Raw genomic sequence first — 50,822 nt, 5'->3', positions numbered from 1 at the left:
CCCGCCCCGAACTCGACCGGCTCGCCGCCGCGTTCCCGCGCGGCGCGCACCAGCCGGCCGTCCTCGGCACCGCCGCCCGGGCCGCCGGGCTCGGCCCCGGGGACGCCGCGCACTGTGTCGTCTACGAGACGGCGAGCGGGCCCGCGACCGCCGCCGTACGGCTGCTCGGCCTGGACCCCTTCCAGGCCACCGCCGTCCTCGCCCGGCTGGCCCCCGCGATGGACCGGGTGGCCGCCGAGGCCGTCGCCCGGGCCCGGGAGGCCGTACGGGAAGGGCGGCTGGACATCCTGCCCGCCGCGTCCGCCCCACTGCTCGACCTGACCGCCGAGCAGCACGCGACCTGGCCCGTCCGCCTCTTCGCCTCGTGATCCCCTGCCCTGCCCCGTTGCCACGGATCGTCACCGACCGCCGCCGGACCCAAGGAGCCCCATGCACCTCGACCACGGACACGACCACGGCTCCGCCGTCTCCGCCGACGCCCACCGGCCCGACGGCAGCCGCCGCGCCCTGCGCATCGGCCTCGGCGGGCCCGTCGGCTCCGGCAAGACCGCCACCGTCGCCGCGCTCTGCCGCGCCCTGCGCGACAGCCTCTCCCTCGCCGTCGTCACCAACGACATCTACACCCGCGAGGACGCCGAGTTCCTGCTCCGCGAGGCCGTGCTGCCGCCCGAGCGGATCGCCGCCGTCGAGACCGGCGCCTGCCCGCACACCGCCATCCGCGACGACATCTCCGCCAACCTCGAAGCCGTCGAGGACCTGGAGGACGCGATCGGCCCGCTCGACCTCGTCCTCGTCGAATCCGGCGGCGACAACCTCACCGCCACCTTCTCCAAGGGGCTCGTCGACGCCCAGATCTTCGTCATCGACGTCGCCGGCGGCGACGACATCCCGCGCAAGGGCGGCCCCGGCGTCACCACCGCCGACCTCCTGGTCATCAACAAGACCGACCTCGCCCCGTACGTCGGCTCCGACCTCGGCCGCATGGAGAGCGACGCGAAGCGGCAGCGCGGCGAACTCCCCGTGGCGCTCACCTCGTTGCGCTCCGCCGAAGGCGTCGCCCCGGTCGCCGACTGGGTCCGCGGCCGACTGGCGGCCTGGACCGCATGAGCCTGGCCGTCCAACCGCCGGGCCCGGAAGCCGAGTCGGGGGCGGTGCCCATGTCCGCGCCGGAGCCGGTGCACGAGCCCGCGTGCGATTCCACGCGCGAGCCGGTGTCCGCGTACGAGCCCACGCCCACGCCCGCGTCCGCCTCCGTGTCCGCCTCCGAGCCCGGACCCGCGCCCCCGGGCGCCCCGCCGTCCGACCGGGCGAGCCTCGCCGCCACCGCCCGGATCATCGCCGCCCCGGACGGCTCCCTGCCCGTCCTGAGCGGCGACGGGCCCTTCGCGCTGCGCCGCACCCGGGCCACCGGCCCGTACACCCGGGTCACCGTCGTCGGTGCGATGAGCGCCCCGCTCGGCGGCGACCGGCTCGCCCTCACGGCCGAAGTGCGCGACGGGGCCCGGCTTCTCGTCGACTCCGCCGCCGCGACCGTCGCCCTGCCCGGTGGCACCGAGACCCCCGCCACCTACGACATCGCGCTCACCGTCGGCGCGGACGCCGAGCTGCGCTGGCTCCCCGAACAGCTCGTCTCCGCCGCCGGATCCGTTCTGACCGTCCGCACCACGGTCCAACTCGCCGCCACCGCGCGGCTCGTGTTCCGCGAGGAGCAGATCCTCGGCCGCCACGCCGAGCCGCCCGGCACCCTCACCACCCGGCTCACCGTCCGCCGCGCCGGCCGTCCGCTGCTCGACCAGGAGCTCCGCTACGGACCCGGCGCCCCGCCCGGCTGGGACGGTCCCGCCGTCCTCGGCGGGCATCGGGCGACCGGTCAACTCCTCGTCGTCGACCCGGCGTTCGCCGACCGGCCGGCAGGGGCCCGGCTGCTCGGCGAACACGCCGTCCTGGCCCCGCTGGCGGGTCCGGCCGCCCTCGTCACGGCCGTCGCCCCGGACGCCCTCGCACTGCGCCGCGTCCTTGACGAGGCCCTTCGTCTGCTCGCCGCCACCTGACCCGAGGACCGTCCCCGCACGGCTTTCCGGCGGTAACCGCTGAGCGGTACACCTGTATCCGGTTATTGGTTCGGTAAAGAAACATGCGTACGCTCTTTTGTCCGAGGCCCCAAAGGCGGAAGGATCCCCCGAACAGCCACCACGGCGCTGCCACGGGGGCGGCGCCCATCGATGGGGGAGAGATTCCTTGAGACGTACAGCAGTGTTCGGCTCCGCCGGCACTCTGATAGCGGGCACGCTCATCGCGAGCGCGCTCGCCGCCCCGGCCGCGGGCGCCGTCACCGGCCAGACCCGCGACGCCGAGGCCCGGGGCGCCGCCCTCGCCGCCGAGCGCGCCGCGAAGGCGGGCATCGACTGGCGCGACTGCCCCGCCAACTGGGGCCTCGAGAAGCCGATTCAGTGCGGCTTCGTGACCGTCCCGGTCGACTACTCCCGTCCGGACGGCAAGAAGATCCAGATCGCCGTCGACCGCGTCGGCGCCACCGGCACCGCCGGTGAGCACCAGGGCTCGCTGCTCTACAACCCCGGTGGCCCCGGTGGCTCCGGCCTGAAGTTCCCCCGCCGTGTCACCACGAAGAACCCGATCTGGGCGAACGTCGCCAAGGCGTACGACTTCGTCGGCTTCGACCCGCGCGGTGTCGGCCACTCGGCGCCCATCTCCTGCGTCGACCCGACCGAGTTCGTCAAGGGCCCCAAGGCCGACCCGGTCCCCGACAGCGAGGCCGACAAGGCCGCCCAGCGCGAGCTGGCCGCCGCGTACGCCAAGGGCTGCGCCGAGAAGAGCGGCGACATCCTGCCGTTCATCAACACCCTCAACACCGCGCGCGACCTCGACGTCGTCCGCGCGGCGCTCGGCGAGGAGAAGCTGAACTACATCGGCGCCTCCTACGGCACCTACCTCGGCGCCGTCTACGGCACGCTGTACCCGGACCACGTGCGCCGCATGCTGGTCGACAGCGTCGTGGACCCGTCCAAGGACAACATCTGGTACGAGGCCAACCTCACCCAGGACATCGCCTTCGAGGGCCGCCTCAAGGACTGGATGACCTGGGTCGCCCAGAACGACGCGACGTACCACATCGGCAAGACCTACGAGCAGGTCCACCAGCAGTGGCTGACCCTGCGCGCCGCCGCCAAGAAGGCGCCGCTCGGCGGCACCGTCGGACCGGCCGAGCTCATCGGCTTCTTCCAGAGCGCCCCGTACTACGACTCCACCTGGGCCCCCACCGCCGAGGCGTGGAGCGTGTACGTCGCGGGTGACCCGCAGCCGCTGATCGACGGCGCCTCCGCGGACCTCACCGACACCGCCGGCAACATCGCGTCGGAGAACGGCAACGCCGTCTACACCGCCGTCGAGTGCAACGACGCGCCGTGGCCGACCAGCTGGAAGACGTGGGACCGGGACAACTCCCGGCTGCACGAGAAGTACCCGTTCATGACCTGGTCGAACGCCTGGATGAACCTGCCCTGCGCCACCTGGTCCGGCGAGCGCCAGAAGCCGACCCAGGTCAAGACGGGCAAGGGTCTGCCGCCGGTGCTCATCGTCCAGTCCGAGCGGGATGCGGCCACGCCGTACGCCGGCGCCGTCGAGCTGCACAAGCGCTTCAAGGGCTCGCGCCTCATCACCGAGAAGAACGCCGGTTCGCACGGTGTCACCGGCCTGGTGAACCCCTGCATCAACAGTCGGGTCGACGCGTACCTGCTGAACGGCAAGGTCGACAGCGCGGACGTGACGTGCGACCCGCACGCCACGCCCAAGCCGTAATCGGCTTCGCGCCGTGACGGCCGGGCGGTGACGCCCCGCCGGCACAGCTGAGCACGCCGAAGGGCGGTCGCCACGAGGCGGCCGCCCTTCCTCGTGTCCCGGGCCCGGGGCCGCGCATTCGGCGGCTTCCCGGGCCCGGAGTCTCACACCCCGCGGCTTCCCGGGCCCGGGGCCTCACACTCCGCGGTGCGCCGCGAGCCAGGCGTCCTCGGCCGCGTAGTCGAAGAAGTCCACCCCGTACCTGACCAGTCCGGGGAAGGCGTCCCGCCAGTCCCGCTCGGCCACCGTCGCCGCCAGCCACTCCACCGTCTCCGGCAGCGACCGCGCGTAGTTCCACACCGGCCGGTAGCCCAGCTCCCGTTCCGCCGCCGCCATGTCGCAGACGACCGGGCGCGGTGTGGTCCACGGGGTGTAGCCGACCATGTCGTCCCCGGGCGGCCCGTCGAACAGGACCGTCTCGCTGCTCACGCCCATCACGGCGTCGATCGCCGCGCCGATCTCGGCGACCGACGGCGCGTCCGGGTCGGCGCCGTTGAGCACCCGGGTCCCCGGCTTCGCGGCGGCCAGCCGGATCAGCTCGGCCAGATTCTCCACGCTCACCGGATGAAAGACGGACCGCCCGTCCTCCGCGAGGATCCGCACCGGCCGCTTGTCCAACGCGCGCTTGACGAACCAGAGTTCGCGCGGCCCCGGGCTGTACGGGCCGTGCACCGCCGCCGCCCGCAGCACGGTCGCCGGCAGCCGCTCGCCGGCCGCGAGCAGCTCCCGCTCCAGGGCCACCTTGCGGGTGCCGTACGAACTGTCGCCCGGTGCCACGGTCCGCCAGGTCTCCGGGATCGGGACCGGATAGAGCGGAAAACCGTCCGGCTCGTCCTGGGTGTCGAAGTTCCGCCCCTGCTCGTCCTCGTACACCGCCGCGCTGGAGATCACGACCGCCGAGCCGATCCGGTCCGCCAGCGCCGTCAGCCGGCGCCCGTGGCCCGCGTCGTAGGCCACCATGTCCACCAGGACGTCCACCCCGTCGCCGAGGGCCCGCGCCAGTGCCTCCTCCTCGTTCCGGTCCACCGCCACCGACCGGACCTCCGCCGGCCATCGCTCGTCCCGGCCACCCCGGCGCGAGGCGGCCGTGACCTCCCATCCGTCCTCGGCGAGCGCCCGTACGGCCGCCCGTCCGATCTGTCCTGTCGCTCCCACCACGAACGCGTGTCCCTTGATCATGGGCGGCACGCTACGGGCCCGGGGGCCGGGTGCCCAGGCGCTTTCGCCGTGCGCGGATTCGCCCTCGGCGTGGGGCTCGCGGGAACTTTCCGGGGCGCGGGGCGCGGGGCGGCGGACGGCTGCTCGGCCCGCGCGGGAACTTCACGGAGCGCGGGGTGGTCGGCGGGTGGCCCCTCAACCCTCGCGGTGGCGATCGCGGCGGGGGCGGCCCGGCGGCGGGCGGGCCGGTCGGCCGCGCGCTGGTCAGGGGCGGACAGGTGCGGGCAGGGGGGGGGCGGACAGGGGGAGCGGGTCCGCCCAGGGCCTCGGGAGAGGGCCGGCTCAGGGCCCCGGAGGGGGAGCGGGCTCAGGGCCCGGAGGGGCCCCGCCCGCCGCCCGTCGGCCGGCTGCGTGGGGGCATGGCCGGCTCACCGCTGTCCGCCGCGGCCACCCCGACCGTCGCCACACCGAGCACCACCCAGCCGAACCAGAGCCAGCCGTTGCTGCCCAGACCGACGGTGTACGCGGTGGTGAGGATCAGGGCCGCGCAGGTGAGCGCGGCCATTGTCTTCGTGGAACCCGACATCATCGCTCAGCCCTCCTCCCCGCCATCGTGGCCCTGGGGGAGGGGCGTGCGCCAGCCCTCGGCGGGAATATCGTGCGCCCCCGCCGCGCGCCGTTACAGACCGGCGCGCGCGGTCACATACCGCTACCGCGCGCCCCCGTCCTCACGGCGGTCGCTATCGCGCCTGGCCGCCGCGCGCCTGGAGCGAGGCGAGGTACGCGTTGTACTCCTGCAGCTCCTTGTCGCCGTCGCGGTCCGCGGCCCGGTCCTTGCGCGCGGCCTGTCGCTGCTCGGAGTGGTACCACTGGTAGACCAGCGCGATCAGCACCAGCACCGACGGGATCTCGCTGAAGCCCCAGGCGATGCCGCCCGCCGCGCTCTGGTCGGCCAGCGCGTCGATCATGAGCGACGCGGGCGGGTTCTTGTACGTCTCGACCATGGGCGAGGTCGCCATCATCAGCGCGATGCCGAAGAACGCGTGGAACGGCATGCCCGCGAACAGCTCCAGCATCCGCATCACATAGCCCGGCCGGTGCGGACCCGGGTCGACGCCCATGATCGGCCAGAAGAACGACAGACCCACCGCGAGGAAGTGGATCATCATCGCGATGTGACCCGTCTTCGACCCCATGAGGAAGTCGAACAGCGGCGTGAAGTAGAGCGCGTACAGGCTCGCGATGAACATCGGGATAGTGAAGCCCGGGTGCGTGATGACTCGCATGTAGCGGCTGTGCAGCAGCATCAGCAGCAGCTCGCGCGGGCCCTTCGTGCCGCGCGTCGCCGCGACCGGCAGCGCCCGCAGCGACAGCGTCACCGGCGCGCCGAGCAGCAGCAGGATTGGCGACAGCATGGAGATCACCATGTGCTGCACCATGTGCACGCTGAACATGACCATGCCGTAGTCGTTGAGCTTGGTGCACATCACCAGGGCGATGGTGAGCACGCCCACCATGAAGAACACCGTCCGGTTCACCGGCCAGGAGTCCCCGCGCCGCCGCAGCCGCACCACGCCCCAGGCGTACAGGACGATGCCGGCGACGCACCCGATCAGGAAGAAGAGGTCGGGGGAGAACTCCAGGCCCCGCCCCAGCGTGAACGGGGGCAGGTCCATGGGCATGCCGTGTCCCCCACCGCGCCCGCTGTGATCCATCTGTCTACTCCTGGAGCCCGTTTCGCGCTTGTTGTCCGCACCAGACTAGAACCGCCCCCGGCCGTGTCCACGACCGGGGGCGGTTAGTCGATTTCTTGCCTTACGGGCAAGAAACCGTGTGGCTCAGAGCACGCACTCCGCCTCGTCGTAACGGTCGGCGGGGACCGTCTTCAGGGTCTCCACGGCGCGGCCCAGCGGCACCAGCTCGATCTCCGTGCCGCGCAGCGCGGTCAGCATGCCGAAGTCGCCTCGGTGCGCCGCCTCGACCGCGTGCCAGCCGAAGCGGGTGGCGAGCACCCGGTCGTACGCGGTCGGGGTGCCACCGCGCTGGACATGGCCGAGGATGACGGGCCGGGCCTCCTTGCCGAGCCGTCGCTCCAGCTCGACGGAGAGCTGGTTGGCCACGCCGGTGAACCGCTCGTGGCCGTAGATGTCGGTGCCCGCGGTCTTGAAGTCCATGGTGCCCTCGCGCGGCTTCGCGCCCTCGGCGACCACGACGATGGCGAAGCGCTTGCCGTCCTCGAAGCGGGCGCCGACCCGGGCGGTCAGCTCGTCGATGTCGAAGGGGCGCTCGGGTACGACGATGGCGTGCGCGCCGGCGGCCATGCCGGAGTGGAGCGCGATCCAGCCGGTGTGCCGGCCCATGACCTCGACGATCAGCACCCGCTGATGGGACTCGGCGGTGGTCTTCAGCCGGTCCAGGGCCTCGGTGGCGACGGTGACGGCGGTGTCGAAGCCGAAGGTGACGTCGGTCGCGGCGATGTCGTTGTCGATGGTCTTGGGGACGCCGACTATCGGCAGCCCGGCCTCGGAGAGCAGATGCGCGGCCTTCAGGGTGCCCTCGCCGCCGATCGGGATGATCGCGTCGAGGCCGAGGTCCGCGACATGGCCGCGGGCCTGCTCGACGCCGCCGACGAGATGGGCGGGCTGGACCCGGGAGGAGCCGAGGATGGTGCCGCCGCGGGCCAGGATGCCGTTGACGGCGTCGAGGTCCAGCTTGCGGTAGTCGCATTCGAGCAGCCCCTTCCACCCGTCGTGGAAGCCGATCACCTCGTCACCGTGGTCGACGACGGCGCGGTGCACGACGGACCGGATGACGGCGTTCAGACCGGGGCAGTCTCCGCCGGAGGTGAGCACACCAATGCGCATAGCCCAAAAACCTTTGCAACGTGGGCAGACTCCCGGACCACGTCGTCCGGCTGGATCGACGCCACCCTATCGGTGCCGGGTGGCCTGTCCGAACCGGTTGTCCGCACCGTGGACAACGCACACATGTACGGCAGAGGCGACATACGAGCACCGGCGTTTCCGGGGCGGTGCGCACCCGTCCGGACACCCGTCCGCACACCGGCGCGCGGGCCCGTGGGGCGCACACATGCGGTGTGCGCCCCACGGGGTGACGGACTGCCAGGCGGGCCGTCGGACAGCCCGTCGGACAGGCTGTCGGACAGGCTGTCGGACAGGCGCCGGGCAGGCGCCGGACAGGCCGTCAGGCGGGTCGCGTGGCGGACGCGATGCGCTCGGCGCGCAGCGCCTCGTACCAGCGGTCGTCCGTCGGCGGCAGCGCGTTCACATCGAGCGCCAGCTTCAGCAGCAGGTCCGCGATCTGCGGGTTGCGGGCCATCACGGGGCCGTGCATGTACGTACCGAAGACGGTCTCGTTGTACGCGCCCTCGGTGCCGTCACCACTGCCGTTGCCGTTGCCGAACACCGTGCGGGCGAACGGGCGGGCGGTCGGGCCCAGGTGGGTGACGCCCTGGTGGTTCTCGAACCCGGTGAGCTGGGGCAGACCGAGGCGCGGGTCGATGTCCGCGAGTACGTCGCCGACGCAGCGCTCGCCCTCGCCGCGGACCGTGGTCACGTCGAGCAGGCCGAGGCCGGGCTCGCGCGCGCCGAGGTCGTTGACGAACTCGTGGCCGAGGATCTGGTAGCCGGCGCACACCGAGAAGATGATGGCGCCGTTGGAGGCGGCCCGGCTCAGCCCGCCGTCGCGGCGCAGCCGCTCGGCGGCCAGCCGCTGCGGGCGGTCCTCGCCGCCGCCGACCAGATAGATGTCGCCGGAGGTCGGGACCGGCTGGTCGCTGCGCACGTCGACGCGCTCGACGTTGAGGCCGCGCTGGCGGGCACGGCGCTCGACGACGAGGACGTTGCCCTGGTCGCCGTAGGTGCTGAGCAGGTCGGGGTAGACCCAGACCAGACGCAGGCTGCTGTCACTCATGGTGCAAGTCCTTTTGCGGGGTCGAGGCGGGGTCAGTTGCCGACACGGCGGCGGACGTCCTGGAACGCCGTGTAGTTGGCGATCAGCTCGATCTGTCCGGGCGGCGCCATGGCCACCGCCTCGTCGAGCGTCTCGCAGACACGGAAGTCCACACCCGCGACCTCGAGCCGGACCGCGAGGTCCAGCCGGCGGTCGCCGATCACCATGATCGGGTGGCCGGCCAGCCGGCCGTAGTCCACGTCCCACAGCCAGGAGGTGTCCGTGCCGTCGGCGCCACGCGCGTTGACGGAGAGGATCACCGGCGTCGGCGGCGGGTCGATCAGGGAGAACGTCTCGAGCCAGCCCGCCGGGTTCTTCGCGAGCAGCAGCCGCAGCTCACGGCCCTCGAAGGTGACCACGTCGTAGCGGCCGGCGACGGCCTGCACCTGGTACATGCGCTCAAGAGCGACCTGCGGCGGCACCCCGAAGACCGCGGCGACGGCGGCCGAGGTGGCGGCGTTGGCCTTGTTGGCGCGGCCGGGCAGCTGCAGATGGATGGGCCAGGCCGAACCGTGCGGGTCCAGCACGTGGTCACCACTGAGCGCCCAGCTCGGCGCGGGGCGGCGGAAGCCGCACTCGGCGCAGAACCAGTCGTCGCCCGGGCGCTGCAGCACACCGCCGCAGGACGGGCAGGACCAGGCGTCGTCCTTCCACTCCTGGCCGACCGCGACCCACACCACATTGGGGGAGGACGAGGCGGCCCACACGATCAGCGGGTCGTCGGCGTTGGCGATGACCACGGCCTTCGTGCCGTTGAGTCCCTCGCGCCACTTCTCGGCGAGCATCCGCGTCTCGGCGGCCCGGTCGAGCTGGTCACGGGAGAGGTTGAGCAGGGCGATGGCCTTCGGGGTGGTGTCCCGGGCGACCCCCGCCAGATACTTCTCGTCGACCTCGATCACGCCGTACCGGGAGTCCGATCCGCCGGCCAGGGCGGAGGTGATACCGGCGGGCATGTTGGCGCCCAGCGCGTTCGACACCACCGGGCCGCTGGCCCGCAGTGCCTCGGCGATCAGCCGGGTCGTGGTGGTCTTTCCGTTGGTCGCCGAGACGAGCACCACGTCCAGGTGCTGCGCCAGCGCCGCCAGCAGATCAGGGTCGAGCTTGAGGGCGACGCGGCCGCCGATCACCGATCCGCTGCCGCGTCCCGCTGCCCGCGAAACGGCGGCCGCGGCCCTGCCGGCCGTCACGGCCAGCTTGGCGCGCGCCGACAGCGGCTCCGAGTTGCTGCCTGACATCGTCCTTGTTCCTCCTTGCGTCGGTCCGGGCTCAGCCTATCGAGATCCGGCCAGCAGCCCGAATTCGCGGCACCGCGACGCGGCGCCCCGGCCCCCTGAACGTACGCTTGCGCCCATGCGAAACCGGCTGATCCCCGGCAGTTCCGGCCGTGTCCGAGCGATGACTTTGCTCGGCACCCCCGTCCTGCACACCCCCTGCGAGCCCGTCACCGACTTCGGCCCGGAGCTGTCCCGGCTTGTCGAGGACATGTTCGCGACGATGTACGCGGCGAACGGCGTGGGCCTGGCCGCGAACCAAGTGGGCGTGGGTCTGCGGGTGTTCGTGTACGACTGTCCGGACGACGAGGACGTCCGGCACCTGGGTCATGTGGTGAACCCCCGGCTGGTCGAGACCGGCGGGGAGATGTTCCGGGGCCCCGAGGGCTGTCTCTCCCTGCCGGGCCTGGAGGCCCCGACGCCCCGTTACGACCACGCCGTGGTCGAGGGGGTCCGGCTCGACGGCACCCCGGTCCGGATCCAGGGCACGGGTTTCTTCGCCCGCTGTCTCCAGCACGAATGTGATCATCTCGACGGTGGTGTGTACGCGGACCATGTGACGGGCCGGGCCCGCCGCAAGCTCCTGAAGTCGATCCGGAAGCAGCCCTGGGGTGCCGGGGCGGACGCCCTCGGGCCCGAGGCCGTTTGAGGGGCCGTTCAAGGGGTCGAGTCCCCCCGGGGCGTGCGGCTCCCCGGAGTGGCCGGGCCCCCTGGGCGGCCCGGCCCGCCGGAATCCGCCCGCCAGGAGACCGGCCCGCCGGGGTTCGTCCGATGGAAGTCCGGCCCGCCGGGGTTCGTCCGGTGGAAACCCGGTCCGCCGGGGGCACTCGACGGAAACCCGATCAGCCCGGGGCCGCCCGCTAGAAACCCGGCCCGCCGGGCAGGTCCGGGGCCTGGGCCAGCCGGCCCCAGAGGACGTCGGCGAGGCTGCGCACGAGTTCCTCGCGCGGACAGGGGCGCTCGCCGAGCCACCAGTCGCCGGCCGCGTGCATCATTCCGACGATGCCGTGGCCCCAGATCCGGGCCTGCGTCTCGCCGCCCGGGCCGAGGTCGACCCGCTCGGCGATGACCTGGCCGAGTTCCTCGCCCATGCGCCGCAGCAGCGGGGCGGAGTGGCGGCCGATGTCGAATCCCTGCTCCGCGTGGTGCGGTTCCTCGGCCGGATGCATGAGGAAGCGGTAGACCTGCGGCATCGCCTCGATGGAGGCGAGGTAGGTGTCGAGGGTGGATTCGACGCGCCGGCGCCGGTCCGCGGGCGCGTCGAGCGCGGCGCGGAGGGCGGCCAGCAGGGCGTCGGTGTGCCGGGTGGCGAGGGCGCGGTAGAGGCCGCCCTTGTCGCCGAAGTGGCGGTAGAGGATCGGTTTGGTGATGCCGGCCTCGGCGGCGATGGCGTTCATCGAGGCCTGGGGCCCGTCGCGGAGCACCACGCGGTCCGCCGCCTCCAGCAGCTCCCGGCGCCGTTGGTCGGCCGGCTTCTGCTGGTCGGTGGTGGTCCGGTGTCTGGTGTCCATGGGCGTGTCTCCCCGCCTGTACGAATTCCTGCGGCTGTCGCAACGTAACACCCTCGCGGCACCGGGTGCCGTCCGGCAGGATGTGCTCCGCTGCTGGTTGACAGGGCCTACCCGCCGGTAACAGACTGCGATTACCGCAAGTAACAGGCCGCTGGGAGGGACCATGTCCGAGTTCACTTTCGAACTGAACGAAGACCAGAAGCAGGTGCGCGACTGGCTCCACGGCTTCGCCGCGGACGTCATCCGTCCCGCGGCCGCCGAATGGGACGAGCGCGAGGAGACCCCCTGGCCGATCATCCAGGAAGCGGCCAAGATCGGAATCTACTCCCTCGACTTCTACGCCCAGCAGTTCTTCGACCCCACCGGCCTCGGCGTCCCGATGACGATGGAGGAGCTGTTCTGGGGCGACGCGGGCATCGCCCTGTCCATCGTCGGCACCGGCCTCGCGGCCGTCGGCGTCCTCGCCAACGGCACCGACGAGCAGATCGGCACCTGGGTGCCGCAGATGTACGGCGACGCCACCGACGTCAAGGTCGCCGCCTTCTGCTCCTCCGAGCCCGACGCCGGCTCCGACGTGGCCTCCATGCGCACCCGCGCCGTCTACGACGAGGCCAAGGACGAGTGGGTGATCAACGGCACCAAGACCTGGGCCACCAACGGCGGCATCGCCAACGTCCACGTCGTGGTCGCCGTCGTCGACCCCGAGCTCGGCTCCAAGGGTCATGCCTCCTTCATCGTGCCGCCGAACACCCCCGGTCTGTCCCAGGGGCAGAAGTTCCAGAAGCACGGCATCCGCGCCTCGCACACCGCCGAGGTCGTCCTGGAGGACGTCCGGGTGCCCGGCAGCTGCCTGCTCGGCGGCAAGGAGAAGCTCGACGAGCGCCTGGCCCGCGCCCGGGAGCGCGCCAAGAGCGGCGGCGAGCGCGTCAAGAACGCCGCCATGGCCACCTTCGAGGCCTCCCGGCCCGCCGTCGGCGCCATGGCCATCGGCACCGCCCGCGCCGCGTACGAGGTGGCCCTCGACTACGCCAAGACCCGGCAGCAGTTCGGCCGCCCGATCATCGACAACCAGGGCGTCGCCTTCCAGCTCGCCGACATGCGCACCCAGATCGACGCGGCCCGGCTGCTGGTGTGGCGCGCCTCCTGGATGGGGGTCACGGGCAAGCCCTTCACCTCCGCCGAGGGGTCGATGTCCAAGCTGTACGCGAGCGAGGTCGCCAAGAAGGTCACCGGGCAGGCCATCCAGATCCTCGGCGGCAACGGCTACACGCGCGAGTACCCGGTGGAGCGGATGCACCGCGACGCCGCGATCTACACCATCTTCGAGGGGACGAGCGAGATCCAGCGCCTGGTCATCGCCCGCACGCTGTCCGGCATGCCGATCCGCTGACCCGGCGTCGGCGGGCGGTCACGGCGGGCGCCTTCTCCACGGCGGGGAGCGCCCGCCGTGGCCGTCGAGGCAGGCGCCATGTCTGCCCTGCCCGCGGTGACCGCCGTGCCCGCGGTGTCCGCCGTGCCCGTCGAGGCCGTGCCCGGCCTCCGGGTCACCGGTGCCGGTCGTGCCGCCTGAGGGAGTCCACGATGCCCGCGGCGCGGTCGCGGAGGCCGCCGACGGCGTCGCGGACCTTCGCCTTCGCCTGGTCGGTCCTGCCCTCGGATTCGAGGCGCTCGTCGCCGGTGAACCTCCCGGCGACCTCCTTGAGCCTGCCCTTGGCCTTGTCCATGGCACTGGTCATCACGAAGACCTTCTTCCGTGCGCCGGCCGTGCCGGCCTGGTCGGCCGCACAGTCCAGGCTAGGCAGCGGGTGGCGGTCCCCGCACCCCGCTCACCCGGACGGCCCTGCCCGGTCGCCGTGGGCCGGGCCCGGGGCCAGGCTGGGGCCGTGGCGGGAACGTCACCGGTTCCCGCTGCCGTACCGCGTGGTGCGACGGCGGCGACCGCGGCCCGGACGAGAGGTGGCGGCGATGGCGGCCATGCCCAGTGGCGCACGACAGGACGCGGGAGGCTCCCGCGACGCGGTACAGCCGACCAAGCCGGCGTTGTTCGCCGGGGTGGCACTGTTCATCAGCGGTGTGCTGAGCTTCCTCCTGGGGGTCGCCGGCATCGCCCAGGACAGGCTCTTCCTCCGGCCGGGGCACTACGAGTACCGGTTCGACCTCACCGCGTGGGGCTGGATCCATCTGATCATCGGCGTCGTGCTGCTGATCGTGGCCGTCGGCGTCCTGATGATGAAGGGCTGGGCCCGCGGCGCCGGCATCGGCCTCGCCGCGATCAGCCTGGTCACCCAGTTCATGTTCATCCCGTACTACCCGGCGTGGGCGATCACCGTGATGGTCCTGGACCTCGTCATCATCTGGGGCCTGGCACGGCTCCTCGACTGAGCGCGCGGCGGACGCGCGGAGCGGGGCGCGAACGGGCGGCGGGACCGGGACACCCGGCCCCGCCGCCCGCTTCCGCTTCCGCCGCCCGCCCCGCGCTCACACCAGACAGAACTCGTTGCCCTCCGGGTCCCGGAGGACGACGGCGTAATAGTCCATCCCGTGCGGCTCGTCCATCACGTACGCCACGGACGCGCCCAGGGCCGTCAGCCGGGCCACCTCCGCGTCCACCCGGGCCCGGCGGACCGCGAGCGGTACCGCCCGCCCGCCGCCGACCTTGAGGTCCAGATGCAGCCGGTTCTTGACCGTCTTCGGCTCCGGTACCTGCTGGAACCACACCCGAGGTCCTCGCCCCTCGGGATCCACGATCGACTCCGGGATCTCCCCGGCGTCCCCGGCCAGTTCGTCCTCCGGAACGCCGGTGGCCTCCCAGTACGCGCGCCACGTCGGGTGTCCCTCGGGCGGCGGCTCGGGTACGTAGCGCAGGGCCTCGGCCCAGAAGGCGACCAGACGCCGCGGTTCGGCGCAGTCGATCGTGAGCTGCAGAAGCGGCCGGGGCGCGGCGGTCAGGCCGGATGCGTCCAACTCGGGGGTGTCCAACTCGGGGGTGTCCATGGGGAAAGCGTCCCAGGTACCACTGACAACGCCCCGAGACCGCGACCGTGACCGCCGTGCGCGCGCCGGTCGCGGCCGTGCGGCAGAATCGTTCGCGCCACCGAAGCGCACAAGGGGGAATGGCCACGATGGCGAACACCACACGGACAGTGCCCGAACTCACGGGAAGGCCGCTGATCGGCTCCCTGACCGAACTCAAGAACGACTCGCTCGGCACCTTCCTCAAAGCCTGCCACGAGCACGGCGACGTCGTCCGCATCACCGCCGGACCGCCCGGGATGCGGGCCACCATCCACTGCGTGTTCTCCGCCGAGGGCGCACAGCAGGTGCTCGCCACCCAGTCGGCCAACTTCCGCAAGGACAACAACTTCTACGAGGAACTCCGGACCTCTTTCGGCAACGGACTGCTCACCAGCCAGGACGACGACTACCTGCGTCAACGGCGGCTCGTCCAGCCGCTGTTCACCCGCCGCACCGTCGACACGTACGCCGCCGCCATCGCCGCCGAGGTCGACCGGCTCACCGGCGTCTGGAGCGCGGAGCGGCGCGAAACGGTCGACGTCGTCCACGAGATGGGCCGGCTCGCGCTGCGCGCCGTCGCCCGCATCCTGCTCGGCACGGACGTGGACGCCGCCGTCGAGATCGTCGAGCGCTGCTTCCCGGTACTCGCCTCGTACGTCACCAAGCGCGGCTACGCGCCCCGCAGCATCCCGCGCGAGTGGCCCACGCCGGGCAACCGGAAGGCGCTCGCCGCCCACGAGGAGCTGTACGCCGTCTGCGATCGCATCATCGCCGACCGGCGCGCGGCCGGGACGGACGAGCGGGAACGCGACCTGCTGACCCTGCTGATGGGCGCCGGGGGAGAGGAGGACGGGAGCGGCGTCGAGGGCTTCGACGCCACCGAACTGCGTGAGCAGGTCCTGGTGTTCCTGCTCGCCGGACACGAGACGACCGCGACCTCGCTCGCCTTCACGCTGCATCTGCTGGCCCGTCACCCCGAGGCGCAGCGGCGGGTCCACGAGGAACTGGACCGGGTGCTGGACGGCCGTACGCCCGGCGCCGCCGACCTGGACGAACTCCCGTACCTGGGACAGGTGTTGAAGGAGGCCATGCGGCTCTTCCCGGCCGCCCCGGCGATCGGCCGCCGGGCCGTCGAGGAGTGCGAGATCGACGGGCACCTCATCCCGGCCGGGGCCGACGTGATCCTCGCCCCATGGGTGACGCACCGTCACCCTCGTTACTGGGAGGACCCGGAGCGTTTCGAACCCGACCGCTTCACGCCCGAGGCGGAGGCCGCCCGCCCCCGCTACGCCTGGTACCCCTTCGGCGGCGGCCCGCGCGCCTGCATCGGACAGCACTTCTCGATGCTGGAGTCGGTGATCGCGCTCGCGATGATCCTCCAGCGCTACGAACTGGAGGCCATCGACACCCATGTCCCACTGGACTCCGCGATCACCCTCCAGGCCGTCGGTCCGGCCCGCTGCCGGCTGAAGCCGCGGACGGGCTGAAGCGGCGGACGGGCTGAACGGCGCCGTGCGCCCGGCTCCGGCTCGCGCCGGCGCCGGGGATCAGCGGCCCGCGTCGACCGTCGCGCGGATCGGCCACCGCCGATCGGTCGGCACGATTCAGGCCGCCGCGCCGAACCAGGTGGTCAGTGCCTCGTGCAGGTGATCGCGCATCGGCCGGCCCGCCGTGTCGTCCCCGGCCCAGGCCAGGTACCCATCGGGACGCACCAGGATGGCGGAGGCCGGCCGGGACCGGTCCGCGGACCGGGCGGTGATGACGTCCACCCGGTCCGTCCAGGCGGCGGCGACCTCGGTCGTCGCCGGGTTTCCGGTGAGATCCACGAGCACGGGGCGGGCCGCGCGCAGCCGTTCGGCGATCCGTTCCCAGCCCTCGGTGATGTGCGTCCGGAGATCGGGAAGCCACTGGCCGGTCAGTGGATGCCCGATGTCGTGGCCCATGTCGTACCGGATGTCGGTGCCGGACAGGAGGGCCGCGACGCGCGCACGGTTGCGTGGGTCTTCGAGCAGTTCCGCCAGCAGGTCGCGGGCCGCGGTGATCTCGGCCGCCGGACGCATCAGGGCCATCTGCGCGCGGGTCTGCATGAGGACGCGCCGGCTGACCGGAGCCCGCTCGCCGTGGTAGGTGTCCAGCAGCCCGGGGGGCGCCCAGCCGTGGATCCGGGCGGCGAGTTTCCAGCCGAGGTTGAGGGCGTCCTGCATGCCCAGGTTCAGCCCGGGCCCGCCGACCGCGGAATGAACGTGCGCGGCGTCCCCGAGCAGCAGGACGCGGCCGGCGCGGTAGGTGTCGACCTGCCGCGAGTTGGTGCCGGTGCGGCGGCGCAGCAGGTGCGGTCCGGGGGCGGTGGGCGGGCTCATCGGCAGGTCTGTTCCAAGGACGCGACGCACGCCGGCCCGGAGTTCGTCGAAGGTCATCGGTGTGCCGTCGTCGGCCGGCGGCTGGTCCCACTCGAAGGTGGCCACGAGATGGACACCCGAGCCGGGCCGCATCATCGCGAAGGTGAACACGCCGCCCGGCAGGCGGTTGTGGACGTAGGGCCGAAGGCGCATGCCCAGCCCGGGCAGGTCGAGTTCCCCGGTGGCGGGATCCAGCAGCGTGTCGGGAATGACGGCGTGTCCCGCGCGGGAGACGAAGCCGTCGTCGGTGGTGCCGGGGAAGGCGATGCCGGCCTGCTTGCGGACCGTGCTGTGGCCGCCGTCCGCTCCGACCAGGTACCGGGTGCGGATCCGGTAGGCGCCCCGCGGGGCCCGGATGTCGAGGGTGACGGCGTCGTCGTCCTGGTGCAGGGCGGTCAGTTCGTGCCCGCGGCGGATCTCGACGCCCAGTTCCCGGGCGCGCTCTTCGAGTACCTGCTCGATACGCGCTTGCGGAACCTGGAGGGCGTGCAGCGGGTTGTCGGTCAGGTCGCGCAGGTCCAGTGGCAGGCCGCTGAACTGGTAGAAGGGCAACGGCTGCGCGGGCCCGGAACGGCCGGCGAGGGGCTCGTACAGGCCGCGCAACTCCAGTGCCTGGACCACACGGCCGACGAGCCCGTTGGCCCGGGGGACCTCGCTGCGGGTGTGCAGCCGCTCCAGGATCAGTGGTCGCACGCCTGCGAGTCGTAGTTCGCAGGCCAGCAGCAGCCCGTTCGGGCCACCACCGACGATGGTGACGTCAGCGGTCATCGCGTTCTCCTTCGGTTCGCCGGGCAGGAGGCGTCCGGCCGCGACTGCGTGTCAGCCTGGACTGACACCGCGACCCGATGTCAGTCTGGATTGACACTCGGGGCCTGTCAATCCAGACTGACAGGCATGGAAACGGGAGATCTCTCGGAACGCCTCGGGTCGCGTGACCCCGCGGTGGGGCTGCGGGCGGTGGGCGCCTTGCACCGGCTGGCCGAACAAGTCGAAGCGGCAGCAGTCGCACGCGCCAGGGAGCAGGGATGGTCCTGGGAACAGATCGGCGACGCACTCGGCGTCTCCCGGCAATCCGCGCACGCCAAGTACGGGAAGTGAGACGACCGTGTTCGAACAGTTCGCGGCAGGTGCCCGTGAGTCCGTTGCTTCGGCACTGGGCGAAGCCGCCTTGCGTGGCGATCGCCGTATCGGCACCGAGCATCTTCTTCTGGGAGTGCTCCACGAGCCCGGCGCGGCCCGGGCCCTCGGAACCGACCTGGAGACCGTGCGTGCCGCTCTCGACGCTCTCGACCGGTTCGCGCTGGCCGTGGTCGGCATCGACATCCGGGGGATCGCGCGGCCGCCGATTCCCGCCTCCCGCAAGCGCACCCCCTTCACCTCCGGTGCCCGCGCCGTCCTCCCGCGCGCCCTGGCCGAGACGAGGAAGGCCGGCGGTCGGCGCATCACACCGGAGCACCTTCTGCTGGCCCTGCTCGACCGCGAGCGGCCGGATCCCGCGGCAGAGGTCATGGCAGAGCTCGGCATCGACCGCGCCGCGGTCCGGGAACGGGTGCGGACGGGCGCCTGAGTCGCGGGGTGTCCTCTCGCGGGGCGAGGTTCCGGCTCCCCGACCTGCCCGGCGGACCTCGGCCCGCCGGGCAGGTCGGGGGTCGGAAGGAGGAGCGGCCGAGCGTGTCGATGTGATGCCCGCGGCTCTGCCTCCGACTCGGCGCACTCCGCGTACTCCGGCACCTGCCGCAGCTCACGGACGTGACGCACAACGCCCCCGCCCGAAGGAGATTCGGGCGGAGGCGTCGTGTACGGCCGGCGGTCGGCGCGGCCGGTGGCCGGTGGACCGCTTGTCCGGAGTCCTGGGCCGGCGGAGCGTCGTACGGGGCGGAGCTCAGGGCGCGGTACACCGGACGGGATCGACCCGAGGGGTGCGGTACGACGCACGGGATCGACCCGAGGGGTGCGGTACGCCGCACGGGACCGACCCGGGGGCGCCGCGCGCCGGATCAGGCGCGGGTCGCCACGACCACCGTGGCGTACAGGTCCTCGTCTTCGAGGACCCGGGCCGTCAGGCCGTGGGCGGCGACCGCCGCCACGGCGGCGCCGGTCTGCCGCTCGCTCGTCTCGAACAGCAGATGGCCGCCCGGGGCGAGCCACTCGGCCGCCCCCGCCGCGACCCGGCGCAGTACCGCGAGGCCGTCCGCCCCGCCGTCCAGGGCGACGAGGGGTTCGTGCTCGCGGGCCTCGGCGGGCAGCAGGGCCACCTCGGCGGTCGGGACGTACGGGACGTTGGCGACCAGCACCTCGATCCGGCCGCGCAGGACGCCCGGCAACGGCGCGAAGAGGTCGCCCTCGTACACCAGCCCGCCGCGCGGCTCCACGTTCCGCCGCGCGCAGCGGACGGCGGCCGGCTCGATGTCGGCCGCGTGCACCTCCGCGTCCGCGACGGACGCGAGCAGCACCGCGGCCGCCGCGCCCGAGCCGCAGCACAGATCGACGCAGACGCCGCCTGGCCGGGCCAGCCGGACGGCCTCGGCGGCCAGGAACTCGGTACGGCGGCGCGGTACGAACACCCCGGTGTCCACCTCGATCCGCAGCCCCGCGAACTCGGCCCAGCCCACGACGTGTTCGAGCGGCAGCCCGGAGGCCCGGCGGTCGACCATGGCGTCGAGTTCGGCGGGGCCGGACGCCGCCGCGGACAGCAGCTCCGCCTCCTCCTCGGCGAAGACGCAGCCGGCCGCCCGCAGGCGCGCCACGACCTCGGGTATCGGTCCTGGCGGCGCGACGTGGTCAGACAAGCCGGGCCTCGATCGCCGCCACCAGCTCCGGGGCGTCGGGCTCGGTGCGCGGACGGAACCGGGTCACCGAACCGTCCGGGCCGACGAGGAACTTCTCGAAGTTCCACTGCACGTCACCGGCCTCGCCGCCGGCGTCGGCGACCCGGGTCAGCTCCGTGTACAGCGGGTGCCGGCCGGCCCCGTTGACCTCGATCTTCGCGAGGAGCGGGAAGCTCACCCCGTACGTCGTCGAGCAGAAGGTCTCGATCTCCTCCGCGCTGCCCGGCTCCTGGCCGCCGAACTGGTTGCACGGCACGCCGAGCACGGTGAAGCCGCGCTTGGCGTACTCCTGCTGGAGCCGCTCCAGACCGGCGTACTGCGGAGTGAGACCGCAGCGGGAGGCCACATTCACGATCAGGACGACCTGGTCGCGGTAGTCGGCGAGGGAGGTGGGGGCGCCGGCGAGTGTCGTCAGCGGAATCTCGTACAGGCTCAAGGAACGCTCCTCGTAGCGATGGGGCTTGCTCCACCCGGATGGGGTTTGATCTGACCATGGGAGACGAACCGCTGGCAATCGACATCGGGACGGCCGAGCCGGCCGGGAGCGCACGGGAAACGGGCGGCGGCGCGGCACGCCGGGTGTGGTGCCGGCTGTGCGGGCGCCCGCTGACCGGTGCCGCGTCCCGTCGCACCGGCCTCGGCCCGTCCTGTGACGCCAAACTGCACCCGCCGGGCCCGGACATCCGCACCCGGCGGCACGAGGTCGTCCAGGACGCCCTGCCCGGACTCTGAACCGCCCGCCGCCCGCCGCCCGCCGCCCGCCGCCCGCGCGCCCGTCGATTCATATCCTGACGCTCCGTCACCGACAAGCGGTGCCCTGCGAGTTCAGGGCGACGTGACGCGCCGCCGCCGCGGGCAGGAGCCCACCGTCACCGAGTCGTCGGGGAACCGTCCCCCGGACCGTGCGCCCGAGCACCGCCGGCGCCGACCGGTGGCGTCCGTGCCGCCACCGCTTCGTGCGTCACGGAGATCGCGGTGAGGATCAGCCCGTCGCGGGCCAGCCACCTTCCGCTGAAACCCGGCAGCCGCGTGCCGGCCACCACCGGACCCGGCACCAGGAGGCGCGCCTCGAACGTCCCGCCGACGGGATCCACGGTGATGACGGCCTCGTCGAAGTCCAGCCACAAACCGGTGAGGGGGTACCACGCCTTGTAGACGCTCTCCTTGGCGCTGAACACCAACCGGTCCCAGTTGACGCCGGGCCGGCGTGCCGCGGCTTCCGGCAGCCATGCCCGTTCCTCGGCGACCGTGACGAGGTTCAGTACCCCGTCGTCCTTCAGCGGTTCGTTGGGTTCCGAGTCCAGACCCACGGTCACCATGTCGCGGGCATGGGCCACGGCGGCCGCCCGGTAACCGCCGCAGTGGGTCATGCTGCCGACGATCGACGCGGGCCACTGCGGCGCACCGCGCGTTCCGGGGAGTATCGGCGCGGGGGGAAGACCGAGCTGTCCCAGTGCCTTTCGGGCACAGGCCCGTACGGTGGCGAATTCCCGGCGCCGCTTGGAGACGGCTTTGGCGATCAGCTCTGCCTCTTCGGGATACAGCTGGACGTCGACCGGGTCGTGGAACGCTTCGGCCACCGCGATCGGCGCGGGCAGCAGTTCTTCGATCATCCGGATCTCCTTGTCACGGGAGTATCTGCACCGGGCGGCCGGGCGCCGGGTGAAACGCTCGCCATTCACGGGGGTAGCCGAGGGACACCTCGTGGTGGGGCACGCCGTTCTGATGGATCAGCCGCGGAATGTGCAGGTGTCCGTAGACCACGGCGGCGGCCCGGAACCGACGGTGCCAGTCCGCTGTCGCCTCGGTGCCGCACCACAGGGCGAACTCGGGGTAGCGCAGGACACGGGTGGGTTCGCGCACCAGGGGGAAGTGGTTGACCAGCACGGTCGGCATGTCGGACGGGATGGCCGCCAGCCGTTCCTCGGTGATCGCCAGGCGGGCGCGGCACCACGCCTCCCGGCTGGGATAGGGGTCCGGATGCAGCAGGTACTCATCCGTGCACACCACCCCGGCGTCCTTGGCCTGCTCCAGAGCGGCGTCTTGGTTGAGGGCGCCCGCGGGACGGAAGGAGTAGTCGTACAGCACGAAGAGCGGTGCGACGGCGACCGGGCCGCCCTCGCCCTCCCAGATCTCGTACGGATCCTCGGGAGTGACCACTCCCAGCCGTCGGCAGAGGTCCACGAGGTGCAGATACCTCTCCTCGCCGCGCAGCCGCACCGGGTCGTCGGGCGGTGTCCACAGCTCGTGGTTGCCGGGAGCCCAGATCACCTTGGCGAACCGGTCGCGCAGGACGCCGAGCGCCCACTCGATGTCGGCCACGAACTCGCCGACGTCCCCCGCCACCACCAGCCAGTCCTGGCTGGACTCGGGCCGCAGTCCTTCGACGATCCCGCGGTTCTCGGCGTACCTGACGTGCAGGTCGCTGATGGCGACCAGTTTCCCGGGCCGGGCTCCGGCGCCGACGGTCCGATCCCGCGGTGCGCCGCGGACCTCGTACTCCACTGCTGTGTCTCTCTTCCGTCTTCCGTCTTCCGTGGCGCGCCGCGACCCGATGCGGACCGCCGGCCTCAGCGGTTCGCCATGTGGTCGCGGATGAGGGATATCACGGTGCCGGCGTGGGAGTTGAGGTAGAAGTGCCCGCCGCTGAACACCTCCATGGAGAACGGCCCTGTGGTGTGTTCCTCCCAGGCGCGCGCCTCCTCGGGCGTCACCTCGGTGTCGCTGTCCCCGGTCAGGGCGATCACGGGGCAGGACAGCACGGACCCGGACCGGTAGCGGTAGGTCTCGGCAGCCTTGTAGTCGCTGCGGAACATCGGCAGCATCACCTGGAGCAACTCGTCGTCCTGCAGTATCTGCGGGTCCGTCCCGCTCATGCGCTTGATCGAGTCGAGCAGCTTCTCGTCGCTGTTCAGGTGCATCCGCCCGCCGCGGTGCCGGGACGGGGCCGTGCGGCCGGAAGCGAACAGGCCGAGCGGGACGATGCCGGCGGCTTCCAGGCGGAGGGCCACTTCGAAGGCCAGGGTGGCACCCAGACTGTGCCCGAACAGGGCGACCGGCCGGTCGGTCCACGGCAGCAGTTCGGCGACCACCCGGTCGGCGAGTTCGTGGAGGTCGTCGACGCAGGGCTCGAAGCGGCGGTCCTGGCGGCCGGGATACTGGACCGCCAGCACATCCGTCGCGGGTGACATCGCCCGGGAGACGGGGAAGTAGTACGTGGCCGACCCGCCGGCGTGCGGAAAGCAGATCAGTCGCGTTCCGGCGTCGTCGGCCGGATGGAACCGTCGCACCCACGCATCCGTCGAGGTGGCTGTTCCCGTCATGGTCCTTCAACTTCCCTTCGTGGCTGCCCTGTCGCGGGTGTGGTCGCGCCGACGGCGGCATACGCGTGCCGCCGCCTCGGCCTTGTGTCACGCGGCCCGCGAGCGGGCCGGCCGGACGGACGACGGTGACTCGGCGACGATCGTGCCCGGTCCGTCGGCCAGGGCGTGCGGCCAGGGCGTACGGCCCGTGTCCCGGGCCATTGAATCAACGGGCGACGAGGCGTGCCACAGAAGTCACCCCCCTGAACTCCCCGCGCACACCCCTACTTTCGGAATACCGGTCGGACCGGGTGCCGCCGTCCCGGCCCGGGCCGGTCCACCCGTGGACGACGGGTACCCCGCAGGACCGCGTACAGGTGCAACACCCGGGTCGATAGGGGTGCCGTCGCGATGTCCGCCCGCCATAGCGTGCGAGTCCATCTTGGGTGGCTACCCCCTTGCCGCTAGAGCAGTGCCGAACTTGGAGTGTGTGCAGATGGCCCGGTCCGGAGGCTTCGTCCCTGACGCAGATCACGTACCCGGAGCGGGTGCGGGGCCGAGGTCCCCCCTGGCGCGGCGGCTGGCAGGTCTGCCGGCCTCGGAGCAGTCCAGGCTGTTGCTGGACCTCGTGTGCGCACAGACCCTGGAAGTCGTGCGGAAGGTGCGGCCGGACACGGTCGCGATCACCGAGACCCGGCGGTCCTTCAAGGAACTGGGGCTGGACTCGCTCGGCCTGGTCGAGCTGCACGCGCGGCTGAACACGGCCACCGGGGTCGGACTGCCCGTCACCGTCGCGTTCGACCACCCCAGCCCGGCGCTGCTGGCCGGCTTCCTGCGCGCCGAGGTGCTGGGCCTGCCCGCCGAGCGGGAGGAGCCGGCGGAGCCGGTCGCCGCCGACGACGAGCCGATCGCGATCGTCGGCTTCAGCGGCCGGTTCCCCGGTGGTGTCCGCTCCGCCGAGGACCTGTGGGAGATGGTGTCCGAAGGGCGTACCGCGGTCGGGGAGTTCCCCGCGGATCGCGGCTGGGACCTCGACGCGCTCTTCGACGACGAGCCGCAGACGCCGGGCAGGAGCTATGCCCGGGTCGGCGGCTTCCTGTACGACGTGCCCGAGTTCGACGCCGAGTTCTTCGGGATCAGCCCGCGCGAGGCGCTGGCGATGGACCCGCAGCAGCGGCTCCTGCTCGAGACCTCCTGGGAGGCGCTGGAGCGCGGCGGGATCGACCCGTCGTCGCTGCGCGGCAGCCGGACCGGCGTGTTCGTCGCCGCGGGCATGACCGAGTACGGCGTGCGGGTGCACGAAGCGCCGGACCACCTCGCCGGTTACGTACTGAACGGCCAGGCGCTCAGCGTCGCGTCGGGCCGCGTCGCCTACACGCTGGGGCTCGAGGGCCCCGCCCTCACGATCGACACCGCGTGCTCCGGCTCGCTGGTCTCCCTGCACCTCGCCGCTCAGTCGCTGCGCCGCGGCGAGTCCTCGCTGGCCCTGGCCGGCGGCATCACGGTGCTGAGCAGCCCCGGCCTGTTCACCGAGTTCAGCCAGCAGCGCGGGCTCGCCCCGGACGGCCTGGTGAAGGCTTTCGCCGCCGCGGCGGACGGAACCGGATTCGCCGAGGGCGTCGGCCTTCTCGTGCTCGAGCGGCTCTCCGACGCCCGGCGCAACGGACACCAGGTGCTGGCCCTCATCCGCGGCTCGGCGATCAACCAGGACGGCGCGAGCAACGGTCTCACCGCCCCGAGCGGGGCCGCGCAGCAGCGGGTGATCCGCCAGGCCCTGGCCGGCGCCGGACTGGGGCCCGACGAGGTGGACGCCGTGGAGGCGCACGGCACCGGCACCACACTCGGTGACCCGATCGAGGCCCAGGCGCTGATCGCCACCTACGGCAGGGGCCGGTCGCCGGAGCGGCCGCTGTGGCTCGGCTCCGTGAAGACGAACCTCGGCCACACCCAGGCCGCGGCCGGTGTCGCCGGCATCATCAAGATGATCATGGCGATGCGGCACGGGGTCCTGCCGGAGACGCTGCACGTGGACGCCCCGTCGCCCAATGTGGACTGGTCGGCCGGCACGGTGCGGCTGCTGACCGAGCAGGTGCCGTGGGAGGCCGACGGGCACCCCCGCCGCGCGGGCGTCTCGAGCTTCGGCATCAGCGGCACCAACGCGCACGTCATCCTGGAGGAGCCGCCGCGCGAGGACGTCGAGCGGGACACCCCCGAACCGTCCGAGCCCGCGGACCGGGACACCCTGACGCCGCTGGTCGTCTCCGGACGGAGCGAGGCGGCGCTGCGCGCCCAGGCCGACCGGCTGCTGTCCTTCGTGGAGGCCGGCACCGACGCGACCCTCGCCGATCTCGGCCACTCGCTGGCCACCACGCGGGCCGCGCTGGAGCACCGTGCCGTGGTGCTCGCGGGCGACCGCGACGAGTTCCTGCGCGGACTGCGGGCGATCGCCGCGGGCGAGCCGGACCCCGGTGTGCGCACCGGCTCCACCCCCGGCGGCCGGCTCGCGTTCCTGTTCACCGGGCAGGGCAGCCAGCGCCTTGCCATGGGACGTGAACTCCATGGCGCGTTCCCCGTGTTCGCCGAGGCACTCGAAGAGGCCATCGGCCACCTCGACCTTCAGCTGGACGTGTCGCTGTGGGACGTCCTCTTCGCCGAGGAGGGATCCGAGGAGGCGGCCCTCCTGGACCGGACGATGTACGCCCAGGCCGCGCTGTTCGCGGTCGAGGTGGCGCTCTTCCGGCTCGTCGACTCGTGGGGGCTGCGCCCCGACTTCCTGGCCGGGCACTCGATCGGTGAACTGGCCGCCGCGCATGCCGCCGGCGTGTTCACCCTTGAGGACGCGGCCACCCTGGTGGGGGCGCGCGGCCGGCTGATGCAGGAGCTGCCGGCGGGCGGCGCGATGGTGGCGGTGCAGGCATCCGAGGACGAGGTGCTGCCGCTGCTCACCGACGAGGTGGACATCGCGGCGATCAACGGGCCCGGCTCGGTGGTGCTCTCGGGCGCCGAGGGGGCGGTCCTGGCGCTGGCCGAGAGGTTCGCCGCCCAGGGCCGCAAGACCCGTCGGCTGCGGGTGAGCCACGCCTTCCACTCGCCTCTGATGGAGCCGATGCTCGCCGACTTCCGCCGGATCGCCGAGATCCTGACCTACTCCGCGCCGCGGATCCCGGTCGTGTCGAATGTGACCGGGCGCATGGCCACGGCCGAGGAGCTGTGCTCGCCGGAGTACTGGGTCCGCCACGTCCGCGAAGCCGTGCGGTTCGCCGACGGCATCGGCTGGCTGGCCGGGCAGGGGGTGCGGACCTTCCTGGAACTGGGGCCGGACGCGGTGCTGGCCGCCATGGGCCAGGACTGCCTCCCCGAGGACGTCACCGACGCGGTGTTCGCTCCGCTGCTGCGGTCCGGGCGCGAGGAGAGGCGCGAGACGCTGTCCGCGGTCGCGCTGGCCCACGCGCGCGGTGCCGACCTGCGCTGGAGCGCCCTGTTCGCCGGCCGCGGCGCACGCCGTGTCTCCCTGCCCACGTACGCGTTCCAGCCGCGCCGGTACTGGCTGACGGCCCCCGATTCGGCGGGCGACCCGTCCGGCCTGGGCCAGATCGCCGCGCAGCACCCCGTGCTCGGCGCGGTCGTCACCCTGGCCGGCTCCGACTCCACCGTGCTCACCGGCCGGCTGTCGCCGCACTCGCACCCCTGGCTCGCCGACCATGTGATCTCCGGCGTCGCGGTGCTGCCGGGCACGGCCTTCGTGGAGCTGGCGATCCGGGCGGGCGACCAGGTCGGCTGCGCCCGCGTGGAGGAACTCACCCTCGAAGCACCGTTGGCGCTGCCGGAGACCGGCGGCGTCGCCCTGCAGGTCGTGATCGGCGCCGCGGACGAGTCCGGCCGCCGTACGGTCGAGTTCTACTCACGCGACGAGGACGCCCCGGCGGACACGGACTGGCTGCGGCATGCCGAGGGCGTGCTGATGCCCGTCGGCGCTCCCGAACCCGCCGCCCGGGACGCCCTGTCGGCGCTGGGAGGCCAGTGGCCGCCCGCCGGAGCGCAGCCCGTCGACGTCAGCACGCACTACGCGGGCATGGCCGACGAGGGATACGGCTACGGGCCCGTCTTCCGGTGCCTGCGTGCGGCCTGGCGGCGCGGCTCCGAGGTGTTCGCCGAAGCCGTCCTGCCCGAGCAGGCCGCGGCCGACGCCGCCGCGTTCGGTCTGCACCCGGCTCTTCTGGACGCGGCGCTGCATCCTTCCGACTACGCGGAGGACGATTCGGCCTCGGCAGGGGCCCGGGTTCCGTTCTCCTGGAACGGGGTCACGCTGCACGCCACCGGGGCCCGCGCGGTGCGCGTACGGATCGTGGCGCCCGCCCGGGACCGGATCTCGCTGGCCATCGCCGACACCTCCGGTGCGCCGGTGGCGTTCGTGGAATCCCTCCACGTGCGCGAGGTGTCGGGCGAGCAGCTGCGCGCGGCGCGGCCGGCCCGGTACGACTCGCTCCACCGGCTGCGGTGGCAGCCGCTGCCGGCCGGCCCCGCCGCCCGGGCCGCCCTTCCCGAGCTCGCCGACCTGGCGAACACCACCGGTGACGTGCCCGAGCTGGTGGTCTACCGGGCCCCGCGGATCCCCGGCGGGGACGATGTCCCGGCCGCTGTCCGTACCGTCGCCCGCGACGTTCTCGAGGCGGTGCAGACCTGGCTCGCCGACGAGCGGTGCGCCTCTTCCCGCCTGGTCGTGGTGACACACGACGCGGTCGTCACTGACGACGGGGACGAGAGCGACCTGACCCAGGCACCGGTGCCGGGTCTGGTGCGGTCGGCCCAGGCGGAGAACCCCGGCCGGTTCGTCCTGCTGGACACCGACGGGACCCCCGAGTCGCAGGACATGATCGCGGCGGCCGCCGCCTCGGCGGTCGCGGCGGACGAACCGGAACTCGCCCTGCGGGCCGGGCGGATCCGCGTACCGCGCCTGACGAGCGTGCAGGCGCCCGCCGAGGAGAAGCCGTCCCCGTGGAACGCCGACGGCACCGTTCTGATCACCGGCGGCACCGGTGGTCTCGGTGCCCGTCTCGCCCGGCACCTGGTCACCGAGCACGGCGTGCGCCACCTGCTGCTCACCAGCAGGCGAGGCCCGGACGCCCCCGGCGCGCGCGAACTCGTCGCCGAGCTGACCGGACTGGGCGCCCGCACGACGGTGGCCGCGTGCGATGTGGCCGAGCGGGACGAGCTGGCCGCGGTGCTGGCCGCGATCCCGGCCGAGCACCCGTTGACCGGCGTGGTGCACACCGCCGGCGTGATCGACGACGGGCTCGTCGGCTCGCTGACGTCGCAGCGCCTGGACTTCGTGATGCGGCCCAAGGTGGACGCCGCGTGGGCGCTGCACGAGCTCACCCGCGATCTGGACCTGTCCGCGTTCGTGCTCTACTCCTCCGCCGCCACCCTGCTCGACGGCGCGGGCCAGGCCAACTACGCCGCGGCCAACCTCTTCCTCGACGCGCTGGCCGCCCGCCGCGCCTCGGCCGGCCAGGCAGTGACCTCGCTGGCCTGGGGCCTGTGGGCCGGCGACGGCGGCATGGGCCGGAACCTGGACGACACCGCCCTCCAGCGCATCAAGCGCCTGGGCCTGGACCCGCTGGACTTCGACGAGAACCTGCGGCTGCTGGACGACGCGCTGGCCGGCGACGACCACTCGGTGGTGCCGGTCCGGGTGAATCCGAAGGCACTGCGGGCCCGGGCCGACGGAGTGCCCGCGCTGCTGCGCGGCCTCGTCAAGGTGCCCGCCCGCCGGACCGCCGCCACAGGCCCCGTCGCGGTGACGGCGCCGCTCGCGCAGCGTCTCGCCGGACTCGGCGAAGCGGAGCGGACCGAGGCGCTGCTCGAACTCGTCCGTACCCAGGCGGCCGAGGTGCTCGGTCACGAGAGTGCGGACGAGGTCAGCGCGAGCCGGGCGTTCAACGAGATCGGCTTCGACTCGCTGGCGGCCGTCGAGCTGCGCAACCGGCTGAGCACGGCCACCGGGCTGCGCCTGAGCGCCACCTTGACCTTCGACTACCCGAACTCCGCCGCCCTGGCCGGGTACCTGGCGGAGAAGGTGCTCGCCACCGGCGGGCAGGCCCCGCGGGCCGCCGCCGCGTCGCCGGCCGTGACGGACGAGCCGATCGCGATCGTCGGCATGGCCTGCCGCTACCCCGGCGGCGTCGACTCGCCCGAGGACCTGTGGCGGCTGGTGTCCGCCGGCACCGATGCGATCTCGCCGTTCCCGACCGACCGAGGCTGGGCCACCGACCTGTACGACCCGGAGATCGGCAAGCCCGGCAAGACGTACTCCACCGAGGGCGGCTTCCTGCACGACGCGGCCCAGTTCGACCCGGACTTCTTCGGCATCAGCCCGCGTGAGGCCCACGCGATGGACCCGCAGCAGCGGCTGATGCTGGAGGTCGCCTGGGAGACCCTCGAACAGGCCGGGATCGACCCCACCTCGCTGCGAGGCAGCCGCACCGGCGTCTTCGCCGGCGTGATGTACCACGACTGGGGCCTGCGCCTCGGCCCGCTCCCCGAGGACCTGGCCGGTTACCACGGCAACGGCAGCCTGGCCAGCATGGTGTCCGGCCGCGTCGCGTACACGCTGGGCCTGGAGGGCCCCGCGGTGAGCGTCGACACCGCCTGCTCGTCCTCGCTGGTCGCGATGCACTGGGCGGCGCAGGCCCTGCGCCGCGGCGAGTGCACGCTGGCGCTCGCCGGCGGTGTGACGGTGATGTCCACCCCCGACACCTTCACGGACATGAGCCGGCAGCGCGGGCTGGCCTCCGACGGGCGCTGCAAGTCCTTCGGCATCGGCGCCGACGGCACGGGCTGGGGCGAGGGCGCCGGAATCCTGCTGCTGGAGCGGCTGTCCGACGCCCGGCGCAACGGCCACCAGGTGCTGGCGGTGCTGCGCGGCTCGGCGGTCAACTCCGACGGCGCGTCCAACGGACTGACCGCACCCAACGGCCCCTCGCAGCAGCGGGTCATCCGGCAGGCGCTGACCGACGCCGGACTCACCCCCGCGGACATCGACGTGGTGGAGGGACACGGCACCGGCACCCGGCTCGGCGACCCGATCGAGGCCCAGGCGCTGCTGGAGACCTACGGTCAGCAGCGGCCCGCGACCGGCACGCCGCTCCTGCTCGGCTCGATCAAGTCGAACATGGGCCACACCCAGGCGGCCTCCGGCGTCGCCGGCGTGATCAAGACGGTGCTGTCGATGCGGCACGGGATGCTCCCCGCGTCGCTGCACTCCGAAACACCCTCCGACCAGGTGGACTGGTCCACCGGCGCGGTGCGACTGCTGAGCGAGGCCGAGCCGTGGCCGGACAACGGGCACGCGCGCCGGGCGGGCGTCTCCTCGTTCGGCATCAGCGGCACCAACGCCCACGTGATCGTCGAGCAGGCCCCGCCGGCGCCCGAGGAGCCGGTCCGCTCGCCGGAGCCCGACGGCGCCCCGCTGCCCTGGGTGCTGTCCGCCAAGACCCCGCAGGCCCTGCGGGCACAGGCGGACCGGCTCAAGTCCCTCGCCGGGACGCTGGACGAGGACGCGTTCGCCACCGCCGCCAGGGCACTGGCCACCACGCGGGCGGCGATGGAACACCGTGCGGTGGTACTCGGCGCCGACCGCGAGGAGTTCGTCCGAGGCCTGGACCTGCCGGCGCTCACCGGCTCGGTGCGCGAGGGCAAGCTCGCCTTCCTGTTCACCGGACAGGGCGCCCAGCGCATCGGCATGGGCCGGCAGCTGCACGAGGCGTTCCCCGTCTTCGCCGACGCCTTCGACGCGGCCCTCGCCGCTCTGGACGCGCATCTGGACCGTTCGCTGCGCGAGGTGGTCTGGGGCGAGGAGCAGGAGCTGCTGAACCGGACCGGATACGCCCAGCCGGCGCTGTTCGCCGTCGAGGTGGCGCTCTTCCGCCTGGTCGAGTCGTGGGGTGTGCGCCCCGACATGCTCGCCGGGCACTCGATCGGTGAACTGGCCGCCGCGCATGTCGCCGGCGTGCTGTCGCTGGCGGACGCCGCGAAGCTGGTCGCGGCGCGCGGCCGGCTGATGCAGGCCCTGCCGGCGGGCGGCGCCATGCTCGCCGTACAGGCCACGAAGGACGAGGTGGCGCCCCTGGTCGGCGACCGGCTGAGCATCGCCGCGGTGAACGGCCCCTCGTCGGTGGTGCTCTCGGGCGCCGAGGACGTCATCGCCGAGATCGCCGCGCGCTTCGAGGCCGAGGGGCGCAAGGTCAGCCGCTTGCGGGTGTCCCACGCCTTCCACTCCGCGCTGATGGAGCCGATGCTGGCGGAGTTCGGCGAGGTCGCCGCGAGCCTGTCCTACGAGGCGCCGCGGATCGCCGTCGTCTCCACGGTGACCGGCGCCCCGGCCACCGTGGACGAGCTGTGCTCACCGGGGTACTGGGTACGCCACGTCCGCGACGCGGTGCTCTTCTCCGACGCGGTGCGCACCGCGGCGGCGGGCGGGGTGACGACCTTCGTCGAGATCGGCCCGGACGCCGTGCTCAGCGCGCTCGGCCAGGAGTCCGTCGACGCCGACCGCGACATCGCGTTCGTTCCGCTGCTGCGCCGCGACCGAGGCGACGGGCGCCGCGAGGACCGCGACGTGCTCGCCGGCGTCGCCGCCGTCTGGACCCGGGGCGGGCAGGTCGACTGGGAGTCCCTCCTGGGCGATCGCGGCCAGGGGCACGTGGACCTGCCGACGTATGCCTTCCAGCGCGGGCGCTACTGGCTGGACGTGGAGGCCGGCGCCGGTGATGTCGGCTCCGCCGGTCTGGACCCGGTCGACCACCCCCTCCTCAGCGCGGCCGTGGTCTCACCCGACTCCGGTGCCGTGGTGCTCTCCGGCCGGCTCTCCGTCGCCGGGCAGCCCTGGGTCGCCGATCACGGTGTGCTCGGCTCCGTCCTGCTGCCCGGCACCGGCTTCGTCGAGATCGCCGTGCGCGTCGGCGACGAGGTGGGCTGCGACCTCATCGAGGAACTCACCCTCGAAGCGCCGTTGGTGCTGCCCCAGCGGGGCGGAGTCGCGCTGCGCGCGGTGGCCGGTCCCGCGGACGAGTCGGGCCGCCGCGCGCTGCACATCTACTCCCGCCGCGACGACTCCCCGGCGGGCGCGGACGAGCGGTCCTGGACCCGCCACGCCGCCGGATTCCTGGCCTCCGGAACCCCGTCGTTGTCGGCGGACCTCACCCAGTGGCCGCCGGCCGGCGCCACGGCCGTGGACATGACCGACGCGTACGGCCGCCTGCGCGAGCGCGGCTACGGCTACGGCCCCGCGTTCCAGGGCATGCGCGCCGCCTGGCTGCGCGGCGACGAACTGTTCGCGGAGGTCGAGCTGCCGGAGGGAGTGCGCGCGGAGGCGGTCAAGTACGGCCTGCACCCGGCGCTGCTCGACACGGCGATGCACGCCGATGTCCTCGTCGACCAGCAGGACGGCGGCTCGGAAGCCCTGTTGCCGTTCGCGTGGAGCGGTGTGTCGCTGCACGCGTCCGGCGCGTCCGCGCTGCGCGTGTGGGTCCGCCGGATCCGCGGCGCCGAGGAGTCGGCCATGGTGGTGGCCGACTCCACCGGCCGGCCCGTCATGACCGTCGAGTCGCTGATCTCCCGGCCGGTGTCGGAGGAACAGCTCGACAGCGCCCAAGGCCGGCTCGCGGACTCCCTCTTCCGTCTCGAATGGACGCCCGTCGCCGCGCACACGCCCGTCACGGCCCGCCACGCCGTGCTCGGCGCCGGCCTGCCGGGCCTGGAGGGCGCCGAACCGTTCACCGGCCTCGCGGCCCTGACCGCCGCGATCGAGAACGGCGCCGCCGTGCCGGACCTCGTCCTGGCCCCCTGTCCCGAATCCACCGCTACCGCCCCGGACGCGGTACGCGCCCTCACCCACGACGTGCTCGCCCTGGTGAAGTCCTGGCTGTCCGACGAGCGCTTCGCCACCGCGAAGCTGGCCGTCGTCACCAAGGGCGCCGCCGCCGTGACGGGCGACGCCGACCTCACCGACCTCGGCCAGGCCCCCGTCTGGGGCCTGGTGCGCGCGGCGCAGGCCGAGAACCCCGGCCGCTTCGTACTGATCGACACCGACGGCGTGGACGAGTCGCTCCGGCTGCTGCCGCAGGCGGCCGGCCTCGGTGAGCCCGAAATCGCCGTACGCGAGGGGCAGTTCCTCGTACCCCGGCTGACGAAGGCACTCGTACCGGACACCGGCTCGCCGTGGGACACCACCGGCACGGTGCTGATCACCGGTGGCACCAGCGGACTGGGCGCCCGTGTCGCCCGTCACCTGGTCGCCGAACACGGCGTGCGCTCCCTGCTCCTGACGAGCCGTCGTGGCATGGACGCCCCGGAGGCCGCCGCCCTGTGCGCGGAACTCGGCGAGCAGGGCGCACGGGTCGGCGTGGCCGCGTGCGATGTGTCCGACCGTGAGGCGCTGGCCGCGGCACTGGCCGGGATCTCCGCCGACCGCCCGCTGACCGGCGTGGTCCACGCCGCCGGCGTGGTCGCCCCGGGCCTGATCGGCTCCCTCACGCCGCAGGCGCTGGACACCGTGCTGCGCCCGAAGGCGGACGCTGCCTGGCACCTGCACGAGCTCACCCGCGATCTCGGCCTGACCGCGTTCGTGCTGTTCTCCTCGGCGGGCGGCCTGGTCCTGCCCGCCGGACAGGCCAACTACGCCGCGGCCAACGTCTTCCTCGACGCCCTCGCCCACCACCGAAGGGCCGAGGGGCTGCCCGCCACCTCGATCGCCTTCGGCATGTGGGCGGTCAACACCGGCCTCGGCGGCGAACTCGGCGACGCCGACCTGGAGCGGATGGAACGGCTCGGCCTGCCCGCGCTGCCCGCCGCCGAGGGCCTCGGACTCTTCGACGACGCGCTGCGCACCGACCACGCGATGCTGGCACCGCTGATCGTCGACCCGGTCGCCCTGCACAACCGGGGCGACGACGTCCCGACGCTGCTGCGCGCCGCCGTGCGGCGGCCCGCCCGCCGGAATGCGCAGACCGGTGCGGCGGCGGGCGGCGGAGAGCTCGAGCGCAGGCTCGCCGGGCTCGACGACGCCGAGCGGGAGCGCGCGCTGCTGGAACTGGTCGGCACGCAGGTGGCCGCGGTCCTGGGACACGCGTCCGCCGCCGTGATCGGTCCGGATCGCGCGTTCAAGGAACTGGGCTTCGACTCGCTCGCCGCGGTGGAGCTGCGCAACGCGCTCAACTCGGCCACCGGCCTGCGCCTGCCGGTGACGCTGGTCTTCGACTATCCGACCGCGCGCTCGGTGGCCGAGTTCCTCGCCACGCAGCTCGGCCCCGTCCAGGCCGCCGCCGCCCCGGCGGCGCCCGCGACGGCCGTCTCCGCGGACGAGCCGATCGCCATCGTCGCCGTCAGCTGCCGCTTCCCCGGCGGGGTGAGCACCCCCGAGGAACTGTGGGACCTGGTGGCGGAGGGGCGCGACGCCGTCGCCGAATTCCCGGTGGACCGAGGCTGGGACACCGAAGGCGTCTACGACCCCGAGCCGGGCCTGCCCGGCAAGACCTACTCCCGTCGGGGCGGATTCCTCTATGACGCAGCCGACTTCGATCCGGCGTTCTTCGGCATCTCCCCGCGCGAGGCGGTGGCGATGGACCCGCAGCAGCGCCTGCTCCTCGAGGCCTCGTGGGAAGCCTTCGAGCGCGCCGGGATCGACCCGGCGAGCATGCGCGGCAGCCGGACCGGCGTCTACGCGGGCGTCATGTACCACGACTACGGCACCCGTGTGCGGGACATCCCCGACGAACTCGCCGGCTACCTCGGCAACGGAACCGCCGCCAGCATTCTCTCCGGCCGCGTCGCCTACACCCTCGGCCTGGAAGGCCCCGCGGTGAGTGTGGACACGGCATGCTCGTCGTCCCTGGTCGCCCTGCACATGGCCTGCCAGGCACTGCGCTGCGGCGAGGTCGGCATGGCCCTCGCCGGCGGTGTGACGGTGATGTCGACGCCGGAGATCTTCGTGGAGTTCAGCCAGCAGCGCGGCCTGTCCGCGGACGGCAGCTGCAAGGCGTTCGCCGCAGCGGCGGACGGCACCGGCTGGGCCGAGGGACTCGGCGTGCTGCTGCTGGAGCGGCTGTCCGACGCCCAGCGCAATGGCCACGAGGTACTCGCGGTGATCAGCGGTTCGGCGATCAACCAGGACGGCGCGAGCAACGGCCTCACCGCCCCGAACGGGCCCTCGCAGCAGCGGGTGATCCAGCAGGCGCTGGCCGCCGCCGGCCTCACTCCGGCCGACGTCGACCTGGTGGAGGGCCACGGCACCGGCACCCGTCTCGGCGACCCCATCGAGGCGCAGGCGCTGCTGGCCACCTACGGCCAGGGCCGCCCGCAGGACGACCCGCTGTGGCTGGGCTCGATCAAGTCGAACATCGGACACGCGCAGGCGGCGGCCGGCGTCAGCGGCGTCATCAAGTCGGTGATGGCCATCCGCAACGGCGTCATGCCCAAGACCCTGCACGTGGACGAACCCTCGCCCGAGGTCGACTGGTCGGCCGGCGCGGTACGGCTGCTCACCGAGGCCCGCCCCTGGCCCGAGCGCCACCGGCCGCGCCGCGCCGCGGTCTCCTCCTTCGGCCTCAGCGGCACCAACGCGCACGTGATCGTCGAGCAGGCCCCGGCCGCCGACGCCGCGCCCGCGGCGGAGCCGGCACGTGCCACCGCCCCCGTGGTGCCCCTGGTGCTCTCGGCGGCGGCCGAGGCCGCGATGGCCGGCCAGGCCGAGCGCCTGCTGGCCCACCTGACGGAACACCCGGAGCAGCACCTCGCCGACGTCGGCTTCGCCCTGGCGACCACGAGGCCCGCGCTGGAGCACCGCGCGGCGGTCCTGGCCGACGACCGCGACACCGCCCTGCGTGCTCTGGCCGCCCTGGCCGGCGGCGAGCAGGACACCGCGGTGGTGCTCGGCACCGCCCGCTCGGCCGGGCGGACCGCGTTCCTCTTCTCCGGCCAGGGCGCGCAGCGCCCCGGCATGGGCAAGCAGCTTCACCAGGCGTTCCCGGTGTTCGCCGAGGCGCTGGACGCGGTGTGCGCACAGCTGGACCCGAGGCTGGGCAGGCCCCTGCGGGAGCTGATGTTCGCGGAGCCCGGCTCCGCCGAGGCGGAACTGCTGAACCAGACCCAGTACACCCAGAGCGCACTGTTCGCCATCGAGGTCGCGCTCTTCCGGCTGGTCGATTCCTGGGGGCTGCGGCCCGACTACCTGCTCGGGCACTCGGTCGGCGAACTGGCCGCCGCGCATGTCGCGGGAGTGCTGTCCCTGGAAGACGCCGCCGCACTGGTCGCCGCACGCGGCCGGCTGATGCAGGCCCTGCCCGCCGGCGGGGCGATGGTGGCGGTGCAGGCCTCCGAGGACGAGGTGCTGCCGCTGCTGACCGGTGAGGTGAGCATCGCCGCGGTCAACGGCCCGGCCGCGGTCGTCGTGTCCGGCGCCGAGGAGGCCGTACTGGCCATCGAGGAGAAGCTGCGGGCGCAGGGGCGTAAGACCAGCAGGCTGCAGGTCTCGCACGCGTTCCACTCGCCGTTGATGGAGCCGATGCTGGAGGAGTTCCGCCGCGTCGCCGAGGGACTGACCTACGCGGCACCGAAGCTGCGCGTGATCTCCAACCTCACCGGCGAGGCGGCCGCTCCCGAGGAGTTCGCGTCGCCCGCCTACTGGGTGCGCCATGTGCGCGAGGCAGTGCGCTTCGCCGACGGCGTGCGGGTGCTGGAGAAGGAGGGCACCACCCGGTTCCTGGAGCTCGGACCCGACGGTGTGCTCTCCGCGATGGCCCAGACCTGCCTCACCACGTCCCCCGAGGACCTGGACGACCTGGTCGTGGTCCCCGCGCTGCGCAAGGACAGGGACGAGGCATCGTCGCTGGTGACGGCGCTGGCCCGGCTGCACACCCGCGGAGTGCGCCCGGACTGGAACGCCTACTTCGCGGGACAGGGCGTACACAAGGTCGGGCTTCCCACCTACGCCTTCCACCGCCGCAGGTACTGGCTGGACGTGCCGGCCTCGGTGAGCGACGCCACCGGCCTCGGCCAGGTCACCGCGGGACACCCGCTGCTCAGCGCCGTGGTGACCTCGCCGGAGACCGGCGCGCCCGTGCTGACCGGCCGGCTCGCCCTCGACACCCACCCCTGGCTGGTCGACCACGGCGTGCTGGGCACGGTGCTGCTGTCGGGAACGGCCTACGTCGAGATGGCCCTGCGGGCCGGCCAGGAGGTCGGCTGCGACCTGCTGGAGGAGCTGACCCAGGAGGCCCCGATGCCGCTGCCCGAGCGGGGCGGGGTCGCGGTACAGGTCGTGGTCGGACCGGACGAGGCCGGACGGCGCTCCGTCGCGGTGTACTCGCGGGCCGAGGACCCGCACGGCGAACGGCCGTGGACCCGCCACGCACGAGGCGTACTGGCCCAGGGCGCCCCCGCCGACGCGGTCGAGCTGGACATCTGGCCCCCGGCCGGCGCACACAACGTGGACGTGAGCGGGATGTACGCCGACCTCGCCGGACTGGGTTACGGCTACGGGCCCGTCTACCAGGGCCTCAAGACCGCCTGGCGACGCGGTGACGAACTCTTCGCCGAGATCGAACTGCCCGAGAGCAACCGCGCCCAGGCCGCCGCCTTCGGTCTGCATCCGGCACTGCTGGACGCGGCCCTGCACGTCGAGCGCGTGCTGGACGAGGGCAAGGCCGAAGCGGACCGGACCGCGCTGCCCTTCGCCTGGAACGGCGTCTCGCTGCACGCCGCGGGCGCCGCCATGCTGCGGGTGCGGCTGACCAAGCCGGGCCCGGACGAGGTGGCCCTGAACATCGCCGACGCGACCGGCGCGCCGGTCGCCACGGTCGAGTCGCTGGTGGTCCGTGAGGTCTCCGCCGAGCAGCTCGCCGTCGGCGGGGCGCCTCGAGAGTCGCTGTACCGCATCGGCTGGCAGCCGCTCGGCGGGACCCTGGCCGCCGCCTCGGCGCCCGCCGAGGACCTGGCCGTCATCGGCGCGGCCGCGAAGGCGCTCGGCGCCGGTCACCGCTCGTACGCCGACCTCGCCGCCCTGCGCGCCGCGGCCGACGCCGGCGAGCCGGTCCCGGCGACGGTGCTGCTGGCCGCCTCCGACATCTGTGAGGCGTCCGCGGAGGGCGACGTGCCGCAGCGGGTCCTCGCGGCGACGCGGCGGCTGCTCGCCGTCCTGGGCGACTGGCTGGCCGACGAGCGGTTCGCCGCGTCCCGCCTCGCCCTCCTCACCCGCGACGCCGTGGTGGTGGAGCGGCCCGGCGATGCCGTGGACCTGATCCAGGCTCCCCTGTGGGGTGTGCTGCGGTCCGCGCAGGCGGAGAATCCCGGCCGCTTCACCGTGGTGGACCTCGACGACACGGCGGAATCCGCACGGATCCTGCGGGCCGCGGTGGCCACCGGAGAGCCCGAGACGGCGATCCGCCAAGGCACGGTGACGGTGCCGCGGTTCGCCGGTGTTCCGGCGCCCGGAACGGACGTGGCCGCGCCGTGGGACGCCGACGGCACCGTGCTGATCACCGGCGGCACCGGTCTGCTGGGCGCGCGGCTCGCCCGTCACCTCGTCGCCGAGCACGGAGTGCGTCACCTGCTGCTCACCAGCCGCCGGGGTGCCGAGGCGCCCGGCGCGCGGGCCCTGAGCGAGGAGCTGACGAAGCTGGGCGCCGACGTCCGGCTGGCGGCCGTGGACGTCGCCGACCGGGAGGCGCTGGCCGTACTGCTCGACGGGATACCCGCGGAGCAGCCGCTGACCGCGGTCGTACACGCGGCCGGAGCGATGGACAACGCCCTGGTCGGCTCGCTCACCGACGAGCAGGTGGCCCGGGTTCTGCGGCCGAAGGCGGACGCGGCCTGGCACCTGCACGAGCTGACCCGCGACCTCGGCCTCACCGCGTTCGTGCTCTACTCCTCGACGGGCGGCATGGTGCTGCCCGCCGGACAGGCGAACTACGCGGCCGCCAACGTGTTCCTGGACGCCCTCGCCGAGCACCGGCGGGCCCAGGGCCTGCCCGCGAGCTCCCTGGCGTGGGGCGTCTGGGCCGGTACCGCCGTCGAGGGCGGGGACCTGGACGAGCACGACCTCCAGCGGATGAACCGCTCGGGCGTGGCCGAGCTGTCCTTCGCCGAGGGCCTGGCCCTGTTCGACGACGCGGTGCGGGCACCCGACGCGGTGCTGGCACCGGTACGGCTCGACCTCGCCGCGCTGCGCGACCGGGTCGGCGAACTGCCCGCGCTGCTGCGGGGGCTGGTGCGCCCGCAGACCCGCCGGGTGGCGCAGGCGGGCAGCGTCGCGGTGGAGACCTCCACGGTGGAGCGCAAGCTCGCCGGCCTGCCCGAGGCGGACCGGGAGCGGTACCTGCTGGATCTGGTGCGGGGCCATGTCGCGGCTGTGCTCGGCCACGGCAACCCCGCCGCGGTGGAACCGGGGCAGGGCTTCAGCGAGCTGGGACTCGACTCGCTCGGAGCGATCGAGCTGCGCAACCGGCTGCAGTCCGCGACCGGGCTGCGCCTGCCGGCCACGCTGATGTTCGACTACCCGAACTCGGTCGCGCTCTCCGGTTTCCTGCTCGGTGAGCTGCTCCCCGAGGGCGCCGCGAGCACGGCGGCCGAACCGGACGAGCAGACGGTCCGGCGAACGCTGGAGTCGATCCCGATCGGCCGGTTGCGCGAGGCCGGGTTGCTCGACGCGCTGCTGCAGCTCGCGAGCCCGGCGGACGACCGGTCGGTCGAAGACGCCGGGGACGCCGGGGACGCCGAGGACCGGAGCGAAGCGATCAAGAACATGGACATCGACGATCTGGTGCGCGCGGCCCTGGCGGCCGGCGACGACGACTGACACACGAACGTGACTGACTGGAACATGAGGCTGACGTGAGTACATCGGTTGAGCAGGTCGTCGCAGCGCTGCGCAAGTCCCTGCTGGAGAACGAACGGCTCCGCAAGGAAGCGGGCAGGCTGAGCGCGGCGGCCACCGAGCCGATCGCGGTGGTGTCGATGGGCTGCCGCTTCCCGGGCGGGGTGACCTCGCCCGAGGACCTGTGGCGGCTGGTGGCCGACGGCGTGGACGTGGTGTCCGGGTTCCCGGAGGACCGCCAGTGGGCCGAGGATGTCTACGACCCCGAGCCGGGCACACCGGGCAAGACCTATGCCCGCGAAGGCGGATTCCTTTACGACGCGGCCGACTTCGATGCCGCCTTCTTCGGGATCTCCCCGCGTGAGGCGCTGGTGATGGACCCGCAGCAGCGCCTGCTGCTGGAGGTCTGCTGGGAGACGCTCGAACGGGCCGGCATCGACCCCGCCGCCCTGCGCGGCAGCCGCACCGGTGTCTTCACCGGTGTGATGTACCACGACTACGACGGGGGCAGCGCCGGCAGCTTCGTGTCCGGCCGCGTCGCGTACACGCTCGGCCTGGAGGGCCCTGCCGTCACCGTGGACACCGCGTGCTCGTCGTCCCTGGTGTCGCTGCACCTGGCGGCGCAGGCCCTGCGCTCGGGCGAGTGCTCGCTGGCGCTGGCCGGCGGTGTGACCGTGATGGCCACCCCGGAAATGCTGCTGTACTTCAGCGAGCAGCGCGGCCTGGCGCCGGACGGCCGGTGCAAGTCCTTCGCGGCGTCCGCGGACGGCACCGGCTGGGCCGAGGGCGCCGGCATCCTCCTGCTGGAGCGGCTGTCCGACGCCCGGCGCAACGGCCACCAGGTGCTGGCGGTGCTCCACGGGTCGGCGGTGAACCAGGACGGCGCGTCCAGCGGCCTCACCACACCCAACGGTCCGGCCCAGCAGCGGGTGATCCGCCAGGCGTTGGCGAACGCCGGTCTGTCGACGGCGGATGTCGACGCGGTCGAGGCGCATGGCACCGGAACGGTGCTGGGTGACCCGATCGAGGCGCAGGCGTTGCTGGCGACCTACGGGCAGGACCGTCCCGCCGACCGGCCGCTGTGGCTGGGCTCGATCAAGTCGAACATGGGCCACGCCCAGGCCGCGGCGGGTGTCGCCGGTGTCATCAAGATGATCCAGGCCATCCGCAACGGTGTGCTGCCGAAGACCCTGCATGTGGACGAGCCGAGTCCCAAGGTGGACTGGTCGGCCGGCAACGTACGTCTGCTGACGGAGAACCGGCAGTGGCCGGAGTCGGGGCGGCCGCGTCGGGCGGGTGTGTCTTCGTTCGGTCTGAGTGGGACGAATGCGCATGTGATCGTCGAGGAGGTGCCGGCGGAGGTGCCGGCTGAGGTACCGGCTGAGGTGCCGGTGCCGGTGGTGCCGTGGGTGGTGTCGGGCAAGACGCCGGCCGCGCTGGCGGCGCAGGCGCGGCGGCTGCTTGCTGTGGCCAGTGATGGCGGCGAGTGGGATGTGGCGTTCTCGCTGGCGACGACGCGGGCTGCTTTTGAGCACCGTGCGGCGGTGGTGGGCGGTGACCGGGAGGAGTTGTTCCGGGGGCTGGCCGCGTTGGCGGCGGGGGAGCCGGGTGCTGGTGTGGTGTCGGGTCATGCCCGGCGCGGTGGCCGGTCGGCGTTCCTGTTCACGGGGCAGGGTGCCCAGCGGGTGGGGATGGGGCGTGAGTTGCATGCCGTGTTCCCGGTGTTCGCGGAGGCGTTCGACGCGGCCCTTGCCGCTCTGGACGCGCATCTGGACCGTTCGCTGCGTGAGGTGGTGTGGGGTGAGGACCAGGAGCTGCTGAACCGGACGGGGTATGCCCAGCCGGCGTTGTTCGCCGTCGAGGTGGCCCTCTTCCGTCTGGTCGAGTCGTGGGGTGTGCGTCCGGACTTCCTGGCGGGGCATTCGATCGGTGAGCTGGCCGCCGCGCATGTCGCGGGTGTGCTGTCGCTGGCGGACGCGGCGAAGCTGGTCGCTGCCCGTGGCCGGTTGATGCAGGCGCTGCCCGCTGGTGGGGCGATGGTGGCGGTGCAGGCCTCCGAGGACGAGGTGCTGCCGCTGCTGACCGGTGAGGTGAGCATCGCCGCCGTCAACGGTCCGCGGGCGGTGGTGGTCTCTGGTGCGGAGGCGGCGGTGCTGGAGGTTGCCGCGCACTTCGCGGGGCAGGGGCGCAAGACGAGTCGGCTGCAGGTCTCGCACGCCTTCCACTCTCCGTTGATGGAGCCGATGCTGGAGGAGTTCCGCCGCGTCGCGGAGAGCCTGGTGTATGGCGCGCCGCGGTTCCCGGTGGTCTCGACCCTCACGGGGGAGCTGGCGGGTGCCGATGAGCTGGGCTCGCCGGAGTACTGGGTCCGTCATGTGCGTGAGGCTGTGCGTTTCGCGGACGCGGTGCGGCAGTTGGAGGACCGGGGTGTGTCGGTCTTCCTGGAGCTGGGGCCGGACGGTGTGTTGACCGGGATGGCGCAGGCGAGTGTGGCGTCCGAGGACGCGGTGTTGGTGGCGTCGGTGCGCCGGGGCCGGCCGGAGCCGGCCGGGGTGGTGGCCGCGTTGGCGCGGTTGCACGTGACCGGGGTGTCGGTGGATTGGGAGGCGTTCTTCGCCGGGACCGGTGCTCGTCGTATCGATCTGCCGACCTACGCCTTCCAGCACGAGCGCTACTGGGTCGACCTTCCGGAGAACCGGGGCGATGTGACGGCCGCGGGTCTGACGGCGGCCGGGCACCCTCTGCTCGGTGCGGCGGTGATGCTGGCTGATTCGGATGGTGCCGTGCTCACGGGTCGGCTCTCCCCGGCCGCCCAGCCCTGGCTCGCCGACCACATGGTCGGTGACTCGATCCTGTTCCCCGGCACGGGCTTCGTCGAGCTGGCGATCCGTGCGGGCGACCAGGTCGGCTGTGGGGCGCTGGAGGAGCTCGCGCTGCACGCACCTCTGGTGCTCCCGGCTCGGGGCGGCGTTCAGGTGCAGGTCGTGGCCGGGTCCCCGGACACGTACGGGAAGCGGACGGTGACGGTCCACTCCCGCCCCGAGGATCAGCCGGACCTGCCGTGGACACTGCACGCGGAGGGGGTCCTCGCGGCCGCCGCACCGACGCCCGCGTCGTTCGATCTGTCCCAGTGGCCGCCGGTCGGCGCGACGGACGTGAGTCTGGATGGCGCCTACGAGGGCCTGGCGGAGATCGGGTATCACTACGGTCCGGTGTTCCAGGGTCTGAAGGCGGCCTGGCGGCGGGGTGACGAACTGTTCGCCGAGGTGGCGCTGCCCGAGCACGCCCACGCCGACGCCGAGCGATTCGGACTGCACCCGGCCCTGCTGGACACGGCGATGCACGCCGCGTTGATCGGTGGGAACGAGAGTGGTGAGCCGACGCTGCCCTTCGTGTGGAAGGGCGTCACCCTGTGGGCCGCCGGTGCCTCTGTGCTGCGCGTGCGGCTCACACAGCCGACCCCGGAGAGCCTGACACTCGACATCGCGGACGCGGCGGGCCGGCCCGTCATGTCGGTCGGTTCGATGGTCGGCCGCCCGGTGTCGCCCGAGCAGCTGAGCGCCACCGGAGCCGAGCCGGTGTTCCACGTCGCATGGAACCCTCTGCCCGGTACTGCCTCGGCAGAGGAGGAGTGGACGGCGTGGGAGGCGTTGCCCGCCGGCGGTCCGGTCGCCGGCGCGGTGCTCTTCGAGTGCGTCGCGGATGAGGAGGACGTGCCCACCGCCGTGCACGCGGTGACGCGCCGGACACTGGAAGCCGTCCAGTCGTGGCTGGCGGATGAGCGGTTCGTGTCTTCGCGGTTGGTTGTGGTGACGCGGGGGGCTGTGGCGACGGTCGGGGGTGTGCCGGTGGATGTGCGGCAGGCTCCGGTGTGGGGTCTGGTGCGTGCGGCGCAGGCGGAGAATCCGGGCCGGTTCGTGCTGGTGGACTCGGATGAGCCGGTGGGTTCTTTGGCCGGTCTCGGTCGGGCGCTGGCCTCGGCCGAGCCGGAGTTGGCGGTTCGTGACGGGAAGGTGTTGGTGCCGCGGTTGGCTCGGGTGTCCTCGGTGGGGGAGTCCTCGCCGTGGGATGCCGAGGGCACGGTGTTGGTCACGGGTGGTACCGGTGGTCTGGGCGCTTTGGTGGCGCGGCATCTGGTGGTGGCGCACGGGGTGCGGCATCTGGTGCTGACCAGTCGCCGGGGTCTGGAGGCGCCGGGTGCGGCCGAGTTGCGGGCTGAGCTGGCGGGGCTGGGTGCGGAGGTGACGGTCGCGGCGTGTGATGTGTCGGACCGGGATGCGCTGGCCGGTCTGCTGGGTGGGATCCCGGCCGGGCGTCCGCTGCGGGGCGTGGTCCACGCGGCCGGCGTACTGGACGACGGGATGCTCACCTCGCTGACGCCTGAGCGGCTGAACACGGTGCTGAAGCCGAAGGCGGACGCGGCCTGGTATCTGCACGAGCTGACCCGGGACATGGACCTGACGGCGTTCGTGCTGTTCTCCTCGGTGGCCGGGACGCTCGGCTCGACCGGTCAGGCCAACTACGCGGCGGCCAATGCCTTCCTGGACGCCCTGGCGCAGCAGCGTCGCGGCGAGGGGCTGCCCGCCACCTCGATGGCCTTCGGCCTGTGGGGCGTGGACGCCGGTCTGGGTGCCGAGCTGGCCGAGGTCGATCTGGAGCGGATGCGGCGCGCCGGTACGCCGGCCCTGTCGGCCGAGGAGGGCCTGGCGCTGTTCGACACCTCGCTGCGTTCGGATGTTCCGGTCACCGTGCCGGTGCGCTTGGACCTGGGTGTGCTGCGGGCCAGAGCGAACGAACTGCCCGCCCTGCTGAGCGGCCTGGTGCGGGTGCCCGTCAGGCAGCCGGCGCGGTCCGGGGGCGCGGACGCTCCCGCGTTGCGCGGACGCCTCGCCGGCCTCGGCGGCGACGAGCGCGCTCGGCTCGTACTGGAACTGGTGCGTACGCACGTCGCCGACGTGCTGGGGCACTCCTCGGGAGCCGCCATCGAACCCGACCGGGCCTTTGAGGAGCTGGGCTTCGACTCGCTGGCGGCGGTCGAGCTGCGCAATGCGCTGAACGCGGCAACCGGACTGCGGCTGCCCGCGACGCTGGTCTTCGACCAGCCGACGGCCCAGGCGGTGGCCGACCACATCCTCGACCTGCTGGACGGCACCGAGGACAGCGCCCTCCCGGCGGCCGTGCGTACGGTCGGAACCGGCGAGGACGACGACCTCATCGCGATCGTGGCGATGAGCTGCCGCTTCCCCGGCGGGGTCGGCTCGCCCGAGGACCTGTGGCGCGTCGTTGCCGACGGTGTGGACGTGGTGTCCGGACTCCCGGTCAACCGCGGCTGGGACGAGAACGTGTACGACCCGGAGCCGGGCACGCCGGGCAAGACCTATGCCCGCGACGGCGGATTCCTGCACGAGGCGGACGAGTTCGACCCGGCGTTCTTCGGGATCTCCCCGCGTGAGGCGCTGGTGATGGACCCGCAGCAGCGGCTGCTGCTGGAGACGTCCTGGGAAGCGCTGGAGCGTGCCGGGATCGACCCGGCGTCGCTGAAGGGCAGCTCGACCGGTGTCTTCGCCGGCGTGATGTACCACGACTACGGCGGCGGTACCGCGGGCAGCGTGGTGTCCGGCCGGGTCGCGTACACGCTCGGCCTTGAGGGCCCGGCGCTCACCGTGGACACCGCCTGCTCGTCGTCGCTCGTCGCACTGCACCTGGCGGCGCAGTCGCTGCGGTCCGGTGAGTGCTCGCTGGCGCTGGTCGGTGGTGTGACCGTGATGGGCACCCCGGACATGCTGGTGTACTTCAGCGAGCAGCGGGGACTTTCGGCTGACGGTCGGTGCCGGTCCTTCGCGGCCTCGGCCGATGGCACGGGCTGGGGTGAGGGCGTCGGCATGCTGCTGGTCGAGCGGCTGTCCGATGCGCGGCGTAATGGGCATCCGGTGCTGGCGGTGGTGCGTGGGTCGGCGGTGAACCAGGACGGTGCGTCCAACGGGTTGACGGCGCCGAATGGCCCGTCGCAGCGCCGGGTGATCCGTCAGGCGCTGGCGAACGCCGGTCTGTCGACGGCGGATGTCGACGCGGTCGAGGCGCATGGCACCGGAACGGTGCTGGGTGACCCGATCGAGGCGCAGGCGTTGTTGGCGACCTATGGTCAGGACCGTCCTGAGGGTCGGCCGTTGTGGCTGGGTTCGATCAAGTCGAACATGGGGCACACGCAGGCGGCTGCGGGTGTGGCGGGCATCATCAAGATGGTGGAGGCGATGCGGCATGGTGTGCTGCCGCGGACTCTGCATGTGGATGCGCCGTCGCCGCAGGTGGACTGGAGTGAGGGCAATGTCGAGCTGCTGACGGAGAACCGGCAGTGGCCGGATTCGGGGCGGCCGCGTCGGGCGGGTGTGTCTTCGTTTGGTCTGAGTGGGACGAATGCGCATGTGATCGTCGAAGAGGTGCCGGCGGAGGTACCGGCGGACGTGCCGGCGGAGGCGGTGCCGATGGGTGCGGTGCCGGTGGTGCCGTGGGTGGTGTCGGGCAAGACGCCGGCCGCGCTGGCGGCGCAGGCGCGGCGGATGCTGTCGTTCGTGGAGGCCGGCGCCGGGCTGGATCCGCGGGATGTGGCGTTCTCGCTGGCGACGACACGGGCTGCTTTTGAGCACCGTGCGGTGGTGGTGGCGGCCGACCGTGACGAGTTCACCCGCGCCCTGAACGCCTTGGCCGATGGTCGTCCGGCCGGTGGAATCGTCAGCGGGGTCGCTCAGCGCGATGGGCTCACCGCGTTCTTGTTCACGGGGCAGGGTGCGCAGCGCATCGGCATGGGGCGTGAGCTGCACGAGGCGTTCCCGGTGTTCGCGGAGGCGTTCGATGCGGCCCTTGCCGCCCTGGATCCGCATCTGGACCGTCCGCTGCGCGAGGTGATGTGGGGCGAGGACCAGGAACTGCTGAACCGGACCGGATACGCCCAGCCGGCGCTGTTCGCCGTCGAGGTGGCGCTCTTCCGTCTGGTCGAGTCGTGGGGTGTGCGCCCCGACTTCCTGGCGGGGCATTCGATCGGTGAGCTGGCCGCCGCGCATGTCGCTGACGTGCTGTCCCTGGCGGATGCCGCGAAGCTCGTCGCGGCGCGCGGCCGGCTGATGCAGGCCCTGCCCGCTGGTGGGGCGATGGTGGCGCTGGAGGCATCCGAGGACGAGGTGCTGCCGCTGCTCACCGGTGAGGTGAGCATCGCCGCCGTCAACGGTCCGCGGGCGGTGGTGGTCTCTGGTGCGGAGGCGGCGGTGCTGGAGGTTGCCGCGCACTTCGCGGGGCTGGGGCGTAAGACGAGTCGACTGCAGGTCTCGCACGCCTTCCACTCGCCGTTGATGGAGCCGATGCTGGAGGAGTTCCGCCGCGTCGCGGAGAGCCTGACCTTTGGCGCGGCGCGGTTCCCGGTGGTCTCGACCCTGACCGGTGAGTTGGCGGGTGCCAATGAGTTGGGTTCGCCGGAGTACTGGGTGCGTCATGTGCGTGAGGCGGTGCGGTTCGCCGATGCGGTGCGGTTGTTGGAGGACCGGGGTGTGTCGGTCTTCCTGGAGCTGGGCCCGGACGGTGTGTTGACCGGGATGGCGCAGGCGAGTGTGGCGTCCGAGGACGCTGTGTTGGTGGCGTCGGTACGCCGGGGCCGGCCGGAGCCTGCTGGAGTGGTGGCCGCGCTGGCGCGGCTGCACGTGACCGGGCTGTCGGTGGACTGGGAGGCGTTCTTCGCCGGGACCGGCGCCCGCCGCGTCGATCTGCCCACGTATGCCTTCCAACACGAGCGCTACTGGATGAACACGCCCACCACGGGTGGCGAGGCGTCCGGTATCGGCGTGGACGCGGTGGAACACCCGATCCTCGGTGCGGCGGTCCCGTCGCCCGATTCGGATGTGATCACGTTCACGGGTCGGCTGGCGGCGGGTACGCATGCCTGGATCGTGGATCACGACGTGCTGGGCAGTGTGCTGCTGCCGGGCACGGGCTTCGTCGAGCTGGCGATCCGTGCGGGTGATCAGGTCGGCTGCGGGGTGCTGGAGGAGCTCGCGCTGCAGGCGCCGTTGATCCTGCCGGCTCGTGGTGGTGTGCGGGTGCAGGTCGTGGTGGGTGCCGCGGACGCGTCGGGGCGGCGTTCGGTGTCGGTGTACTCCCGCTCCGAGGATCAGCCGGATCTGCCGTGGACGCTGCATGCCGATGGTGTGCTGGCCGAGGAGGCGTCGACGCCCGCGTCGTTCGATCTGTCCGAGTGGCCGCCGGTCGGTGCGACGGAGATCGGTGTCGAGGGTGCGTACGAGGGTCTGGCGGAGATCGGGTATCACTACGGTCCGGTGTTCCAGGGGCTGAAGGCGGCCTGGCGGCGGGGTGAGGAGCTGTTCGCCGAGGTGGCGTTGCCCGAGCAGGCGCACGCCGACGCCGAGCGGTTCGGTATCCATCCCGCGCTGCTCGACGCCGCCATGCACGTCGGACTGCTGGCCATCCCGGAGCGGGAGGACGGAGGCGCGACACTGCTGCCGTTCGCATGGAACGGAGTGGTCATGAGGGCCGTGGGCGCCTCGGCGCTGCGCGTCCGGATCGCACCTGTCGCCCAGCAGGACGGCCTGACGCTGGACGTCGCCGACCAGCGTGGCAATCCGGTCCTGTCGGTGGACACGCTCATTTCACGCCCGGTGTCGGCCGAGCAGTTGGGTGCCGGTGGCGGCGACTCTCTGTTCGGCATCGAATGGAAGCCGGCGCAGGGCGGCGACACCGAGTCGGCGGCATGGACGGCATGGGAGAAGCTGCCTGCCGAGGGCCCGGTCCCGGAGTCGGTGGTCTACGAGTGCGCGGGCGAGGAATCACCCGCCGGTGGCGTCCTGGCGGAGGCCCGCGCGATCATGCGGCGTGCGCTCGGTGTCGTCCAGTCGTGGCTGGCGGATGAGCGGTTCGTGTCTTCGCGGTTGGTTGTGGTGACGCGGGGTGCGGTGGCGACGGTCGGGGGTGTGCCGGTGGATGTGCGGCAGGCTCCGGTGTGGGGTCTGGTGCGTGCGGCGCAGGCGGAGAATCCTGGCCGGTTCGTGCTGGTGGACACGGATGAGCCCGCCGGGTCGTTCGCCGGTCTCGGTCGGGCGCTGGCCTCGGTCGAGCCGGAGCTGGCGGTCCGTGACGGGAAGGTGCTGGTGCCGCGGCTCGCCCGGGTGGCCGGGGTGGGGGAGTCCTCGCCGTGGGATGCCGAGGGCACGGTGCTGGTCACGGGTGGTACCGGTGGTCTGGGCGCTTTGGTGGCGCGGCATCTGGTGGTGGCGCACGGGGTGCGGCATCTGGTGCTGACGAGCCGCCGGGGTCTGGAGGCGCCGGGTGCGGCCGAGCTGCGGGCGGAGCTGGCCGGGCTGGGTGCGGAGGTGACGCTCGCGGCGTGTGATGTGTCCGACCGGGATGCGCTGGCCGGTCTGCTGGGCGGGATTCCGGCGGGGCGTCCGCTGCGGGGCGTGGTCCACGCGGCCGGTGTGGCGCACAACGCTCTGGTGGGCGCGTTGACGCCGGAGCAGGTGGACACGGTGCTGAAGCCGAAGGCGGACGCGGCCTGGTATCTGCACGAGTTGACCCGGGAGATGGACCTGACGGCGTTCGTGCTGTTCTCCTCGGCCGGTGGTCTGGTGATGGCCGCGGGTCAGGGCAACTACGCGGCGGCCAATGTGTTCCTGGACGCCCTGGCGCAGTACCGCCGCGCGGAGGGGCTGCCCGCCACCTCGATGGCCTTCGGCCTGTGGGGTGTGGACACCGGCCTGGGTGCCGAGTTGGCCGAGGTCGATCTGGAGCGGATGCGGCGCGCCGGTACACCCGCGCTGTCCGCGGAGGAAGGGCTGGCGCTATTCGACGCCTCGCTGGCCGTCGGCCTTGAGGCGACCGTACCCCTGAGGGTGGACACGGGCGCGCTGCGCGGCAGGACGGACGTGTTGCCGGCCCTGCTGCGGGGTCTGGTTCCTCCGGCACGCCGCCGGGCTGTCGCCGCCGGCAGTAACGAGAGCGTGTCCCTGCAGCAGGAGCTCGCCGGGCTCGCCGAGGACGAACGCGCACGTGTCGTGCTGGAGCTGGTGCGGACCCATGTGGCGGGAGTGCTCGGTCATGCGTCCGGAGACGCCATCGAACCCGACCGGGCCTTCGACGAGCTGGGCTTCGACTCGCTGGCCGCGGTGGAACTGCGCAACCAGCTGAACGGGGCCACCGGACTGCGGCTGCCGGCCACGCTCATCTTCGACTACCCGAACGCGAACGCCGTATCCGGTCACATCGTCCACCTGATGCAGCCGGGTGACGTGGTATCGGCAGCGGCGTCGGTGCTGGACACCGAACTGTCCAGGCTCGAGTCGGCGTTGGAGTCAGCGGCCCCGGACGAGCGGGAGCGCGACCGGATCGCGGCCCGGCTGCGTGCTCTGACAGCGCGATGGGCGGACGGACAGCGAACGGCCTCTCAGGACGAGGACGAGTCCTCCGACGCCGACTTGTCGTCGGTGACGGCGGACGAGTTGTTCGACATCCTGGACGGCGAGCTCGAGACCCCTGCGCAGTAGTCGGCCCCGGCCGGGTCGCCCTGATGGTGCTGCGCGCTTCCGCAGATCATCACCGACCTGGGCGGCGGCCAGTCCGCCTACACCTGGGTCGTCACCGCCTCCC

Annotated in this window: 28 protein-coding genes; 13 read left to right on the top strand and 15 right to left on the bottom strand. The window is 72.9% G+C overall.

The window, feature by feature from the left end:
- The 4 genes from ABZ990_RS25850 to ABZ990_RS25835 all read left to right on the top strand — a co-directional run.
- On the top strand, positions 1 to 368 hold a 368-nt coding region (locus ABZ990_RS25850; protein WP_361236163.1), incomplete at its 5' end, for an urease accessory UreF family protein.
- 61 nt (positions 369 to 429) lie between these two features.
- A complete protein-coding gene (ureG, locus tag ABZ990_RS25845) occupies positions 430 to 1,107 on the top strand; it encodes an urease accessory protein UreG (RefSeq protein ID WP_361236161.1) in 678 nt (225 codons plus the stop codon).
- Positions 1,108 to 1,157: 50 nt separating this feature from the next.
- Positions 1,158 to 2,051 (top strand): urease accessory protein UreD, encoded by an 894-nt coding sequence (locus tag ABZ990_RS25840; RefSeq protein ID WP_361236158.1) that lies wholly within the window; start codon positions 1,158 to 1,160, stop codon positions 2,049 to 2,051.
- Between the two features lie 187 nt (positions 2,052 to 2,238).
- Complete coding sequence (locus tag ABZ990_RS25835) at positions 2,239 to 3,816, top strand: alpha/beta hydrolase (RefSeq protein ID WP_361236155.1); 1,578 nt, start codon at positions 2,239 to 2,241, stop codon at positions 3,814 to 3,816.
- A gap of 174 nt (positions 3,817 to 3,990) precedes the next feature.
- Here ABZ990_RS25835 and ABZ990_RS25830 read toward each other — a convergent pair whose 3' ends face one another.
- From ABZ990_RS25830 to ABZ990_RS25805, 6 genes are all read right to left on the bottom strand, one after another.
- On the bottom strand, positions 3,991 to 5,034 hold the full coding sequence (locus ABZ990_RS25830) for an NAD-dependent epimerase/dehydratase family protein (RefSeq protein WP_361236152.1): 1,044 nt from the start codon (positions 5,032 to 5,034) through the stop codon (positions 3,991 to 3,993).
- Positions 5,035 to 5,380: 346 nt separating this feature from the next.
- Entirely contained in the window at positions 5,381 to 5,602 is a 222-nt protein-coding gene (locus ABZ990_RS25825; RefSeq protein ID WP_361236166.1) for a hypothetical protein, read from the bottom strand.
- A 151-nt stretch (positions 5,603 to 5,753) separates the two neighbouring features.
- Positions 5,754 to 6,728 carry a cytochrome c oxidase assembly protein gene (locus tag ABZ990_RS25820; RefSeq protein WP_361236149.1) on the bottom strand — a complete coding sequence of 325 codons (975 nt, stop codon included), beginning with the start codon at positions 6,726 to 6,728 and terminating at the stop codon, positions 5,754 to 5,756.
- A 123-nt stretch (positions 6,729 to 6,851) separates the two neighbouring features.
- On the bottom strand, positions 6,852 to 7,877 hold the full coding sequence (locus tag ABZ990_RS25815) for a 6-phosphofructokinase (protein ID WP_361236146.1): 1,026 nt from the start codon (positions 7,875 to 7,877) through the stop codon (positions 6,852 to 6,854).
- A 340-nt stretch (positions 7,878 to 8,217) separates the two neighbouring features.
- Positions 8,218 to 8,946, bottom strand: coding sequence for a glutamine amidotransferase (locus ABZ990_RS25810; RefSeq protein WP_361236143.1), 729 nt, complete (start codon positions 8,944 to 8,946; stop codon positions 8,218 to 8,220).
- A 32-nt stretch (positions 8,947 to 8,978) separates the two neighbouring features.
- Positions 8,979 to 10,220 (bottom strand): MurT ligase domain-containing protein, encoded by a 1,242-nt coding sequence (locus ABZ990_RS25805; protein ID WP_361236140.1) that lies wholly within the window; start codon positions 10,218 to 10,220, stop codon positions 8,979 to 8,981.
- A 115-nt stretch (positions 10,221 to 10,335) separates the two neighbouring features.
- On the opposite strand from ABZ990_RS25805, the gene def reads away from it, so the two are divergent.
- Positions 10,336 to 10,905, top strand: coding sequence for a peptide deformylase (gene def / locus ABZ990_RS25800; protein WP_361236137.1), 570 nt, complete (start codon positions 10,336 to 10,338; stop codon positions 10,903 to 10,905).
- Positions 10,906 to 11,116: 211 nt separating this feature from the next.
- On the opposite strand, the gene ABZ990_RS25795 is transcribed toward def, so the two are convergent.
- The gene (locus tag ABZ990_RS25795) at positions 11,117 to 11,767 is read right to left on the bottom strand and encodes a TetR family transcriptional regulator (protein ID WP_361236134.1); all 651 of its coding nucleotides are present in this window, start codon (positions 11,765 to 11,767) and stop codon (positions 11,117 to 11,119) included.
- A 163-nt stretch (positions 11,768 to 11,930) separates the two neighbouring features.
- On the opposite strand from ABZ990_RS25795, the gene ABZ990_RS25790 reads away from it, so the two are divergent.
- Positions 11,931 to 13,157 carry an acyl-CoA dehydrogenase family protein gene (locus ABZ990_RS25790; protein ID WP_361236131.1) on the top strand — a complete coding sequence of 409 codons (1,227 nt, stop codon included), beginning with the start codon at positions 11,931 to 11,933 and terminating at the stop codon, positions 13,155 to 13,157.
- 154 nt (positions 13,158 to 13,311) lie between these two features.
- On the opposite strand, the gene ABZ990_RS25785 is transcribed toward ABZ990_RS25790, so the two are convergent.
- On the bottom strand, positions 13,312 to 13,503 hold the full coding sequence (locus ABZ990_RS25785) for a CsbD family protein (protein WP_361236128.1): 192 nt from the start codon (positions 13,501 to 13,503) through the stop codon (positions 13,312 to 13,314).
- 229 nt (positions 13,504 to 13,732) lie between these two features.
- Here ABZ990_RS25785 and ABZ990_RS25780 point away from each other — a divergent pair, with 229 nt between their 5' ends.
- Positions 13,733 to 14,149 carry a hypothetical protein gene (locus ABZ990_RS25780; protein WP_361236125.1) on the top strand — a complete coding sequence of 139 codons (417 nt, stop codon included), beginning with the start codon at positions 13,733 to 13,735 and terminating at the stop codon, positions 14,147 to 14,149.
- A 96-nt stretch (positions 14,150 to 14,245) separates the two neighbouring features.
- On the opposite strand, the gene ABZ990_RS25775 is transcribed toward ABZ990_RS25780, so the two are convergent.
- The gene (locus ABZ990_RS25775) at positions 14,246 to 14,761 is read right to left on the bottom strand and encodes a VOC family protein (protein ID WP_361236122.1); all 516 of its coding nucleotides are present in this window, start codon (positions 14,759 to 14,761) and stop codon (positions 14,246 to 14,248) included.
- A gap of 128 nt (positions 14,762 to 14,889) precedes the next feature.
- Here ABZ990_RS25775 and ABZ990_RS25770 point away from each other — a divergent pair, with 128 nt between their 5' ends.
- Positions 14,890 to 16,269, top strand: a complete 1,380-nt coding sequence (locus ABZ990_RS25770) for a cytochrome P450 (protein WP_361236119.1) — start codon at positions 14,890 to 14,892, stop codon at positions 16,267 to 16,269.
- A gap of 117 nt (positions 16,270 to 16,386) precedes the next feature.
- Here ABZ990_RS25770 and ABZ990_RS25765 read toward each other — a convergent pair whose 3' ends face one another.
- Positions 16,387 to 17,949: an FAD-dependent monooxygenase gene (locus ABZ990_RS25765; RefSeq protein ID WP_361236116.1), complete on the bottom strand. Its 1,563-nt coding sequence runs from the start codon at positions 17,947 to 17,949 to the stop codon at positions 16,387 to 16,389.
- A 126-nt stretch (positions 17,950 to 18,075) separates the two neighbouring features.
- Here ABZ990_RS25765 and ABZ990_RS25760 point away from each other — a divergent pair, with 126 nt between their 5' ends.
- Both ABZ990_RS25760 and ABZ990_RS25755 read left to right on the top strand, forming a co-directional pair.
- Positions 18,076 to 18,279, top strand: a complete 204-nt coding sequence (locus ABZ990_RS25760) for a helix-turn-helix domain-containing protein (RefSeq protein WP_361236113.1) — start codon at positions 18,076 to 18,078, stop codon at positions 18,277 to 18,279.
- Positions 18,280 to 18,286: 7 nt separating this feature from the next.
- Complete coding sequence (locus ABZ990_RS25755) at positions 18,287 to 18,748, top strand: Clp protease N-terminal domain-containing protein (RefSeq protein WP_361236110.1); 462 nt, start codon at positions 18,287 to 18,289, stop codon at positions 18,746 to 18,748.
- A gap of 430 nt (positions 18,749 to 19,178) precedes the next feature.
- Here the strand turns inward: ABZ990_RS25755 and ABZ990_RS25750 are convergent, their stop codons facing one another.
- Positions 19,179 to 19,970 (bottom strand): putative protein N(5)-glutamine methyltransferase, encoded by a 792-nt coding sequence (locus ABZ990_RS25750; protein ID WP_361236107.1) that lies wholly within the window; start codon positions 19,968 to 19,970, stop codon positions 19,179 to 19,181.
- A complete protein-coding gene (locus ABZ990_RS25745; protein ID WP_361236104.1) occupies positions 19,963 to 20,445 on the bottom strand; it encodes a glutathione peroxidase in 483 nt (160 codons plus the stop codon). Before ABZ990_RS25745 ends, ABZ990_RS25750 begins: the two co-directional genes overlap by 8 nt.
- A gap of 56 nt (positions 20,446 to 20,501) precedes the next feature.
- Between ABZ990_RS25745 and ABZ990_RS25740 the strand changes: the two genes are divergently transcribed.
- Positions 20,502 to 20,741: a DUF6011 domain-containing protein gene (locus ABZ990_RS25740; RefSeq protein ID WP_361236101.1), complete on the top strand. Its 240-nt coding sequence runs from the start codon at positions 20,502 to 20,504 to the stop codon at positions 20,739 to 20,741.
- A 137-nt stretch (positions 20,742 to 20,878) separates the two neighbouring features.
- Here ABZ990_RS25740 and ABZ990_RS25735 read toward each other — a convergent pair whose 3' ends face one another.
- The 3 genes from ABZ990_RS25735 to ABZ990_RS25725 form a co-directional block, all read right to left on the bottom strand.
- Positions 20,879 to 21,622, bottom strand: coding sequence for a 4'-phosphopantetheinyl transferase superfamily protein (locus ABZ990_RS25735; RefSeq protein ID WP_361236098.1), 744 nt, complete (start codon positions 21,620 to 21,622; stop codon positions 20,879 to 20,881).
- 13 nt (positions 21,623 to 21,635) lie between these two features.
- Entirely contained in the window at positions 21,636 to 22,514 is an 879-nt protein-coding gene (locus ABZ990_RS25730) for a metallophosphoesterase (protein WP_361236095.1), read from the bottom strand.
- Positions 22,515 to 22,579: 65 nt separating this feature from the next.
- The gene (locus ABZ990_RS25725; RefSeq protein WP_361236092.1) at positions 22,580 to 23,332 is read right to left on the bottom strand and encodes an alpha/beta fold hydrolase; all 753 of its coding nucleotides are present in this window, start codon (positions 23,330 to 23,332) and stop codon (positions 22,580 to 22,582) included.
- A 631-nt stretch (positions 23,333 to 23,963) separates the two neighbouring features.
- On the opposite strand from ABZ990_RS25725, the gene ABZ990_RS25720 reads away from it, so the two are divergent.
- Together ABZ990_RS25720 and ABZ990_RS25715 are read left to right on the top strand one after the other, a co-directional pair.
- Positions 23,964 to 40,160, top strand: a complete 16,197-nt coding sequence (locus tag ABZ990_RS25720) for a type I polyketide synthase (RefSeq protein WP_361236089.1) — start codon at positions 23,964 to 23,966, stop codon at positions 40,158 to 40,160.
- Positions 40,161 to 40,195: 35 nt separating this feature from the next.
- Positions 40,196 to 50,719 carry an SDR family NAD(P)-dependent oxidoreductase gene (locus tag ABZ990_RS25715; RefSeq protein WP_361236086.1) on the top strand — a complete coding sequence of 3,508 codons (10,524 nt, stop codon included), beginning with the start codon at positions 40,196 to 40,198 and terminating at the stop codon, positions 50,717 to 50,719.
- Positions 50,720 to 50,822: the final 103 nt, after the last annotated feature.

Source organism: Streptomyces sp. NPDC046203, assembly GCF_040646255.1.
Lineage (GTDB): Bacteria > Actinomycetota > Actinomycetes > Streptomycetales > Streptomycetaceae > Streptomyces.
Note: the sequence above shows the minus strand (reverse complement) of the source record. Positions and strands in the feature narration are given on the sequence as shown.

What these genes read in the sequence shown, in the direction of transcription:
- ureG (WP_361236161.1), top strand. Translation starts at nt 430, where the DNA reads ATGCACCTCGACCACGGACACGACCACGGCTCCGCCGTCTCCGCCGAC.
- ABZ990_RS25840 (WP_361236158.1), top strand. Translation starts at nt 1,158, where the DNA reads ATGTCCGCGCCGGAGCCGGTGCACGAGCCCGCGTGCGATTCCACGCGC.
- ABZ990_RS25830 (WP_361236152.1), bottom strand. Translation starts at nt 5,034, where the DNA reads ATGATCAAGGGACACGCGTTCGTGGTGGGAGCGACAGGACAGATCGGA.
- ABZ990_RS25825 (WP_361236166.1), bottom strand. Translation starts at nt 5,602, where the DNA reads ATGATGTCGGGTTCCACGAAGACAATGGCCGCGCTCACCTGCGCGGCC.
- ABZ990_RS25820 (WP_361236149.1), bottom strand. Translation starts at nt 6,728, where the DNA reads ATGGATCACAGCGGGCGCGGTGGGGGACACGGCATGCCCATGGACCTG.
- ABZ990_RS25815 (WP_361236146.1), bottom strand. Translation starts at nt 7,877, where the DNA reads ATGCGCATTGGTGTGCTCACCTCCGGCGGAGACTGCCCCGGTCTGAAC.
- ABZ990_RS25810 (WP_361236143.1), bottom strand. Translation starts at nt 8,946, where the DNA reads ATGAGTGACAGCAGCCTGCGTCTGGTCTGGGTCTACCCCGACCTGCTC.
- ABZ990_RS25805 (WP_361236140.1), bottom strand. Translation starts at nt 10,220, where the DNA reads ATGTCAGGCAGCAACTCGGAGCCGCTGTCGGCGCGCGCCAAGCTGGCC.
- def (WP_361236137.1), top strand. Translation starts at nt 10,336, where the DNA reads ATGCGAAACCGGCTGATCCCCGGCAGTTCCGGCCGTGTCCGAGCGATG.
- ABZ990_RS25795 (WP_361236134.1), bottom strand. Translation starts at nt 11,767, where the DNA reads ATGGACACCAGACACCGGACCACCACCGACCAGCAGAAGCCGGCCGAC.
- ABZ990_RS25790 (WP_361236131.1), top strand. Translation starts at nt 11,931, where the DNA reads ATGTCCGAGTTCACTTTCGAACTGAACGAAGACCAGAAGCAGGTGCGC.
- ABZ990_RS25785 (WP_361236128.1), bottom strand. Translation starts at nt 13,503, where the DNA reads ATGACCAGTGCCATGGACAAGGCCAAGGGCAGGCTCAAGGAGGTCGCC.
- ABZ990_RS25780 (WP_361236125.1), top strand. Translation starts at nt 13,733, where the DNA reads ATGGCGGCCATGCCCAGTGGCGCACGACAGGACGCGGGAGGCTCCCGC.
- ABZ990_RS25775 (WP_361236122.1), bottom strand. Translation starts at nt 14,761, where the DNA reads ATGGACACCCCCGAGTTGGACACCCCCGAGTTGGACGCATCCGGCCTG.
- ABZ990_RS25770 (WP_361236119.1), top strand. Translation starts at nt 14,890, where the DNA reads ATGGCGAACACCACACGGACAGTGCCCGAACTCACGGGAAGGCCGCTG.
- ABZ990_RS25765 (WP_361236116.1), bottom strand. Translation starts at nt 17,949, where the DNA reads ATGACCGCTGACGTCACCATCGTCGGTGGTGGCCCGAACGGGCTGCTG.
- ABZ990_RS25760 (WP_361236113.1), top strand. Translation starts at nt 18,076, where the DNA reads ATGGAAACGGGAGATCTCTCGGAACGCCTCGGGTCGCGTGACCCCGCG.
- ABZ990_RS25740 (WP_361236101.1), top strand. Translation starts at nt 20,502, where the DNA reads ATGGGAGACGAACCGCTGGCAATCGACATCGGGACGGCCGAGCCGGCC.
- ABZ990_RS25735 (WP_361236098.1), bottom strand. Translation starts at nt 21,622, where the DNA reads ATGATCGAAGAACTGCTGCCCGCGCCGATCGCGGTGGCCGAAGCGTTC.
- ABZ990_RS25725 (WP_361236092.1), bottom strand. Translation starts at nt 23,332, where the DNA reads ATGACGGGAACAGCCACCTCGACGGATGCGTGGGTGCGACGGTTCCAT.